Annotated in this window: 55 protein-coding genes, 1 tRNA gene, 1 other RNA gene and 2 pseudogenes (2 of these 59 cut by a window edge); 47 read left to right on the plus strand and 12 right to left on the minus strand. The window is 40.1% G+C overall.

Annotation, left to right across the window (positions count from 1 at the left end; all coding sequences use genetic code 11):
- Window positions 1-304, minus strand: partial view of a sugar phosphate isomerase/epimerase family protein gene (locus ACZ9EE_RS20225; RefSeq protein ID WP_476029938.1) — the start only. The gene continues 560 nt to the left of window position 1, outside the view; 304 of the gene's 864 nt are visible here — the first part of the coding sequence; its start codon is at window positions 302-304; the stop codon falls past the left edge of the window.
- 282 nt (window positions 305-586) lie between these two features.
- On the opposite strand from ACZ9EE_RS20225, the gene ACZ9EE_RS20230 reads away from it, so the two are divergent.
- The 11 genes from ACZ9EE_RS20230 to ACZ9EE_RS20280 all read left to right on the plus strand — a co-directional run bounded on the left by ACZ9EE_RS20230 (window position 587) and on the right by ACZ9EE_RS20280 (window position 12,114).
- Window positions 587-1,453, plus strand: coding sequence for a helix-turn-helix domain-containing protein (locus ACZ9EE_RS20230; RefSeq protein ID WP_476029940.1), 867 nt, complete (start codon window positions 587-589; stop codon window positions 1,451-1,453).
- 186 nt (window positions 1,454-1,639) lie between these two features.
- Window positions 1,640-2,554, plus strand: a complete 915-nt coding sequence (iolE, locus tag ACZ9EE_RS20235) for a myo-inosose-2 dehydratase (protein WP_476029942.1) — start codon at window positions 1,640-1,642, stop codon at window positions 2,552-2,554.
- 28 nt (window positions 2,555-2,582) lie between these two features.
- Window positions 2,583-4,010, plus strand: a complete 1,428-nt coding sequence (locus ACZ9EE_RS20240) for a sugar porter family MFS transporter (RefSeq protein WP_476029944.1) — start codon at window positions 2,583-2,585, stop codon at window positions 4,008-4,010.
- A gap of 87 nt (window positions 4,011-4,097) precedes the next feature.
- Window positions 4,098-5,132 (plus strand): bifunctional inositol 2-dehydrogenase/D-chiro-inositol 1-dehydrogenase, encoded by a 1,035-nt coding sequence (iolG, locus tag ACZ9EE_RS20245; RefSeq protein WP_476029946.1) that lies wholly within the window; start codon window positions 4,098-4,100, stop codon window positions 5,130-5,132.
- Between the two features lie 254 nt (window positions 5,133-5,386).
- Window positions 5,387-6,880 (plus strand): tetratricopeptide repeat protein, encoded by a 1,494-nt coding sequence (locus ACZ9EE_RS20250; protein WP_476029948.1) that lies wholly within the window; start codon window positions 5,387-5,389, stop codon window positions 6,878-6,880.
- Window positions 6,881-6,971: 91 nt separating this feature from the next.
- Entirely contained in the window at window positions 6,972-7,922 is a 951-nt protein-coding gene (trxB, locus tag ACZ9EE_RS20255) for a thioredoxin-disulfide reductase (protein ID WP_476029950.1), read from the plus strand.
- 509 nt (window positions 7,923-8,431) lie between these two features.
- Window positions 8,432-8,890 carry an NUDIX hydrolase gene (locus ACZ9EE_RS20260; RefSeq protein WP_476029952.1) on the plus strand — a complete coding sequence of 153 codons (459 nt, stop codon included), beginning with the start codon at window positions 8,432-8,434 and terminating at the stop codon, window positions 8,888-8,890.
- A 19-nt stretch (window positions 8,891-8,909) separates the two neighbouring features.
- Entirely contained in the window at window positions 8,910-9,803 is an 894-nt protein-coding gene (gene rapZ, locus ACZ9EE_RS20265) for an RNase adapter RapZ (protein WP_476029954.1), read from the plus strand.
- Window positions 9,800-10,786 (plus strand): gluconeogenesis factor YvcK family protein, encoded by a 987-nt coding sequence (locus ACZ9EE_RS20270; RefSeq protein ID WP_476029956.1) that lies wholly within the window; start codon window positions 9,800-9,802, stop codon window positions 10,784-10,786. Before rapZ ends, ACZ9EE_RS20270 begins: the two co-directional genes overlap by 4 nt.
- Window positions 10,787-10,846: 60 nt before the next feature.
- Window positions 10,847-11,806 carry a DNA-binding protein WhiA gene (gene whiA / locus ACZ9EE_RS20275; RefSeq protein WP_476029958.1) on the plus strand — a complete coding sequence of 320 codons (960 nt, stop codon included), beginning with the start codon at window positions 10,847-10,849 and terminating at the stop codon, window positions 11,804-11,806.
- Between the two features lie 50 nt (window positions 11,807-11,856).
- Entirely contained in the window at window positions 11,857-12,114 is a 258-nt protein-coding gene (locus tag ACZ9EE_RS20280) for an HPr family phosphocarrier protein (protein ID WP_476029960.1), read from the plus strand.
- 141 nt (window positions 12,115-12,255) lie between these two features.
- Here ACZ9EE_RS20280 and clpP read toward each other — a convergent pair whose 3' ends face one another.
- A complete protein-coding gene (gene clpP, locus ACZ9EE_RS20285) occupies window positions 12,256-12,861 on the minus strand; it encodes an ATP-dependent Clp endopeptidase proteolytic subunit ClpP (protein WP_476029962.1) in 606 nt (201 codons plus the stop codon).
- Window positions 12,862-13,067: 206 nt separating this feature from the next.
- On the opposite strand from clpP, the gene ACZ9EE_RS20290 reads away from it, so the two are divergent.
- Window positions 13,068-13,139, plus strand: a tRNA-Arg gene (locus tag ACZ9EE_RS20290).
- Window positions 13,140-13,324: 185 nt separating this feature from the next.
- A complete protein-coding gene (locus ACZ9EE_RS20295) occupies window positions 13,325-14,362 on the plus strand; it encodes an acyltransferase (RefSeq protein WP_476029964.1) in 1,038 nt (345 codons plus the stop codon).
- Between the two features lie 211 nt (window positions 14,363-14,573).
- Here the strand turns inward: ACZ9EE_RS20295 and ACZ9EE_RS20300 are convergent, their stop codons facing one another.
- Complete coding sequence (locus tag ACZ9EE_RS20300) at window positions 14,574-14,747, minus strand: hypothetical protein (protein ID WP_476029966.1); 174 nt, start codon at window positions 14,745-14,747, stop codon at window positions 14,574-14,576.
- A 298-nt stretch (window positions 14,748-15,045) separates the two neighbouring features.
- Between ACZ9EE_RS20300 and ACZ9EE_RS20305 the strand changes: the two genes are divergently transcribed.
- The 18 genes and pseudogenes from ACZ9EE_RS20305 (at window position 15,046) to ssrA (ending at window position 31,567) form a co-directional block, all read left to right on the plus strand.
- Window positions 15,046-15,315 carry a MerR family transcriptional regulator gene (locus tag ACZ9EE_RS20305; RefSeq protein WP_476033024.1) on the plus strand — a complete coding sequence of 90 codons (270 nt, stop codon included), beginning with the start codon at window positions 15,046-15,048 and terminating at the stop codon, window positions 15,313-15,315.
- Window positions 15,316-15,372: 57 nt separating this feature from the next.
- Window positions 15,373-15,552, plus strand: coding sequence for an alpha-E domain-containing protein (locus tag ACZ9EE_RS20310; RefSeq protein WP_476033025.1), 180 nt, complete (start codon window positions 15,373-15,375; stop codon window positions 15,550-15,552).
- A 26-nt stretch (window positions 15,553-15,578) separates the two neighbouring features.
- Window positions 15,579-15,836, plus strand: a pseudogene (locus ACZ9EE_RS20315) (alpha-E domain-containing protein); the annotation flags it as partial.
- Between the two features lie 130 nt (window positions 15,837-15,966).
- A pseudogene (locus ACZ9EE_RS20320) lies at window positions 15,967-16,366 on the plus strand (transglutaminase-like domain-containing protein); the annotation flags it as partial.
- Between the two features lie 173 nt (window positions 16,367-16,539).
- Window positions 16,540-17,859: an RNA polymerase factor sigma-54 gene (gene rpoN / locus ACZ9EE_RS20325; protein WP_476033027.1), complete on the plus strand. Its 1,320-nt coding sequence runs from the start codon at window positions 16,540-16,542 to the stop codon at window positions 17,857-17,859.
- A gap of 21 nt (window positions 17,860-17,880) precedes the next feature.
- Window positions 17,881-18,123 (plus strand): glutaredoxin family protein, encoded by a 243-nt coding sequence (locus tag ACZ9EE_RS20330; protein ID WP_476029968.1) that lies wholly within the window; start codon window positions 17,881-17,883, stop codon window positions 18,121-18,123.
- 142 nt (window positions 18,124-18,265) lie between these two features.
- On the plus strand, window positions 18,266-19,288 hold the full coding sequence (locus tag ACZ9EE_RS20335) for a sugar-binding transcriptional regulator (protein ID WP_476029969.1): 1,023 nt from the start codon (window positions 18,266-18,268) through the stop codon (window positions 19,286-19,288).
- A 48-nt stretch (window positions 19,289-19,336) separates the two neighbouring features.
- Window positions 19,337-20,344 (plus strand): type I glyceraldehyde-3-phosphate dehydrogenase, encoded by a 1,008-nt coding sequence (gene gap / locus ACZ9EE_RS20340; RefSeq protein WP_476029971.1) that lies wholly within the window; start codon window positions 19,337-19,339, stop codon window positions 20,342-20,344.
- 128 nt (window positions 20,345-20,472) lie between these two features.
- Entirely contained in the window at window positions 20,473-21,657 is a 1,185-nt protein-coding gene (locus ACZ9EE_RS20345) for a phosphoglycerate kinase (protein WP_476029973.1), read from the plus strand.
- A gap of 121 nt (window positions 21,658-21,778) precedes the next feature.
- Complete coding sequence (gene tpiA, locus ACZ9EE_RS20350; protein WP_476029975.1) at window positions 21,779-22,540, plus strand: triose-phosphate isomerase; 762 nt, start codon at window positions 21,779-21,781, stop codon at window positions 22,538-22,540.
- Complete coding sequence (gene gpmI, locus ACZ9EE_RS20355; protein ID WP_476029977.1) at window positions 22,533-24,065, plus strand: 2,3-bisphosphoglycerate-independent phosphoglycerate mutase; 1,533 nt, start codon at window positions 22,533-22,535, stop codon at window positions 24,063-24,065. The genes tpiA and gpmI overlap by 8 nt, the downstream gene beginning before the upstream one ends.
- A 27-nt stretch (window positions 24,066-24,092) precedes the next feature.
- Complete coding sequence (gene eno / locus ACZ9EE_RS20360; protein WP_335500707.1) at window positions 24,093-25,391, plus strand: phosphopyruvate hydratase; 1,299 nt, start codon at window positions 24,093-24,095, stop codon at window positions 25,389-25,391.
- Window positions 25,392-25,522: 131 nt separating this feature from the next.
- Window positions 25,523-26,068 carry a DUF6241 domain-containing protein gene (locus tag ACZ9EE_RS20365; protein ID WP_476029979.1) on the plus strand — a complete coding sequence of 182 codons (546 nt, stop codon included), beginning with the start codon at window positions 25,523-25,525 and terminating at the stop codon, window positions 26,066-26,068.
- Between the two features lie 111 nt (window positions 26,069-26,179).
- Entirely contained in the window at window positions 26,180-26,413 is a 234-nt protein-coding gene (secG, locus tag ACZ9EE_RS20370; RefSeq protein ID WP_476029981.1) for a preprotein translocase subunit SecG, read from the plus strand.
- Window positions 26,414-27,366: 953 nt separating this feature from the next.
- Window positions 27,367-28,113 (plus strand): alpha/beta hydrolase, encoded by a 747-nt coding sequence (locus ACZ9EE_RS20375; RefSeq protein ID WP_476029983.1) that lies wholly within the window; start codon window positions 27,367-27,369, stop codon window positions 28,111-28,113.
- Between the two features lie 71 nt (window positions 28,114-28,184).
- On the plus strand, window positions 28,185-30,503 hold the full coding sequence (gene rnr, locus ACZ9EE_RS20380; protein WP_476033028.1) for a ribonuclease R: 2,319 nt from the start codon (window positions 28,185-28,187) through the stop codon (window positions 30,501-30,503).
- Window positions 30,504-30,594: 91 nt separating this feature from the next.
- Window positions 30,595-31,062, plus strand: coding sequence for an SsrA-binding protein SmpB (gene smpB, locus ACZ9EE_RS20385; RefSeq protein WP_166239583.1), 468 nt, complete (start codon window positions 30,595-30,597; stop codon window positions 31,060-31,062).
- Between the two features lie 170 nt (window positions 31,063-31,232).
- Window positions 31,233-31,567, plus strand: a transfer-messenger RNA (tmRNA) gene (gene ssrA, locus ACZ9EE_RS20390).
- Window positions 31,568-31,902: 335 nt separating this feature from the next.
- Here ssrA and ACZ9EE_RS20395 read toward each other — a convergent pair.
- From ACZ9EE_RS20395 to ACZ9EE_RS20405, 3 genes are all read right to left on the minus strand, one after another.
- A complete protein-coding gene (locus ACZ9EE_RS20395) occupies window positions 31,903-32,310 on the minus strand; it encodes an LAGLIDADG family homing endonuclease (RefSeq protein ID WP_476029985.1) in 408 nt (135 codons plus the stop codon).
- A 234-nt stretch (window positions 32,311-32,544) separates the two neighbouring features.
- On the minus strand, window positions 32,545-33,174 hold the full coding sequence (locus tag ACZ9EE_RS20400) for a DUF2085 domain-containing protein (RefSeq protein WP_476033029.1): 630 nt from the start codon (window positions 33,172-33,174) through the stop codon (window positions 32,545-32,547).
- 87 nt (window positions 33,175-33,261) lie between these two features.
- Window positions 33,262-33,480, minus strand: coding sequence for a hypothetical protein (locus ACZ9EE_RS20405; protein WP_476029987.1), 219 nt, complete (start codon window positions 33,478-33,480; stop codon window positions 33,262-33,264).
- 310 nt (window positions 33,481-33,790) lie between these two features.
- On the opposite strand from ACZ9EE_RS20405, the gene ACZ9EE_RS20410 reads away from it, so the two are divergent.
- The 5 genes from ACZ9EE_RS20410 (at window position 33,791) to ACZ9EE_RS20430 (ending at window position 39,014) form a co-directional block, all read left to right on the plus strand.
- Window positions 33,791-34,804 (plus strand): polysaccharide deacetylase family protein, encoded by a 1,014-nt coding sequence (locus ACZ9EE_RS20410; RefSeq protein WP_476029989.1) that lies wholly within the window; start codon window positions 33,791-33,793, stop codon window positions 34,802-34,804.
- A gap of 99 nt (window positions 34,805-34,903) precedes the next feature.
- Window positions 34,904-35,908 carry an AI-2E family transporter gene (locus tag ACZ9EE_RS20415; RefSeq protein WP_476029991.1) on the plus strand — a complete coding sequence of 335 codons (1,005 nt, stop codon included), beginning with the start codon at window positions 34,904-34,906 and terminating at the stop codon, window positions 35,906-35,908.
- Window positions 35,909-36,044: 136 nt separating this feature from the next.
- On the plus strand, window positions 36,045-36,278 hold the full coding sequence (locus ACZ9EE_RS20420; RefSeq protein WP_476029993.1) for a hypothetical protein: 234 nt from the start codon (window positions 36,045-36,047) through the stop codon (window positions 36,276-36,278).
- Window positions 36,279-36,293: 15 nt separating this feature from the next.
- Complete coding sequence (locus tag ACZ9EE_RS20425; RefSeq protein WP_476029995.1) at window positions 36,294-37,262, plus strand: cation diffusion facilitator family transporter; 969 nt, start codon at window positions 36,294-36,296, stop codon at window positions 37,260-37,262.
- 570 nt (window positions 37,263-37,832) lie between these two features.
- Entirely contained in the window at window positions 37,833-39,014 is a 1,182-nt protein-coding gene (locus ACZ9EE_RS20430; protein ID WP_476032459.1) for an IS256 family transposase, read from the plus strand.
- 523 nt (window positions 39,015-39,537) lie between these two features.
- On the opposite strand, the gene ACZ9EE_RS20435 is transcribed toward ACZ9EE_RS20430, so the two are convergent.
- Window positions 39,538-40,050, minus strand: a complete 513-nt coding sequence (locus tag ACZ9EE_RS20435) for an acyl-CoA thioesterase (protein WP_476029996.1) — start codon at window positions 40,048-40,050, stop codon at window positions 39,538-39,540.
- A gap of 124 nt (window positions 40,051-40,174) precedes the next feature.
- On the opposite strand from ACZ9EE_RS20435, the gene nadE reads away from it, so the two are divergent.
- The 8 genes from nadE (at window position 40,175) to ACZ9EE_RS20475 (ending at window position 48,153) form a co-directional block, all read left to right on the plus strand.
- Window positions 40,175-40,996, plus strand: a complete 822-nt coding sequence (gene nadE, locus ACZ9EE_RS20440; protein ID WP_476029998.1) for an ammonia-dependent NAD(+) synthetase — start codon at window positions 40,175-40,177, stop codon at window positions 40,994-40,996.
- 138 nt (window positions 40,997-41,134) lie between these two features.
- Complete coding sequence (locus ACZ9EE_RS20445) at window positions 41,135-41,404, plus strand: hypothetical protein (protein WP_476030001.1); 270 nt, start codon at window positions 41,135-41,137, stop codon at window positions 41,402-41,404.
- A 634-nt stretch (window positions 41,405-42,038) separates the two neighbouring features.
- A complete protein-coding gene (locus ACZ9EE_RS20450) occupies window positions 42,039-43,469 on the plus strand; it encodes an amino acid permease (protein ID WP_476030003.1) in 1,431 nt (476 codons plus the stop codon).
- A 138-nt stretch (window positions 43,470-43,607) separates the two neighbouring features.
- Window positions 43,608-44,453, plus strand: a complete 846-nt coding sequence (locus tag ACZ9EE_RS20455) for an amino acid ABC transporter substrate-binding protein (protein WP_476030005.1) — start codon at window positions 43,608-43,610, stop codon at window positions 44,451-44,453.
- Entirely contained in the window at window positions 44,440-45,138 is a 699-nt protein-coding gene (locus tag ACZ9EE_RS20460) for an amino acid ABC transporter permease (protein ID WP_476030007.1), read from the plus strand. Before ACZ9EE_RS20455 ends, ACZ9EE_RS20460 begins: the two co-directional genes overlap by 14 nt.
- A 24-nt stretch (window positions 45,139-45,162) precedes the next feature.
- Window positions 45,163-45,897: an amino acid ABC transporter ATP-binding protein gene (locus ACZ9EE_RS20465; RefSeq protein ID WP_476030009.1), complete on the plus strand. Its 735-nt coding sequence runs from the start codon at window positions 45,163-45,165 to the stop codon at window positions 45,895-45,897.
- 176 nt (window positions 45,898-46,073) lie between these two features.
- A complete protein-coding gene (locus ACZ9EE_RS20470) occupies window positions 46,074-46,619 on the plus strand; it encodes an NfeD family protein (protein ID WP_476030011.1) in 546 nt (181 codons plus the stop codon).
- 13 nt (window positions 46,620-46,632) lie between these two features.
- Window positions 46,633-48,153 (plus strand): flotillin family protein, encoded by a 1,521-nt coding sequence (locus ACZ9EE_RS20475; RefSeq protein ID WP_476030013.1) that lies wholly within the window; start codon window positions 46,633-46,635, stop codon window positions 48,151-48,153.
- A gap of 88 nt (window positions 48,154-48,241) precedes the next feature.
- Here the strand turns inward: ACZ9EE_RS20475 and ACZ9EE_RS20480 are convergent, their stop codons facing one another.
- Window positions 48,242-48,571, minus strand: a complete 330-nt coding sequence (locus ACZ9EE_RS20480; RefSeq protein WP_476030015.1) for a four-helix bundle copper-binding protein — start codon at window positions 48,569-48,571, stop codon at window positions 48,242-48,244.
- Window positions 48,572-49,022: 451 nt separating this feature from the next.
- On the opposite strand from ACZ9EE_RS20480, the gene ACZ9EE_RS20485 reads away from it, so the two are divergent.
- A complete protein-coding gene (locus ACZ9EE_RS20485; protein WP_476033030.1) occupies window positions 49,023-51,362 on the plus strand; it encodes an immune inhibitor A domain-containing protein in 2,340 nt (779 codons plus the stop codon).
- 250 nt (window positions 51,363-51,612) lie between these two features.
- Here the strand turns inward: ACZ9EE_RS20485 and ACZ9EE_RS20490 are convergent, their stop codons facing one another.
- Complete coding sequence (locus ACZ9EE_RS20490) at window positions 51,613-52,974, minus strand: HAMP domain-containing sensor histidine kinase (RefSeq protein ID WP_476030017.1); 1,362 nt, start codon at window positions 52,972-52,974, stop codon at window positions 51,613-51,615.
- A gap of 531 nt (window positions 52,975-53,505) precedes the next feature.
- Between ACZ9EE_RS20490 and ACZ9EE_RS20495 the strand changes: the two genes are divergently transcribed.
- Complete coding sequence (locus ACZ9EE_RS20495; protein ID WP_476030019.1) at window positions 53,506-54,216, plus strand: response regulator transcription factor; 711 nt, start codon at window positions 53,506-53,508, stop codon at window positions 54,214-54,216.
- On the plus strand, window positions 54,194-55,567 hold the full coding sequence (locus tag ACZ9EE_RS20500) for a HAMP domain-containing sensor histidine kinase (protein WP_476030021.1): 1,374 nt from the start codon (window positions 54,194-54,196) through the stop codon (window positions 55,565-55,567). The genes ACZ9EE_RS20495 and ACZ9EE_RS20500 overlap by 23 nt, the downstream gene beginning before the upstream one ends.
- Window positions 55,568-55,595: 28 nt before the next feature.
- On the opposite strand, the gene ACZ9EE_RS20505 is transcribed toward ACZ9EE_RS20500, so the two are convergent.
- From ACZ9EE_RS20505 to ACZ9EE_RS20515, 3 genes are all read right to left on the minus strand, one after another.
- Window positions 55,596-56,357: a (S)-benzoin forming benzil reductase gene (locus ACZ9EE_RS20505; protein ID WP_476030023.1), complete on the minus strand. Its 762-nt coding sequence runs from the start codon at window positions 56,355-56,357 to the stop codon at window positions 55,596-55,598.
- Window positions 56,358-56,490: 133 nt separating this feature from the next.
- Window positions 56,491-57,270: an ABC transporter ATP-binding protein gene (locus ACZ9EE_RS20510; protein ID WP_476030025.1), complete on the minus strand. Its 780-nt coding sequence runs from the start codon at window positions 57,268-57,270 to the stop codon at window positions 56,491-56,493.
- Window positions 57,267-57,671: the 3' portion of an ABC transporter permease gene (locus ACZ9EE_RS20515; protein ID WP_476030027.1), read on the minus strand. 294 nt of this gene lie beyond the right edge of the window; the window shows 405 of its 699 coding nt (coding positions 295-699); its start codon lies beyond the right edge, outside the window; its stop codon occupies window positions 57,267-57,269. Before ACZ9EE_RS20515 ends, ACZ9EE_RS20510 begins: the two co-directional genes overlap by 4 nt.

The raw sequence follows: 57,671 nt of genomic DNA on the forward strand, positions 1-57,671 counted from the left end.
AAATATATGGACAATCTATTTTTTTACAAATCTCCAAGTATTCCTTGAATTCCTCAATAATCTTCTCTTCATCTTCTTTGGTACGATTATTAAAAAAGCATAAAGCATTCAAAGAAAGTGGTTTAAGATGATGGGTATCAAAATAGGCTTTTAAATCATCCAATGTATATTCTTTAAGATAATCTTTTAACTGATCAATTGAACGAATTTCGATAAAATCGTAACCGTGTTTTTCACAATACTCTAAATTCTGTTGAAGAGAAGCACTTTCGAATGTTGTTCCTTCATTAAATGATAATTTCATTGGTAAACCTCCATTTTTCAACTTATGTATGCGATTTCAGTTTAATAGAAATTTTCTTTATTTACTCTATATAATCTTGCTCTAAAATTGTGTTTTGGTGCTATTTTATAATTTGTTTGATAACTTTTGGTAATGAAATAGGTCGTTCATATGATGTTCAGAGAATATTCACCGTGCTATTCTATAAAATATTTGAATAGTTCCAAATAATAGACCATTACCTTTTGAGTCAGTATAAAAATATACTATATATAGTCTTACAATTAGTGAGAGGTGAGAAAAATGAATTTCTATATTCCAAAAGTAGAACCGGGCATCAAGTCAAAAAAGGGATTATATTTTTATGAACCTTCCGCTTTAACGAAAGAATTATATCATTATGTCCTATGGGGCGGTGAATATGTAGTAGATGTTCCCTATAGCATTAAGCGTGATTATATGAATTCCTTTATCATTTTTTATATAAAAAAAGGATCGATGCATTTCCACTATCTTGACCAATCATTTACAGCCTCGAAAGATGATATTGTTCTTTTAGATTGTAAAGAAAAAAATAACTACTCTGCATTGGAAGAAACAACCTTCCAATTTTTTCACTTTACAGGTAGTAACACGCAAGCTATGTATAATGAGTTATACAAAAGAAAGGGGTGTCTGTTTAGACTGCCACCTGAAAAAAATAATATTCCGAATATCCTGTCTATTATTGAGTCGAACCAGGAAATAGACTTTAAATTATCCTTAGAAATTTATGAACTGCTGGGTAATTTAGTAGAAAGTACCCGTAATACGTTTGAAAACAGAGATGCAAACGTTGCAAAAGCAGTACCAACCGAAATTCAAGCGGTACTGACATATATAAGTGAGAATTACTCATCTAAAATTTCCGTCGACCAGCTGAGTGAAATATCCAATTTAAGTACCTATCATTTTTGTCGTACGTTTAAAAAGTATATTGGAACCAGTCCTCACCAATATGTACTAAATTACCGATTGATCCAAGCTAAGAATCAATTGGTGGGAACCAATCTTTCAATCGAACAAATAAGCATGGATTGTGGATTTAATAGTATTGGTCATTTTATTAAGGTGTTCTCCCAATCTACTGGAGGCATCACTCCTGGAAAGTTTAGAAAACAATGTTTTTAATTACATATATCTAAAAGATATCCAACTACGTGGGTATCTTTTTGTTAATTTTTGATAAATTAATTAATTTTTAGCAAGAAATGATAATTTCATAGCAATTTTTTATAATACATTGAATCTCGATTACTTATAAAATAGGGACAACCGGTTAAACAGTCCTACTTTTAAAAGGAAGAAGGTTAAACGATGGAAAATAAAAAAATTGCATGGGGGATTGCTCCGATTGGTTGGCGAAATGATGACATTCCAGAAATTGGGGCTGAGAATACCTTATCACACTTACTAAGTGATATTGTAGTAGCAGGCTTTGAGGGAACAGAAGTTGGCGGCTTTTTTCCAGAACCTAACGTATTGAACAAAGAGCTTCAACTTCGTAACCTAAAAATTGCCGGACAATGGTTTAGCAGTTTTATTATTCGTGACGGTGTGGAAGAAGCCTCGAAAGCTTTCCATAAACATTGCGAGTATTTGAAAGCGGTTAACGCGGCTGTTGCTGTCGTATCTGAACAAACCTATAGTATTCAAGGTACTGATAAAAATGTTTTCAATGAAAAGCCATACTTCACAGATAAAGAATGGGATCAGTTAGGCCAAGGACTAAACGAATTAGGAAAAATTGCTGAAGAATATGATTTGAAGCTAGTTTTTCACCACCATATGGGGACGGGCGTACAAACATTATCCGAGATTGATCGTCTTATGGAAAAAACCGATCCTAATCACGTTCATTTGCTGTATGATACCGGACATATTTACGTATCCGATGCTGATTATCTGACTCTATTAAATAAACATATCAATCGTATCCATCATGTTCATTTTAAAGATGTGCGTCAAACAGTAAAAGAGCGATGTGAACAAGAAGGAAAGTCTTTCTTACAATCCTTTTTGGCAGGAATGTTTACCGTTCCTGGTGACGGCTGCATTGATTTTACAGAGGTATACAAGACACTTCTGGAAATGAATTATTCAGGCTGGATTGTCATTGAAGCAGAACAAGACCCCTCAGTTGCACATCCGTTGGAGTATGCCTTGAAAGCCCGTAACTATATTAATGAAGAATTACTGCCATTGGAAAATGGTTCATTAATTAAAGCTTAATAAAAAACGAACCCTGGGGAGGGAGAATATGAGTAATCAGGCGATTAAAAAACCACGTGATTACCAAAAAGCTTTAAAAAAGATTACGGTTATATCTACATTTGGGGGACTTCTTTTTGGATATGACACAGGTGTTATTAACGGGGCATTGCCTTTTATGGCAAAACCTGATCAGCTAAACTTGACACCAGCGACGGAAGGTCTCGTTACAAGTTCATTACTTTTTGGAGCTGCGTTTGGATCCGTATTTGGCGGGCGTTTATCCGACCGTTTTGGCCGCCGCAAAATGATTTTAAATCTCGCGTTACTATTCTTTATTGCCGCAATTGGATGTACACTTTCACCGTCTGCCGGTGTTATGATCGTCTTCCGATTCTTGCTGGGATTAGCCGTTGGGGCTGCATCCGTCATGGTGCCATCCTTTTTAGCGGAAATGTCCCCAGTCGAGAAGCGGGGCAGGATGGTTACCCAGAACGAATTAATGATTGTTTCCGGTCAGCTGTTAGCTTTTGTATTTAATGCCATCCTAGGCAGTACGATTGGTGAGGGAGTTTCACATGTTTGGCGTTATATGCTAGTGATTGCGTCACTTCCGGCTGTTGTTTTATGGTTTGGAATGTTAGCGGTTCCAGAGAGCCCGCGATGGCTAGCATCCAAAGGGAAATGGGGAGATGCACTAAGGGTCCTTAAAGAAATACGGGAAGCAAACGTCGCGGATTCTGAACTTAAAGAGATGAAAGAAAATATTGCTCATGAATCAGAAATTCAACATGCGACATTTAGGGATTTAAACGTTCCATGGGTCCGCAGAATTGTTGGAATTGGAATCGGGATTGCCATTGTACAGCAAATTACAGGTGTTAACTCGATTATGTATTATGGTACTCAAATTCTTGAAAAATCAGGTTTTTCAACCAATGCGGCACTTTTGGGGAATATTGCAAATGGAGCGATCTCAGTTATTGCCACTTTCGTTGGGATCTGGTTATTAGGGAAAATTGGCCGTCGTCCTATGTTAATCGCTGGATTGACAGGTACAACAGCTGCTCTTACTTTAATTGGGGTGTTCTCATTCGTACTTAAAGGGTCACCAGCACTTCCGATGGTCGTACTTAGCTTGACTGTTACCTTCCTTGCATTCCAGCAGGGAGCTATTTCTCCGGTAACCTGGTTAATGTTATCAGAAATCTTCCCATTAAAATTACGTGGTATTGGAATGGGTGTAACAGTATTCTGCTTATGGATCACAAACTTCCTTGTTGGGCTGTTTTTCCCAATCCTACTAAGTGCAGTAGGCTTATCGATCACATTCTTCATTTTCGCTGTGTGTGGTATTGGTGCGATTATTTTTGTGAATAAGATCTTACCAGAGACAAGAGGGAAATCACTTGAGCAGTTAGAAAGCGATTTCCGGAGCCATGGGCAAAAAAGTCATAAACAAGCTTCTAATCAATAATGTTATAAAACTATCATTTAACTTAAAAATGAAAGCGTTGCCTAGGTATATCCATTAAATATGTAAACATAAAAGGAGAGTATCAACATGACTTTAAGATTTGGTGTAGTAGGAACAGGAGCAATTGGAAGAGAGCATATTGATCGAATTACCAATAAATTATCAGGAGGAAAAATTGTAGCGGTAACAGATGTTAATCAAGAGTCTGCTAAGCAAACGGTTGAAATCTATCAATTAGATGCGGTTGTTTATCCAGACGATAAAGCACTTATTGCTGACGAGAATGTGGATGTAGTACTTGTCACAAGCTGGGGTCCTGCCCATGAAGCAACTGTTGTGGCTGCAGTGGAAGCTGGTAAGTATGTATTTTGTGAAAAACCTTTAGCAACTTCGGCTGATGGCTGTATGCGAATTGTCAAAGCAGAAATGAAGCAGGGCAAAAAATTAGTTCAGGTTGGATTCATGCGCCGTTATGATAGCGGATATGTTCAATTAAAACAAGTGATTGACAACAATCAAATTGGTACGCCATTAATGATTCGTGCTGCACACCGTAATCCAATCGTTGGTGAAAACTATACAACGGATATGGCTGTAACTGATACATTAATTCACGAAATTGATGCACTTCACTGGTTAGTTAATGATGACTATAAATCCGTTCAAGTTGTTTTTCCAATGAAGACCAAATATTCACATGACAAACTACAAGATCCACAATTATTTACGATTGAAACGAACAGTGGCATTGTCATGAGTGTAGAAGTTTTTGTGAATTGTAAATATGGCTATGACATTCAATGTGAAGTGATTGGTGAAGAGGGAATTGTAAAACTACCTGAATTCTCCAGTGTTGTGATGAGAAAAGATGAAAAATTAAGCACAAGCATTTTAAATGATTGGAAATACCGCTTTATGGATGCTTACAATGTTGAAATCCAAGACTTTATTGATTCCATTACAAAAAAAGGCGAGCCAGAAGGACCAACTGCATGGGATGGATATATTGCAGCAGTAACATCTGATGCATGTGTAAAAGCTCAACAAACTGGAGAAAAGGAAGCAATTACACTTCAAGAAAGACCAGCATTTTATAATGAAAAAGAACTTCAAACGGTGTAATCCTTTAGAGGATATTACAGCTAAATAGTTTCTAAAAAGGAAATGGAGTATCCATTTCCTTTTATTTGATTTGGTTGCATTAATCTTGAATGTTGATTTCCACTCCAGGTGGCAACCGGTTCGCGGGTGCATGAATTGTAAACTTGTATGGCGTAAGCAGTCGAATTCAATCCAAAGTTAAATCCAACACCCCTTCTCGCTCCCCCCTTAATATGCTATAATACACAAGTTATGTTGAAAATTTGGAGGACTTCATGGTGAAAGAAGCGAAGGCAAGAATTCAAAAGGGAAAAATACTATCATTTGTTCCAACAGGTGAATATTATTTCAAGAAGGGTGTCAAGGCATACCATCGACGAGATTTTATCAAAGCCAAAAAATATCTTGGGCGGGCAATTCAGCTTGAGCCGGGTGAACCAATGATTACATGCCAGCTGGCGATTGTTTCGACAGAACTTGGTGAATTCGAACATTCCAACCGACTCTTGCACGAAATCCTTGAAGAGCTTGATCCAGAAATGGCAGAATGCCACTACTTTTTAGCAAATAATTATGCCCATATGGGATTTTTTAAAGATGCCTACCATCATAGCAAACTATATTTACAGCTTGATCCAGACGGTGATTTTTCCGACGACACCGAAGAACTATTAGAAGTTCTTACCTTGGAAGCGGAAGAATTTGAGGATGAGCTATATGAAGAGGATGACTTAATCATCAAACAAGAGCAGGCCCGAGAATTGCTGGAATCCGGCTATTTTCCTAAGGCAATTGAGCTTTTAAAGGATGTCGTCAAGGAATACCCGGAATATTGGTCTGCTTATAATAATTTAGCATTAGCTTATTTTTATTTAGGAAAAGTGGAAAAAGCGGAAGCAATCCTTGAGGATGTGCTTGAGCGCAATACGGGCAATCTTCATGCCCTTTGCAACAAGCTTGTGTTTGCCCATTATCAAGGAAAGACAGAGAAAGTGACTGAAATGCTTCTGGTTTTGAAGAAAATTCAGCCTCTTTTAAGTGAGCATCAATATAAACTGGGCGCGACCTTTGCGTTAGTGGGCGAATACGAACTTGCCTATCAGTGGTTAAAAAAATTATATAAGCACGGTTTTGACGGGGATGGACCATTTTATTACTGGCTTGCTTATTCCGCTTTTTATACAGGCTTTGAAAACTTTGCGAAGAGTATTTGGAAAAAGGTACTTGAGCTAAATCCTGACAAAGAAGGCTCAGAACCATGGAAGCTCGAAACCTCATCCGTTAATGGTTTTGAAAACATGGCAGAATCCATTTTTCAAAAGCTTGAAAGCGACTATGTGGAAGAGCGTTTATTTGCCCTCTTCTTAACGACTGTTTCGAGTAAAAAAGAAGAGATCATCAGCTCCAAACGGCTTTTTCAAAACCAAAAGTTGACGATGCTGGAAAAAGATTATCTCTCGATGATCCGATTAGGAAAACCATCTATGATAAATGATGCCCAAGAAGTAGCAGAACTATTTTATGAAAACCATCAGCCTATTGGCACGATTGAGTCGGGGTTATACCTCCTATGGTTTTCAGTGTTTGCTGAAGTTTCTAAAGACGGTATTCCGTTAAAAAATAAACGTGCCTGGGCTGGGGCAGTCGAGTACTTATGGCATAAACTAAGAAGCGAGAAAGTTTCCCAGCAGGAAGTGGCCGAACGCTATGGCTTATCTACCGCGACCATCGGCAAATATGTAAAAATGGTTAACAACTATCTCAATTAAGCATATTCGTGGACTATAATTCAATTGTTTTATACGATTAAGTGGGAATACTAATACTTAATCGTATTTTTTTATATAGGAGTTGAAGGAAATGACTGAAGAAAAAATTTATGATGTCATTATTGCCGGCGCTGGCCCTGCAGGGATGACGGCTGCTGTTTATACCTCTCGCGCCAACTTATCTACACTAATGATTGAACGCGGTATACCGGGCGGGCAAATGGCCAATACCGAGGATGTAGAAAACTATCCTGGTTTTGAGAGCATTTTAGGTCCTGATTTATCATCTAAGATGTTTGAGCATGCCAAAAAGTTTGGTGCCGAGTATGCTTATGGTGATATTAAAGGAATTGAAGACCATGGTGATTACAAAATTGTGAACGCAGGTTCAAAACAATATAAAGCCTACTCTGTCATCATCACGACAGGGGCTGAGTATAAAAAAGTCGGAGTACCCGGTGAAAAAGAATTAGGCGGACGCGGTGTGTCTTATTGTGCGGTTTGTGACGGGGCCTTCTTTAAAGGCAAAGAGTTATATGTGATTGGCGGCGGTGACTCTGCCGTCGAGGAAGGCGTTTATTTAACGCGTTTTGCCTCAAAAGTAACAATCGTTCATAGACGCGACCAGCTGCGTGCCCAAAAGATTCTTCAGGACCGCGCTTTCGCAAATGAGAAGGTTGATTTCATCTGGAACCACACGATTAAAGCAATTAATGATAAAGATGGAAAAGTCGGCAGTGTAACACTTGTTTCGATGCAAAATGGCGAAGAGCAAGAATTACCGGCAGATGGTGTTTTCATTTATATTGGAATGGTTCCACTGTCAAAACCATTTGCGGACCTTGGAATTACCAACGAAAATGGCTATATTGAGACCAATGACCGCATGGAAACAAAAGTCCCTGGTATTTTCGCAGCCGGAGATATCCGTGAAAAAATGCTTCGTCAAATTGTGACCGCTACAGGTGACGGTAGTATTGCGGCACAAAGTGCTCAACACTTTGTCGAAGAGCTTAAAGAAGAAATGAAATTAAAAAAGTAATATATAAATTAAAAGCGTAACCTTTTTATAACTCTCCTGTAACAGTAGTGAAATAAAAATGGTGTATGATAAGGGAAATTGACCCCCTTTAAAATATATACCTTTCTGCACAGGCCCAGCAGCTTGTGCTCTTTTTTTGTTTTAGAACTTGAAACACGGCAAGCCAGTCCGTCGTGCTCTACTTTTTAGAATTGTCCAGCTCCAGCGCCCTAGCGGCTAATGTCCTTCGCGCTCCGCCCTACGATAAGTCAACATCGAATCGCTTCCGCTCTTCGTGTTTCCTTTATCTCAGTTGGAGCGCTCCAGGCCATACGCCGCTGACCAGGGCGCTTCCGCATTTCTTATTTAACAGAAATAACAAATTTGTATTCATTGTGGCGGTTTCCTAAAAATAGTATAATGAAAAGAATAAATTAATTTTAATCATCCAAGCCCCTATCCTGGTGCTTGTTCTTTCTAAATTTCAACTTGCGTCGCAAGACTTGTGCGCTTCTAAAGAGGTGAAAAAAGTGCAGCGGGTAACCAATTGTGTGTTAATCAGAAATAATCAAGTATTACTACTGCAAAAACCGCGCCGCGGCTGGTGGGTCGCACCGGGCGGGAAAATGGAACCGGGCGAGTCGGTCCGTGATTCCTGTATTCGCGAGTTCCGTGAAGAAACGGGCATCTATTTAAAAAATCCACAATTAAAAGGAATTTTTACGATGATTATGAAGGATGCCGACGAGCTTTTGTCCGAGTGGATGATGTTTACGTTTGTCGCTACGGATTCTGACGGTATCGATTTAGATGAGTCAGAAGAAGGCATTCTTGCGTGGCAGCCGGTTGACCAGATCAAAAGTCTGCCTATGGCAGCAGGAGACCTACATATCATTGATTATATGGTTCATGGAAAAGGAATAATTTACGGTACGTTTACTTATACAAGTGATTTTCAACTCATTAGTTATCGTTTAGATCCAGGTTAAAAGAAAAGGAGGAATGAATATGAGTACCGGTTCGACAAGTGAAACTCAGATGGTCATTATAACGGGAATGTCTGGGGCTGGAAAAACGGTTGCCATTCAAAGCTTTGAAGATTTGGGATTCTTCTGTGTTGATAATTTACCTCCTACGCTCCTGCCTAAATTTCTTGAACTTATGAAGGAATCGGGGAATAAAATGAATAAAGTTGCTCTTGTCATGGACCTGCGCGGCAGAGAGTTCTTTGATCATTTATTTAAAGGATTAGATGAACTGGCAGAGACCTCTTGGGTAACACCACAAATTTTATTTTTAGATTCAGATGATGCGACCTTGGTGCGCAGATATAAGGAGACAAGACGGACTCATCCGCTTGCGCCAACAGGACTTCCGCTTGAAGGAATTACATTAGAGAGGGAACTGCTAGAAGAGTTAAAAGGCAGGGCACAGTTAGTTTACAATACATCCCAGATGAAACCGCGTGAACTGCGTGAGAAAATATTAACTGAATTCACGACAAATAAACAATTAATGTTTACTGTCAATGTCATGTCGTTTGGATTTAAATATGGAATCCCCATCGATGCGGATTTGGTTTTTGATGTACGCTTTTTGCCGAATCCTCATTATATTGACCATATGCGGCCAAAAACAGGATTGGATGAAGAGGTTTCCAATTATGTCTTGAAATGGAATGAGACACAGAAGTTTCTGGAAAAGGTAACGGATTTGCTAGGCTTTATGCTTCCGCATTACAAAAGGGAAGGAAAAGCGCAGCTTGTCATTGCGATCGGCTGTACAGGCGGACAGCACCGTTCCGTTGCCTTAGCTGAAAATATTGGCCGTTTCTTCCAAAAAGATTATAAAACGGTTGTATCGCATCGTGACATTGAGAGGAGAAAGGAAAAAACAACATGAGAGAGTCAGGACAGCCTCGCATTGTCGTAATTGGCGGTGGTACAGGATTACCCGTTCTGTTACGTGGATTAAAACAGTTTCCTGTGGATATCACCGCCATCGTGACAGTGGTGGATGATGGTGGCAGCTCAGGACGTTTGCGTGAGAATCTGCATATACCACCTCCAGGCGACATACGTAATGTGTTAGCCTCACTGTCAGATGTTGAACCACTCGTCGAAGAGATGTTTCAGCATCGATTTAAAACGGCAAATGAATTATCCGGTCATTCGCTCGGTAATTTAATTCTGGCCGCGATGACTTCGATTACAGGTAATTTTGTCCATGCGATTCAAGAAATGAGCAAAATCCTAAATGTACGTGGAAAGGTCTTGCCGGCAGCGAACCAAAGTGTTGTCTTACATGCTGAGATGGAGGACGGCGCAATCGTTTCAGGGGAATCAAAAATTCCTTACTCGGGGAAAAAAATTAAACGAGTTTATCTGACTTCCAAAAGCAGTATTCGTCCATTGCCGGAGTCGATTCAAGCCATTCGTCAGGCTGATTTAATTATTATTGGGCCAGGGAGCTTGTATACGAGTATTTTACCGAATCTCCTTGTTCCGCGCTTAGGAGACGAGGTATGCAACTCCCTTGCGAAAAAGGTTTATATCTGTAATCTGATGACGCAGGCCGGGGAAACGCACGGCTTTACAGCGAGTGATCATGTAAAGGCCATCTATGACCATATGAACCGTTCCTTCATTAATACCATTCTTGTCAATAATGAAGAAATACCGCCTGATATCCAACTACGCTATAATGAAGAATTGGCAGACCCTGTGCTATACGATTTACCGGAGCTATCTGAACTCGGTCTTGAAGTTGTACACGCGGATATCGCCTATCAGGAAAATGGGGCATTAAGGCATGACCCGAAAAAGGTTGCCAAAATTTTATATAATTTACTGATTGATGAAACTAAAAGGCGATATGAATCGTAATAAGTAGTACAATTAAATTTAAACATTTGTTCCATTCAGTTTTAATAAGGTGGTGAGGGGATGTCTTTCGCTTCGGAGACCAAAAAAGAATTAACTAACTTGGAAGTGAAAACTTGCTGTAATCTTTCTGAACTATCAGCATTGATTCGCATGAATGGTTCCCTTTCCTTTTCCAATCGTAAGTTAGTTGTCGATATTCAAACCGAAAATGCGGCGATTGCCAGAAGAATATATACATTATTAAAAAAGAGCTATCAAGTGCAGGTGGAGCTTTTAGTTCGAAAAAAGATGCGCTTGAAAAAAAACAATGTTTACATTGTCCGATTAGCTGAGCAGGCTAAGGAAATTTTAGAGGATACGAAAATTCTTGGTGAAGGATTTACCTTCATTCACGATATTTCGCCGGAACTTATCAAGAAGAAGTGTTGTAAGCGTTCTTATTTACGAGGCGCATTTCTCGCTGGCGGATCGGTCAATAATCCGGAGACTTCTTCCTATCATTTGGAAATTGCTTCGCTTTATAAAGAACATAATGATTCTTTATGCGAATTAATGAATACATTTGGATTGAATAGTAAAACACTTGAACGTAAAAAAGGATTTATCACCTATTTAAAAGAAGCAGAGAAGATTACGGAGTTTCTCAATATCGTTGGTGCCCATAATGCTCTGCTTCGTTTTGAGGATGTAAGAATCGTCAGGGACATGCGCAACTCTGTTAACCGCTTAGTAAACTGTGAAACGGCCAATCTAAATAAAACGATTGGCGCATCCATCAGACAGGTGGAAAACATCCGCTTCATTGACTCAACCATTGGCCTTCAAGTTTTACCTGATAAGCTGAGAGAGATCGCGGAGCTCCGGGTTCAATATCCTGATGTCACTTTGAAAGAATTAGGAGAAATGGTTTCCGGTGGTACCATTAGTAAATCCGGGATTAATCACCGCTTAAGAAAAATCGATGAGATTGCTGACAAACTCCGAATGGGAGAAATAACGTCAAATACTCACAGTTTGTAAATGTGTAATGTTTAACAAGTATATATAATAACTTGAGGAGGAATTAGTTTATGTTGGTAAAAGAAATAGAAGTGAAATTAAAAACAGGTCTTCAAGCACGTCCAGCAGCCCTTTTTGTACAAGAAGCAAATCGGTTTTCCGCAGATATTTTTCTTGAAAAGGATGGCAAGAAAGTGAATGCCAAAAGTATTATGGGATTAATGAGTCTTGCTGTCGGCTCGGGAGTGGTCATTAATATTATTGCCGACGGCGAAGATGAAGAAAAAGCCATCGTTGTGTTATCAGACTTTATTCAAAAAGAAAATTAATCCAAAAGGGTTCGGCAAAGGCTGAATCCTTTTTTTAGTTACGCAGCTTTGAAAATTATGGATCTTAGATCAAAGCCCCGGATTGATGGACCTCCACTTTAAAAATAAAAGCAACCGACAGGGAGCCGGTTGCTTTTATAATTATTTATTTTCTTTTGTGTCAGTAGGCTTGCGTGTAATAATGCTGTCGATGAGTCCATATTCTTTGGCTCTTTCAGCAGTCATAAAATTATCACGGTCTGTATCGCGTTGGATCACTTCAAGCGGCTGACCTGTGCGCTCTGCTAAGATGCCATTTAATTTTTCGCGAAGGAAAAGGATGCGTTTTGCCGCAATTTCAATTTCCGTTGCTTGACCTTGTGCGCCGCCTAGTGGCTGGTGAATCATCACTTCTGCATTTGGAAGTGCATAACGCTTTCCTTTTTGTCCGGCAGCAAGCAAGAATGCTCCCATTGAAGCGGCCATACCGATACATACTGTTGATACATCTGCTTTAATGTATTGCATCGTATCGTAAATCGCCATTCCGGCTGTAATGCTTCCGCCTGGGCTATTGATATAAAGAGTAATATCTTTTTCAGGGTTCTCAGCTTCAAGGAATAATAATTGTGCTACAATGCTGTTAGCAACATTGTCATCGATTGCACTTCCTAGCATAATAATCCGGTCTTTTAAGAGACGGGAGTAAATGTCATAGGCTCTTTCGCCGCGATTTGTTTGTTCAATAACTGTAGGAATCAAATTCATTTTTCTTCCTCCTTTGATTAGAAAAGGTAAAAGCTTATGTAATAGTATCATACACTGATGGTCAATAAAGGTCAAACAGTTTGCCTTGTAAAATGTTCGACAACTTTCCCATCATCAGGATAACCATTTCTCGTAAATTTAAAACCTATTCACTGCTTGCAATTTTCGTGGATTTAACATATAATATAAAAGTCGCTAATAATCATGCGCTCGTGGTGCAACGGATAGCACGTAAGATTCCGGTTCTTAAAATGGGGGTTCGATTCCCTCCGAGCGCGTCATAACCTAAATGCCTTTATGCTTTATTACAAAGCATAAAGGCATTTTTGATTATAGGCAAATTTAATCCTAATTTTTGATTCATGTAATGTATACATTGGTTTATGCTATGATTTATTATAGTATTTATATGTTATAAAGACTAAATGACAGTTTAGCATTGTGACGGAAGGAGGTCAGGTTTTTGAAACGACTGTTGTATCTTGATTGGCTGCGTGCACTAGCAACTATTGCTGTTGTTATCATTCATGTAGCATCGGGGGCAGGATCTGTCGGTAAATTGCAGAATGGTCAGCACTTGAGTTGGCTAGAAGCTAATTTATTTGAGATACTCTCGCGTTGGTCTGTTCCGGGTTTTGTGATGATTAGTGGTGCTTTGCTATTAGGAGACCTAAGATCCATAACGTTAAAGGAGTTTCTAAAAAAACGTGCAAGCAAAGTAGTCATTCCTTTTGTTGGATGGAGCATACTTTTTTATTTATATGGAGCCTATAAGGGTTATTTCCCTGCATCTATAAAAAGTGGAGTAAAACTTTTTATTACCAATGGTATCAGTTATCATCTATGGTTTTTGTATATGATTGTTGGAATCTATTTCATAACCCCGCTCTTACAGATTTTTGTACGGCATGCAAGTAAGCAACAAATACAATATTTTTTGTGCTTATGGTTGTACGCATCAGTTATTACGAGGCTTTTTGACTTTTGGATTGGCATTCACTTGTCGATAGAATTATTTTTTGTAACAGACTATGTAGGATATTTCCTATTGGGATATTATCTAGCGCATTATGAAATCTCAAAACGTTGGAGGATATTTTCCTATTTAGGTGCATGCATAGGGTTTTTTGTCGGTTTTTTTGGTACATATTATTACACTATTAAAGGGAATGGAACTCTTAATGAATTTTGGTATTCCTACTTCTCTCCGTCTACTTTGCTTTTCGCAATAGGGTTATTCATATGGTGCCGATACCATTTTCAAGACAGAGAACCAAGGCTGCCACTGCTGATAGGGTGGATTAATCAGTCCAGTTTAGGGGTTTATATAATTCACTACTGGTTAATGAACAACTTCTTATGGAGAGTCTATCCTAAAGTGGGTACACATTTTCATCCCCTTATTGCTCTTCCTATTAATTTGATGATTACATTGATTCTTAGCATCATTGTTACTTTATTGTTAAGAAAGCTTCCATTGGTAAAAAAGTTGGTTCCATAATGTTCTTGACTGGGATCTCCATTAAAAACATTTTCGGCATACGAGTTATGATGGGCAAATTCCGGTTCTTAAAATGGGGATTCGATTCCCTCCGAGCGCGTCATAATAATTCATGATATCACTGTGTCTTAAACGCAGTGATATTTTTTTGTTCTTTTATAAAAAATGTAAAAAAAAATAATTATCGTAAAAAAATAAAATAAAAATAACATTAAAATAGCAGGATAGAATTAGTTAAGTGTGTGATCAAACTAACGGTATTTATGTAAACGATTTCCATTTCTTCTATATTATGAACTACTCGTGACCGTAATCCATTATTCATAAGGAATCGGGCATCCACATCCTCAGAATTTCCTAAATTTAATCCCTCGATAATGAACATTATTTCCAAAAGTATCTTTTCATTGTTTAATACTTTCCTAAGAATGAACATGGAAATTCGGGTTCTTTTTTTGTATTGATTTACTAACTTTTCATGTTAGAATAGTTTACATGAAGTAATATTCTGAATTTTATATTTAAATTTATTTGTATTTCTTGCCAAAATCACTGATTCATGTTGTGGAAAATCCGTTAAATGTTAGAAAAAGTAACATTTGATTTACTGGAAACATCATAATCATTCTTGATAGGAGGGTGTATGGTTGGACAATAATCAATCATATCGTGATAAAAAGGTGATGGGGATCGGAATTGTGACTGAAATAACCGGTTTATCCAATCGGAAAATCCGTTACTATGAATTGCGGAAATTAATCTTTCCCGAACGAACCCCTTCAGGGACTCGGAAGTACTCTTTTTCGGATGTTGAAAGACTCATGGAAATCGCAGAAAAAATTGAAGATGGTGTACAGACACATGAGATTCGTAAAGATTTAGTCAAAAAAGAAAAACATAAGATGATTATTGGTCAAATCAATTCACACTTTCATACTAACACTTATAAGTAACTGAATGTGAAGGTTATAACAATTTGTATTGCTTAAATACGTTTAAACCATAAACAGCTGCTTGAATATCTGACTTTTGGGCGTACCTATGAAAATTCAATTCTTTCCTCTTTGGAAAAGGCAAGGAAAAATGTCCGCGTCGTAAGGGGGCAGCTGCCAGAAAAGATATGGGATGCGATTAATTCCTTTTACCTCTGGCTAACGGACACAAACGAGTACGGTTGCTCTCCATTTTAGAGAGTCTATAAGGTTTAGAGGCATTCCGCACATATCATGCTGACCAAATAAAAGCAGATACAATGGTAGAATTTCTCGTACTCAACAAAGCTTTCCCACGATCAATCATGTTCTCTTTTACCAACCTAGAAATGTTTTTGGAAATAATTGAAAAAGATTATTATTTAGTCAGATACTCCGATTTAAATCGTCTTATGGCAGGCATGAAAGGGAATTTGTCAGCCGGTATCAATTTTGAAAGAATGTCCAGCAAAGACCTGCAATTATTATTGAATCAACTTTAAAGTATGGTAAATCAAATCGGTGCGGAAATAGGTTATTGCTTTTTTTATGAAGGAGAGGAGCTCTCCGGAGGCTCTCCCGAAAAGAAACATCTGGTGGGATTTTTCTCCATTTGAAAAAAATTCCGAATGTATCCATTTGAACTTTATCTATGATCCATCTGCAGCAGACGTCCATACCACCGTTGAAGAAACACTTAAGGGGTTGCCAGGATTTTGCTCATTTGATGATTGCGGTTTGCCGATCGAAGGACATTCCTGCCAGGTATGTCAGCGGGTACCATTTTATCGGAGATTTACAAGGTGGACATGCTGATTATGAGCAGGCTTCCCACGCTTGGGTAGAAGCATACGTGCCTGGAAAAGGGTGGGTAGGTTACGATCCAACAAATAATGGGATGGTAAATTGGCGTTATGTCAAAATTGGCCATGGCCGTGATTATCGAGATATTGTCCCTGTAAAAGGTGTTTATACCGGGACAGCTGCTCAAACATTAACAGTTGACTTGGATGTCCGGATTTTCGAGGATTAGGCTAAGTTCAAAGTGAAGATAGGTGAATTTTAGAAAAGCCAGTGATGAAAACACTTCAGCGCTGGTTTTTCGTTCATTATTTTAATAAAACTTTCTTATTAAATAGGATAACCAAATAATTTTTACACGGATATCCACTCATCGTGTAAAATAGAAAAGGAGGGGTGAGCATGATGGATTTAAAACCGGGTTTATGGCAGCAGCAAACATTAAAATTAACCATGACACAGGAGTTGTCGCAGGCAATCGCCTTATTGCAGTATTCTGCCCAAGAGCTGGCTGCTTTTTTAGAAGATAAGGCATTGGAAAATCCACTCCTAAAGATCGAAAATGTGAATGTTAAACCGATGAATCCGCTAATCGACCGTAACCGTCGGAAGCATCAAAAGTCTGAAAAGGACTGGATTGAACAGATTGCAGACAAACCCTTTTCGCTTGAGGAACATTTAATCTCTCAACTTAACATTAAAAACTTAACGGCTGAGCAAATGAAAGCGATTCGCCACTTAATCAAAAATATAGATGAAAACGGTTACTTTAAGGGCAGCCTTACTGAGATTGCCCTTAAATTGAATGTGGAGTTGGACATCATAGAGGACTGCCTCGCGATAATTCAAACACTCGAGCCGGCTGGTATCGGGGCAAGAGATCTGCAAGAATGCCTGCTCATGCAATGTTATTATAAAAATCCTAATGACGAACTAGCACAAACGATTCTATCCACCTACTTTATTCCCTTTGCCGAGAAAAAGTGGAAGCCGATTGCAAAAGAATTAGGTGTAAGTATGAAGGAACTGCAAGATGTTTTTGATGAAATCCAGCAGCTAAACCCAAAACCTGGCGCCTTACTGCGACAGGAGCCAACCACCTATATTATTCCCGATGCGGTTATTGAACAGACGAATGAGGGATTAACAGTCCGTATGTTTGATAAATCGCTGCCGCGGATTCGGTTTAATGAGCCTTATTATCAAAAGTTTCATAAACAGAATCAACAGGTCAGCCGCTTCCTGCAGGATAAAGTCCAAGACTACCAATGGATTTTAAAAAGTATTGAGCAGCGAAAAGAAACTCTTACAAAGGTAGTAGCCAAGATTGTTGAAAAACAACCGGCCTTTTTTCAAAAGGGAAGTCAACACTTAGTACCCATGACGATGAAAGAAATCGCCGCTGAACTAGAGATTCATGAATCTACAGTCAGCCGGGCCGTCCGGGAAAAATATGTGCAAACACCAATAGGTACCTATCCGTTAAAAACTTTTTTCACTAGTACGATCCAAACCTCAGACGATGAGAGTACATCTTCTACACTGGTGAAAAAAGAAATTAGTTTGTTGGTGACCCAAGAAAATAAGGAAAAACCACTGTCGGACCAAGAGATGGTTGAACAGCTGAAGAGGCAAAATGGCATCCTAGTCTCACGAAGAACTGTCGCTAAGTACCGAGAGCAGTTGGGCATTCCATCCTCAGCTAAAAGGAAACGGTTTGTGTAATCAAGGAAAGGATTAAAAGAAATGCAGACGATTACGTTATATACAAGAAATCGCTGTCCACTCTGTGACAAAGCCAAAAATACTATAGTAGAATTGCAGAAGGACTGGAAGTTTCGGCTTGAAGAAATTGATATTGACACAAGTGATGAATTAACAGAACTATATGGTCTCATGATTCCGGTTGTCCATTTGGACGGGGAAGAAGTGGGATTTGGATATGTTGACAAATTTGACATAAGTAATCGTTTACAAGAAAAAAACTGAAGTAAATGAGTTGAAATGAGTTTTCACTCCTGTTACAATGAAAATCGTAGCAGGGGTGATTTTTTTTAGCGTAGGTGGGACATAATTTGTCTATGGTGGACATTTTACGACCAACTACATATAATAAAGGAGCATGCAGTTCATGCAGTCATTTATTGATATTCAAAAAAGATTATTACCCGATCTCCTTCAAGTCCTGCAGAAGCGACACACTATTTTACGATACATAGGATACATGCAGCCAGTAGGAAGAAGGAGCTTAGCTGTCAGCCTTGGGCTTACCGAAAGAATACTTCGCAGTGAAGTAGATTTCCTCAAAGAGCAAAATCTTATTCATACAAATACTGTAGGAATGAGTTTAACGGTGGAAGGGAAAAATTTACTTGAAGATTTAGAAGGTTTAATGCGTGAGCTAAAGGGTATAGACGTCATGGAACTAGAATTAAAACACCGGCTCGGCATTAAAAAGGTGATTATCGTCCCAGGTGATAGTGACGAATCATCGATGGTCAAAGGTGAACTCGGCAAGGCTACTGCATCTTGTATGAAAAAGCTTCTAGGCGGGAAAAATATCATCGCTGTCACTGGCGGTTCAACCATGGCTGCCGTTGCGGAAAGACTTTCACCCGATTTAACCCAGAAGGAAATGCTGTTTGTTCCGGCAAGGGGCGGGGTTGGAGAAGATGTACATAATCAGGCAAACACCATTTGCTCGAATATGGCACAAAACACTGATTCCCGGCATCGAGTTTTATATGTCCCGGGTCAGGTTAGTTCGGAAATTTACGAATCCCTGATCAAAGAGCCTGATATCCACGAGGTCTTAACTTTAATTCAATCAGCCAGCATGGTTCTCCATGGAATTGGGGATGCTATTACAATGGCTGAGCGGCGAAAAACCAACCCTGAAATCAAGACGAAACTTGAAGAAGGGAAGGCTGTAGGCGAGGCATTTGGGTATTATTTTAATGAAGAGGGCGAGATTGTCCATAAGGTTCTAACGATTGGACTCCAGCTCGAGGATCTAAAGCATATCCCCCATGTAATTGCGGTTGCAGGCGGGACATCAAAAGCCAAGGCCATAAAGGCCTATTTAAAACAAGCACCGAAATCGACGATTTTAATTACCGATGAAGGTGCAGCAAAAACGTTATTGAAAGGGTAATTCCTTTTAAAAAATATAGCTTTACCCAAACAAAGGAGGAAATTTATCATGACAGTTAAAGTTGGTATTAATGGATTTGGACGTATCGGTCGTAACGTATTTCGTGCGGCTCTAAACAATAGCAATGTGGAAATCGTTGCAATTAACGACTTAACAGATGCAAAAATGCTTGCACACCTTTTAAAATATGACACTGTTCACGGAACTCTTTCTGAAGATGTAACAGTTGATGGTGAATATCTAGTAGTTGGCGGACACAAAGTAAAAGTTATCGCTGAGCGCGATCCTGCACAACTTGGCTGGGGCGACCTAGGAGTAGAAGTGGTTGTTGAATCTACTGGCCGTTTCACAAAGCGTGAAGATGCTGCGAAACACTTAGAAGCAGGCGCTAAGAAAGTAATCATCTCTGCTCCAGCAGACAACGAAGATATCACAATTGTTATGGGTGTAAACGAAGATAAATATGATGCAAATAACCACCATGTATTATCTAACGCATCATGTACTACAAACTGCTTAGCTCCATTTGCAAAAGTATTGAACGATACATTCGGTATCAAGCGTGGTATGATGACAACTGTTCACTCATATACAAATGACCAACAAATCCTTGACTTACCACACAAAGACTACCGTCGTGCACGTGCAGCTGCAGAAAACATGATCCCAACTTCAACTGGTGCTGCTAAAGCTGTTGCGCTTGTATTACCTGAATTAAAAGGTAAATTAAACGGTATGGCAATGCGTGTTCCAACTCCAAACGTTTCTGTTGTTGACTTAGTAGCAGAATTAGAAAGAGATGTTACAGCTGATGAAGTTAACCAAGCATTAAAAACAGCTGCTGAAGGTCCATTAAAAGGCATTCTTGCATACAGCGATCTTCCATTAGTTTCTACTGACTACAATGGCGCAACTGTTTCTTCAACAATCGATGCATTATCAACAATGGTTCTTGAAGGCAACATGGTAAAAGTATTATCTTGGTACGACAACGAAGTTGGTTACTCTAACCGCGTTGTAGACCTAGTAGATTACATCGCATCAAAAGGACTTTAATCCTTAAGATTATATAATTTAATGTTTTCCAAAGGGGAGCGGGGAAGATTCCCCCTCCTTTTTTGTTTGATTTATGAACTTATATTCGAGCGGTCTGAAGCACCGCGCAAAATGGAGGTCCTTTACACATGAACAAGAAAACACTTAAGGATATCGATGTAAAAGGCAAACGAGTTTTTTGCCGCGTAGATTTTAACGTTCCTATGCAGGATGGAAAAATCACTGACGAAACACGAATTCGCGCAGCTTTACCGACAATTCAATACTTGATGGAACAAGGAGCTAAAGTTATTTTAGCCAGCCACTTTGGTCGTCCAAAAGGTCAAGTTGTTGAAGAAATGCGCCTTACCCCAGTTGGTGTAAGACTTTCTGAAATTCTTGGCAAAGAAGTTAAGAAGGCTGACGAGGCATATGGCGATTCTGTTAAAGCTATCATTGATAGTATGAATGAAGGCGATATTCTTCTACTTGAAAATGTTCGCTTCTATCCTGGGGAAGAGAAGAATGATCCTGAGTTAGCTAGAAACTTTGCTGAACTTGCTGATGTCTATGTAAATGATGCATTTGGAGCTGCTCACCGTGCACATGCGTCAACTGAAGGTATTGCACACAACCTGCCTGCAGTTTCAGGTTTCTTAATGGAAAAAGAACTTGATGTTCTTGGCAAGGCTCTATCAAATCCTGAACGTCCTTTTACAGCGATCATCGGTGGTGCTAAGGTAAAGGACAAAATCGGTGTAATCGAAAACCTGCTTGAACTAGTTGACAACCTAATCATCGGCGGCGGTTTGGCTTATACATTCGTAAAAGCTCAAGGCCATGAGATTGGTAAATCATTATTAGAAGCAGACAAAATGGATCTTGCTAACTCTTTCGTGGAAAAGGCAAAACAAAAAGGTGTCAACTTCTATATGCCAGTTGATGTGGTAGTAGCTGATGATTTCTCTAATGATGCCAATAAAAAAGTCGTTTCGATTGAAGAAATTCCAGCTGATTGGGAAGCCCTTGATATCGGACCAAAAACAAGAGAAATTTATGCTGACGTTATCAAAAAGTCTAAGCTTGTTATTTGGAATGGACCAATGGGCGTATTTGAGCTTGATGCATTTGCTAATGGAACAAAAGCAGTAGCAGAAGCACTTGCTGAATCTGAAGGTACATATTCTGTCATTGGCGGCGGGGACTCAGCAGCTGCTGTTGAAAAGTTCGACTTAGCGGACAAAATGAGCCATATCTCTACAGGCGGCGGCGCTTCACTTGAGTTTATGGAAGGTAAAGCACTTCCTGGCGTTGTGGCATTAAACGATAAATAAGACTAATATCTCAGGAAATAAGATATTAACAATACTTTTACAAATTTACGATAGATATTAACCGTTTTTTGATAGATATTAATAATTGGCGACGAACGTAATTATGAAAGGATGTGCCACCATGCGTAAACCAATCATTGCAGGTAACTGGAAAATGAACAAAACCCTTTCTGAAGCAAAAAGCTTTGCAGAGGAAGTAAAAGGGCTTGTACCTCCTTCCGACACAATGGAATCTGTTATTTGTGCCCCGGCTTTATTTTTACAAAGTCTTGTCGAAGTAACAGAAGGTACGAACGTAAAAATTGGTGCTCAAAATATGCACTTCGAAGAAAGCGGAGCCTTCACAGGTGAAATCAGCCCGAAAGCAATCGCTGACCTTGGTGTTCAATATGTCATTATCGGACACTCTGAACGCCGTGAAATGTTCAATGAAACAGACGAGTCTGTTAATAAAAAAGCACTTGCTGCTTTTAACTATAACTTAACACCGATCATTTGCTGTGGTGAAACACTTGAGCAGCGTGAAAATGGCGAAACAAACCAATTAGTTGGCGATCAGGTAGCAAAAGCGCTAACTGGTTTAACAGATGAGCAAGTAAAGCAATCCGTTATTGCTTACGAACCAATCTGGGCGATTGGAACAGGCAAATCTTCTACTTCTGTAGATGCGAATGAAGTTTGTGCTCATATCCGTCAAGTTGTAGCACAACAATTCTCACAAGATGTTGCCGATGCTGTCCGTATTCAGTACGGCGGCAGTGTAAAACCAGAGAACATCAAAGAATACATGGCACAGCCAGATATTGATGGTGCATTAGTAGGCGGAGCAAGCCTTGAAGCACAATCATTTTTAAAGCTACTGGAGGCAGGTCAGTATGAGTAAATCTCCAGTTGCGCTGATCATCCTTGATGGATTTGGATGCAGAAGCGAAACAAAAGGAAATGCGGTGGCGCATGCGAAAAAGCCGAACTTTGACCGCTTTTGGGACACATATCCACATGCCCATTTAACTGCATCTGGTGAGGCTGTTGGTCTACCAGAAGGACAAATGGGTAACTCGGAGGTTGGCCACTTAAATATTGGGGCTGGCCGAATTGTATACCAAAGCTTAACGCGTGTAAATATTGCGATTCGTGAAGGCGAATTTGAAAAAAATGAAACCTTTACTGGAGCAATGGAGCATGTAAAAAAGAATGGAACCGCTCTTCATTTATTTGGCTTACTATCTGACGGGGGCGTTCATAGTCATATTCAGCATATGTTTGCGCTCCTTAAGCTTGCCAAAGAAGAAGGTGTTGAAAAAGTTTACATTCATGCTTTTTTGGATGGACGTGATGTTGGTCCAAAAACTGCCGAATCATATATTCAGCAAACACTGGACAAAATGAAGGAGTATGGCGTTGGTGAATTCGCAACGGTTTCCGGGCGCTATTATTCAATGGACCGTGACAAACGTTGGGAGCGTGTAGAAAAATCATACCGCTCAATGGTTTATGGTGAAGGACCTGCCTACTCTAATCCATTAGACGTTGTGAAGGATTCCTATGAACACGGAATTTATGATGAATTCGTCATCCCATCTGTGATTACAAAAGAAGATGGACAGCCTGTGGCTACAATTCAAGACAATGATGCCGTTATTTTTTATAACTTCCGTCCTGACCGTGCCATTCAGATCTCTAATACCTTCACAAATGGAGATTTCCGTGACTTTGACCGCGGACCTAAGCATCCCAAGAATTTATTCTTTGTCTGCTTAACACACTTCAGTGAATCTGTTGACGGTTATGTGGCGTTTAAGCCAACAAATCTTGATAACACAATCGGTGAAGTCCTGTCACAAAATAATTTAAAGCAGCTAAGGATAGCCGAAACCGAAAAATATCCGCATGTTACGTTCTTTATGAGCGGCGGACGTGAGGCGAAATTCCCTGGAGAAGAACGAATTTTAATCAATTCTCCAAAGGTTGCAACCTATGACCTTCAGCCCGAAATGAGCGCTTATGAAGTAACCGATGCGTTAATGAATGAAATCCAAAATGATAAGTTTGATGCCATCCTGTTGAACTTTGCTAACCCAGACATGGTTGGCCACTCAGGTATGCTAGAACCTACCGTTAAAGCGATTGAAACCGTTGATGAATGCTTAGGTAAAATTGTTGATTTAATCCTTGAAAAAGGCGGAACAGCAATTATTACAGCTGACCACGGTAATGCCGACGAAGTGGTAACACTTGAAGGCGAGCCAATGACAGCCCACACCACCAACCCGGTACCAGTGATTGTAACGAAGCAGGGTGTCGAGCTTCGTGATGGCGGTATTCTTGGTGACTTAGCGCCAACCATGTTAGATTTATTAAATGTGGAAAAACCAGCTGAAATGACTGGAACTTCATTAATCAAATAAATTATTATTTTTAAGGAGAGAAATTAAATGCCATATATTTTAGATGTATACGCTCGTGAAGTATTAGATTCCCGCGGTAACCCAACTATCGAGGTAGAAGTAACAACTGATTCTGGCGCATTTGGCCGCGCTTTAGTTCCAAGTGGTGCTTCAACTGGTGAATACGAAGCAGTTGAACTTCGTGATGGCGACAAAGAACGTTACCTTGGTAAAGGTGTTCTTAAAGCTGTTGAGAATGTAAACACAATCATTGCTCCACACTTAGTTCAAGAAGAATTAAGCGTTCTTGATCAAGTGGCTGTTGACCGCGCTTTGATCGAATTAGACGGAACTGAAAACAAAGGTAAATTAGGTGCAAACGCGATTCTTGGTGTATCTCTTGCTGTAGCTCGTGCTGCTGCTGACTACCTTGGCGTACCTTTATACCAATACCTTGGCGGTTTCAATGCGAAGCAGCTTCCAGTGCCAATGATGAACATTGTTAACGGCGGAGAGCACGCTGATAATAACGTTGATATTCAAGAATTCATGATCATGCCTGTAGGTGCTCCAAACTTCAAAGAAGCACTTCGCATGGGCGCTGAAATCTTCCATACATTACGTTCTGTATTAAAAGGCAAAGGCCTCAACACTGCTGTAGGTGACGAAGGTGGATTTGCTCCAAACTTAGGATCAAACGAAGAAGCTCTTCAAACGATCGTAGAAGCAATCGAAAAAGCTGGTTACAAGCCAGGTCAAGAAGTATTCCTTGCAATGGATGCAGCATCATCTGAGTTCTACAACAAAGAAGACGGAAAATACCATCTTTCTGGTGAGGGTGTTGTAAAAACATCTGCAGAAATGGTTGACTGGTACGAAGAACTTTCTTCTAAATACCCAATCATCTCTATCGAAGACGGTTTAGATGAAAACGACTGGGAAGGCCACAAGCTATTAACTGAGCGCCTTGGCAAAAAAGTTCAATTAGTTGGTGACGACTTGTTCGTAACTAACACTAAGAAGCTTGCTGAAGGTATTGAAAAAGGAATCGGCAACTCCATCCTTATCAAAGTTAACCAAATCGGTACTCTTACTGAAACGTTTGATGCAATCGAAATGGCTAAGCGTGCAGGTTATACAGCTGTTATCTCTCACCGTTCTGGTGAAACAGAAGACAGCACAATCGCTGATATCGCTGTTGCAACAAATGCTGGTCAAATCAAGACTGGTGCTCCATCACGTACAGACCGTGTTGCGAAGTACAACCAATTGCTTCGTATCGAAGACCAATTGGCTGAAACAGCTCAATACAACGGCCTTAAATCTTTCTATAACTTGAAGAAATAATTCTTTATAAACGCAAAGCTCCCGTTCCTGTGACGGGGGCTTTTTTAATTCTTGAAGATGTCAAGCAGGGAAATCACATCGTTGTGTTTAATAGTAAAATAAACAACTTACGCGATAAGTGGGGTAAAACTATGAAAAAGTATTTCAAACAATTATCATGGGCACAGCGGGTGATGATCATTATTGCGGTGGTGGTCTTGGGGATCTTCTCTTATTATCGAACAACAGGTTCGATTCCTTTTCAAAAAAAATCTGTCACGGTAGTAGTGCAAAAATCAAAGGATGGTCAGTCAATGATTAAGCTGGATGACCCGAACAGCCAAGAAATTGAAAAGGATTTCCCAATGAATATGACAGAAAATGAAGTCATGGATGCGATTCATAAAATGTCTCATCAAAAAGTGGAGGCCAGTAAGAAGTGGGGGGCTATCCCACTGACACCCGGGCGTGTAAATCAACTTCTAAAAGTAGTTCAAAGGAATTCCAATCACTATGCCAATTCCTCTGTCTACATAGAGATTTTAGAGCGTTGGTCGAAGGGAGATTTTTCATCTGTAGACAAGGATCATAACCAAATTTGGAATCTGCAAGGCGGTACCGTCGGCAAGGCAGTCGGAATTTTATCGTCAGCAGATGAGAAGGCGTATATTGAAGAGAACTTTAAGGTTAAACGATAAGGCTTACGGTATTTCCCTTAGACTTGTCACAATAACGACTATTGTCTAATGGGAAATAGTATGGTAAATTTAATATACTGTGAACTGTACGTCTAACAGGAGGTGGCTTACATGCATGCATTAGTCGTAACATTATTAGTTATCGTTAGTATTGCTCTTATTGCAGTGGTTTTACTACAGTCTGGTAAGAGTGCTGGTTTATCTGGTGCCATTTCTGGCGGTGCTGAAACTTTATTCGGTAAGCAAAAGGCTCGAGGAATGGATTTGATTTTACACCGAATTACGGTTGTATTATCGGTACTATTTTTCCTGCTAGCCCTTGCGGTTACTTATTTTCAGATTTAATGAATCACACACTCAAACCTGGCTATATGAGCCGGGTTTTTTGTTTTTTATTTGAGAGTTTGCAGGGGGGCGGAAATAATTTAGAAATGCGCGGAATTATTTAGCGATCAAACAGAAAAAACGTCCAAGTCCGCAGAAATAATCCATAAGTTTACGGAATCCAAGGCTGAGGCCTGCCTCAAATGAAGAGTTCGCGGAATTAATTGAGAAATGCGCGGAATTAATGGTAAAACGTACGGAATTATTTAGGAATCATACGGAAAAAACGTTCAAGTATACAGAAATAATCCATAAGTTCACGGAATCCAGGGTTGAAGCCTGCCTCAAATGAAGAGTTCGCGGAATTAATTGAGAAATGCGCGGAATTAATGGAAAAACGTACGGAATTATTTAGGAATCATACGGATAAAACGTTCAAGTATACAGAAATAATCTATAAGTTCACGGAATCCAGGGTTGAAGCCTGCCTCAAATGAAGAGTTCGCGGAATTAATTGAGAAATGCGCGGAATTAATGGCAAAACGTACGGAATTAATTAGTAATCATACGGAAAAAACGTTCAAGTATACAGAAATAATCCATAAGTTCACGGAATCCAAGGTTGAAGCCTGCCTTAAATGAGGAGTTCGCGGAATTAATTGAGAAATGCGCGGAATTAATGGGAAAACGTACGGAATTATTTAGAAATCACACGGAAAAAACGTTCAAGTATACAGGAATAATCCATAAGTTCACGGAATCCAAGGTTGAAGTCTGCCTCAAATGAAGAGTTGGCGGAATTTCATCAAAAATTTGCGGAAATATCGCTGAACTCTCCGGAATTAATCTAAATTGAAAAGATTCCCTACGCATCATCGCCCATCTATTCACCGCGGAAGGCTTTTTTCTGGAATGTTACCTCTTTTAATGCTTAAACTAATAGAAGCTAATAGAATTAAAAGGAGTTTTTTAACATGAAAGTTGCACCACCGAAACCATTTACCTTTGAAGGAGGAAAACGTGCCGTTTTGCTGCTCCACGGTTTTACCGGAAATTCAGCAGATGTCCGGATGCTGGGCCGGTTTTTAGAAAAAAAAGGCTATACCTGCCATGCACCGCACTATAAAGGCCACGGCGTACCACCGGAAGAACTCGTCCATACGGGTCCCGAGGATTGGTGGCAGGACGTTATAAATGGATACAATTTTTTAAAAAATAACGGACATCAAGAAATTGCAGTCGCCGGACTTTCACTTGGCGGCGTATTTTCCTTGAAATTGGGATACACTGTACCTATAAAGGGTATTGTACCTATGTGCGCCCCGATGCATATAAAAAGTGAAGAGGTCATGTACCAAGGAATTCTCGATTATGCCCGCGAATATAAAAGGTATGAAGGAAAAACAGACGAACAAATAGAAAGCGAAATGGATGAGTTTAAAAAGACTCCAATGAAAACATTAAAGGCACTTCAGCAATTAATTGCCGATGTGCGTAACAATGTAGATATGGTCTATGCACCAACATTCGTTGTCCAAGCACGTCACGACAAAATGATTAATACTGAGAGTGCCAACATCATTTACAACGAAATTGAATCGACCATAAAAGAAATCAAGTGGTATGAAGAATCAGGACACGTCATTACGCTAGATAAAGAGCGTGAACAGCTTCATGAAGATGTTTATGCCTTCTTAGAGAAGCTGGATTGGCATGTATAATAAAGCACCCCAAAGGAGGGAATAGTTTGGAAGATACAATTCAAAAGCACATAGATAAGCTTTTGCAATATATGAGAGATGAAGCCTACAAACCATTAACCGTACAGGAACTGGAAGAAGCATTTGGCATCCAGGATTCCGGCGACTTTAAAGAGTTTGTCAAGGCCCTAGTCCAAATGGAGGAAAAAGGCCTTGTTGTAAGGACGCGGAGCAACCGTTACGGGCTGCCGCAAAAAATGAATTTAATCCGCGGTAAACTAATTGGACATGCCAAAGGTTTTGCCTTTGTTGTTCCAGATGAACCGGGAATGGACGATATTTTTATTCCGCCAAATGAAACGAACACCGCTATGCATGGCGATATTGTTCTTGCTCGAGTTTCATCAGAAACATCAGGTTCTCGCCGTGAAGGTAGTATTATTCGGATTATTGAACGAGGTGTACAGCAAATTGTTGGGACCTATGTCGAGAGCAAAAGTTTTGGCTTTGTGATTCCGGACGATAAAAAATTTGCGAACGATATCTTTATTCCGAAGAATGCTTCTAAAGGAGCAGTAGAAGGGCATAAAGTGGTCGTTAAACTTGTTACCTACCCGGATGGACGAAAAAGTGCAGAAGGTGAAGTTATACAAGTACTGGGACATAAAAATGACCCAGGCGTAGACATTTTATCCGTCATACATAAACACGGGCTGCCAATGGCATTTCCTGATGATGTATTAACGCAGGCCAATGAGACACCTGATACAATTGATGAAAGTGAACTAGCGAATCGCCGCGATTTACGGAATGAAACGATTGTGACGATTGATGGTGCTGACGCAAAAGACTTGGATGATGCGGTTACCGTGACAAAATTAGAGAACGGTAACTATAAGCTTGGTGTCCACATTGCCGATGTCAGCTATTATGTTAAAGAGGGTACGCCGATTGACGTTGAAGCAGAAGAACGGGCAACGAGTGTTTATTTAGTAGACCGAGTGATTCCGATGATCCCGCACCGCCTTTCAAACGGGATTTGCTCGCTAAACCCACGAGTGGATCGTCTTGTGTTATCCTGTGAAATGGAAATTTCAGCGGATGGAACCGTAGTTTCGCATGAAATTTTTCAAAGTGTCATAAAAACAACGGAGCGGATGACCTACTATGATGTGAATCGGATCCTTACCGACAAGGATGAAGAAACGCGTTCAAGGTATGAATCGCTTGTCCCAATGTTTGAAATGATGGAAGATCTTGCTGAGATTCTTAGAAGCAAACGGATGCAGCGAGGCGCTATCGACTTTGATTTTAAAGAATCCAAGGTTTTAGTTGATGAGGAAGGAAAACCAACAGATGTTGTTTTACGGGAACGGTCTGTTGCCGAGCGGTTAATTGAAGAATTCATGCTGGCTGCTAACGAAACGGTTGCAGAGCATTTCCACTGGATGGAAGTTCCATTTATTTACCGGATTCACGAGGATCCAAAGGAAGATAAGTTACGGAGATTTTTTGAGTTTATTACCAACTTTGGCTATATCGTAAAAGGGACAGCAAACGATGTGCATCCTCGTGCACTTCAGGAAATAATTGAAGAGGTTCAAGGCAAACCAGAAGAAATGGTCATATCGACTGTGATGCTTCGTTCTATGCAGCAAGCTAAATATTATCCGGAAAGCCTTGGACACTTTGGGTTATCTACTGAGTTTTATACCCATTTTACGTCACCGATTCGCCGCTATCCCGATACGATTGTTCATCGCTTAATCCGTACCTATTTAATTGAAGGAAAACTCGATGAGACGACAAGGGAAAAATGGAATGCCCGCCTGCCTGAAATAGCAGAGCATTCTTCCAAAATGGAGCGCCGTGCTGTTGATGCTGAGCGTGAAACGGATGAATTGAAGAAAGCGGAGTATATGGAGGACAAGATTGGCGTTGAGTATGATGGAATTATCAGCTCGGTGACCAACTTTGGTATGTTTGTCGAACTGCCAAATACGATTGAGGGTCTAGTTCATGTCAGCTATATGACCGATGATTATTATCGTTTTGACGAGCGCCATTATGCGATGATTGGTGAGCGTACTGGAAATGTGTTCCGGATTGGTGATGAAATTACCGTTCGTGTCGTAAAAGTAAATAAAGACGAGCGTTCAATTGATTTTGAAATTGTCGGCATGAAAGGAACTCGCCGTGAAAGACCAGAAACGACAAAAGTCTTTAGTACAGGCAGCGATACCCGGAAGCCGCGCCGGAATAAGCAGGGCGAAGGGAAACAAGGACGCAGCAGCCGAAATGGCGGCCAAAAGTCTGAATCTGGCGGCGGTCAAGGTGGCAAAGGCAAAAGTAAACGTAAATTTTATGATAATGTACCGAAATCTAAGAGTAGAAAGAGAAAAAATAAATAAAAGGAATGGGGCCCTTAACGCAAGGCCCCTTTCTCGTTGTACAGGCTATGTAAATCTGCTAAAATAAGTCCATAGAGTTGAGGTGAAACAAATGCCAAAAGGTGCAGGAAAGGTAGTCGCGCAAAACAAAAAGGCTTACCATGACTATTTTATAGAAGAAACATACGAAGCCGGGATTGTGCTGCAGGGAACCGAGATTAAATCGATTCGTGCCGGGAAAGTCAATCTGAAGGATGCCTATGCACGGATTCAAAATGGTGAAGCCATTCTGTTTGGAATGCATGTTAGTCCGTATGAGCAAGGCAACATTTTTAATCACGATCCATTGCGAACACGTAAACTATTGCTTCATAAACGAGAAATTTCTAAACTGCTTGGGGAAACAAAAGAAGCAGGTTATGCCCTTGTCCCATTAAAGCTTTATTTAAAAAATGGCTTCTGTAAGGTTTTAATTGGTTTAGCAAAGGGTAAAAAGAATTATGATAAGCGTGAATCTCTTAAGCAAAAAGAGGCAAAGCGTGAGATTGAAAGAGCGTTCCGTGATCGTCAAAAGATGTAATTGGAAATTGTTTTACAGATACTTACAATTGAAAAATGTTCTGAATGTGTTATAATAAGTTTGTCGCTGATGAAGCGGCACAATCTTTTGCTCTAACATTCGTTCGAGCATCCTAACGTCTGCTGCTAAAATCTTTAAGTAGATTTCAGCACATTTTATAATGGGGACGCTACGGATTCGACAGGGGTAGTTTGAGCTTAGGTTGCGAGTCGAGGGGATCGGCCTCGTTAAAACGTCAAAGCCATAACTGGCAAAACTAACAACAACCTCGCTTTCGCAGCTTAATACTGCATAGCGGTTCCTCCCTCCATTGCCCATGTGGTAGGGTAAGGGACTCACTCTAAGTGGGCTACGCCGGATTCCACCGCCTGAGGATGAAGGAAGAGAACAACCAGGCTAGCTGACCGGACGCCGGTCGATAGGCAAAAGGTTCAGTGAAACGCCAATATATCGACTACACTCGTAGATGCTTAAGTGCCGATATCTTTGGACGCGGGTTCGATTAATTATTAGTCGCCTTGTGTGGTAACATACAAGTGATAATCTGGCTTTATCGGTGAAACCTAAGTCGCTCTTGAGCGATAGGGCAATGCCGAGCGGTATGTGAAGTAATTCAACAGCCGTGTATCGACTTATAGGCTGCCTTGCAGTAAGGTAGTACTAGGATGCGAATCCTGCCTTGAAGAGGTAAATTTATGTTTCGCATAAGACGCCAGAGGGCCTGTTTTTGGACAGGTTCAAGATATAGTCAGTGCCATGTCGAAAGCATGGAAGAGCACGTCCCGCCGTCTCCACCATACATAGGTGGATAACAAGACTAGCAGAAAATGCTGGTCTTTTTTATATTTGAAAAAAACTTTCCTCAAACATTAATTTGTTCTTTAGTAATGCTTCGTTGTATTTTCCATTACGTGGCGTGACCTTTGCGTAGTTTTCTAATATCCAAAGAGCACGATTCTTTTTTTTATCTACTCTTAAAAATGGAGTAACATCCCTTAATAGGTTTAGAACGTTTTCTTTGTTCTTTATTATTAGTGTATAAGAGTCCTTATGGCATTTGGGATTATAGTTTTTCTTGTTATTAATAGTTCCTTTAGTTAATTTTTGAACATAGTCTAAAAGTTCTTTATCAGTTGAAGCAATCGTGATACATGGCCGGCGATGTTCTTTTTCATGTAGTCTAGTTAATGTTATGGTTCCTTCTCCATCAATAATTCCCGCTATATATGCTGCTTCCCAAATTTCCATAAAAACACCTCCAGAATCACAACTAAGAAACGTGTGTTCTCATATATTATTATATTTTTTCCTAATATTGTTATCAAGAAGAAAGTCTAAATAAAGAGTCGAAAACCCTGGGAATTTCAAGGAGCATGTACTTTATGAAAAAAACAAGTTGGAAAAAATCCGCAAGACCATGAAAGAGGGTCTATGGAACAAAAGAAATTTTTAGATAGTTATTAAATATATATTTTCAATGATTTATAAATAATCAACAAGCCAAGCGTGTAATAAAGATAAAATAGAAAGAAAAAAAAGACTAAGAAAAATAGATATAACCCGTTTATAGTAAGTTTGTTTAATAAATGGAATCAAGAAAGAGGCACATAAACTGATCCATACAATAACAGTAAAAATAATTAAGCTGTCCATGAGGTAATAAGGTAATATTCCGAAATAAAATAATCCTCCTAAGATACTGCTACATAAAAGTGGAACCAAAAAATCCTTACTTTTTTGGATAACAGGTTCACATGAAGAGTCAAGTGATTTTCCCAAAGAGAGCGGATAAAGAAAATAGGGAAGCACAAAACCAAAGCAAATACCTGAAATTAATCTCCGTATATTGTTACTTTGAAATAAATGGCTGTATGACCCGAAACCATCAATCATCATAGGAATCATAAATAATAATAGAAGGAAACTAATTTTAATTGTGGGTATAGTAATTTTTGATTTCTTTTTAGAAATATGTAAATACACTAGTGTGGAGAAGATTCCGATATAAATTCCGGTATCCCGGGCACAAACGGAAAGCGCGAATCCAGAAACATGAAGTGATCGTTCTTCTATCTGGTGGCAGATAGCCCTGCCAAAAAAGTTTAATATCACTTGGAGCAAACGTTATCCCCTCCAACTATAGAACCCAATTTTCCATTATACAAAATTGGGTCCTTTTTCCTGCAAATCTTATAAACTTTAATACCCCGAAACCGCCGGCATGATCGACAATGCCGATGCAGCAAACCAACAAATACAGCTTAAAATCGTCACCACAATCGCGATAATTAAACAGTTTTTCCCCACAACTTTCTTCTCAGGGTCCTGATCGTTCATCCAAACAATCCCTAAAATAATCCCAACAATAGGAATAAGTATCGATAGAATATAAAAAAGTGCTTTTTGTCCACCTGACACTCATTTCACCTCCACCTAAAGGCTTTGTTTTTGGAATAGGAGAAAAATCTTGTTCAATGATATGTATGTTAAACCGCAAGGTAATTTGCCTGTCTCCCTTTTTGGAATTACAGTATTATTTTTGTTTTGCCCCTTTTTAGAATTTTATTGGTATAATTGGTTGGTAAAACCTGTAATATGTAAAGTGGTAAAATACCCGTGCCATTCGAATGATTTAATAGAAACGTAATATTTTTAATAGAATTGAAACATTTCGATGGGAATTTCGTCTATAATGGGGAAGTGAATAACAACAAAGAGGGTATGAACCATGGGGAATCTAAAAAGAGGCTGGCCACAAGGGACATTACTAGTTCTTATTGTATTTGGTCTCTTATTTACAGGGGTAATTCTAAGCCATTATTCTCGGGAAAAGGCCGTAAATAAATCTACTATTCCATCAAAAAATCAACCTATTAATCGGGCCATGGCCAAAGGGCCAGCGCCGGAATCCCTAATTAGGGATACAAAAGATTTACAGCTGGAAAAAGAACAAATTCAGAAACATCAAGCACAAGCGATTGCTTGGAGAGATCAACAAGACCGAGAAAAAAGCAACGTTAAGGAACAGACTCCTGCAGAACCTGCCTCAAACACAACAGCTTCTACCGAGCAGCCAACAAAGGAAACAATACCAGCAAAATCCGAGCAGCCGAATACACCACCGCCAGCTAAACCCAGCTCGCAGAAAACCATTTATTTAACCTTTGATGACGGGCCCTCAGCCTATTCTGGTTCCATAATTGCCTTGCTGGAAAAATATCAATATAAAGCAAGCTTTTTTATGATTGATGGAAATATCCGCCGTTATCCCAATGCTGTTAAATTAATGGTTCAGTCTGGAGATACAGTCGGACTGCATAGTGTATCCCATAATCCAAAGATTTTCTATGCATCTGCGGCTACGATCATTTCGGAATTAACGCAAAACCGTCATACGTTAAAAGAAATCTCTGGTGTCGATTCTTATATTATGAGAACCCCATATGGCAGTGTTCCATATATGACAGAAGAATATCGCAAGGCTGTCCATGATCATGGATATTTGATGTGGGATTGGAATATCGACAGCAGGGACTGGGATTATAAAGATGCGAGATATGTAAACAGTGTCATCACACAATTAAACCGAATGGTTAACCATAATGGACCAATTGTTATTCTGCTTCATGAAAGGAAGGAAACTTTAGCCCACTTGCCACAGCTGCTTGATTTTTTATCGAAACATGGCTGGATTAGTAAGGGAATTGACAGTTCGATGACGCCGGTTCAATTTAACCCATAAAAGAAGTCTAAAACAAACAAATTAGGGTTAAGATTTGATATAATTAAAAGAGTTAAAAAACTTACTACTAGTAAACATAATGGGGTTCGATTAGTATCTATGATAAATAAACTTATGAATAGCAGCGGCTTTAAAAGAATTTCTATATTTGTCCTCATTGCTCTCATTTTATATGCAATGAAATCGATGATTAATCTAATTTTACTTACTTTTATTTTCACCTTTTTAATGAATCGGTTAGTTCAATTTATTGAAAAAAAGATCCCGCTTAATCGCAAGTTAATTGTAGTGACTTCCTATGCCTGCATTGTCGGGTTACTTTCCTATTGTGTGGTTATGTATTTACCGATGATTATTCAAGAGATTACCGCCCTAATCAAGCAGTTAACGACTTTTTACACCTCCAAGCACGATAATATTATCCTGAATTATCTGGTCAACCGGATGGAAGAAATTAAACTTTCGAGCTATCTCGAGCAAGGCGTTAGTTTTATAATTAAGTATTTTAAAGATATTAGCAGTATTACGTTACAGGTTCTGTTGGCCTTGCTGTTAAGTATATTCTGCTTATTGGAAAAGCCGCGCCTAATAGAATTTACAAAGAAATTTAGAACAAGTAAAATCGCCTTTATCTATGAAGAAATTGAGTTTTTTGCCCGGAAATTTGTTGGAACATTCGGAAAGGTGATTGAAGCACAATTAATTATTGCGGTTGTAAATTGTGTCCTCACCACCATTTTCCTATGGCTGTTAAAATTTCCGCAATTAGGCGGTTTGTCGATTATGATCTTTGTTTTGGGATTAATCCCAGTGGCGGGGGTTATAATCTCTTTAGTCCCGCTTGTGATTATAGCTTATAGTATAGGCGGATTCATGAAGGTCCTTTATGTGGGCATAGCGATTTTGATCATTCATGGGATTGAAGCTTACATCTTAAACCCTAATTTAATGAGTTCAAAAACAAATCTTCCTGTTTTCTATACATTCATCGTCTTAATCTTCTCCGAGCATTTTTTTGGTGTATGGGGCTTAATAATCGGTATCCCAGTATTTGTTTTCCTTTTGGATGTATTAGAAGTGACAGATCATAAAAAAAAGGTGTAACGGAAAAGTCCATTAACGTGGGCTTTTTTTATTTACATCCCTCTTCAGCACATATGTAAGGCGCTTCCGCTTTTAGTCTTTGAATCTTTTCTGCTATGCTAAACGTAGGTAGATAAATGAGGAGGAGAGATTAAAAATGAGCGAATGTAAACTGGATCACTCAAAGGAAGATGTGAGAAATAAATACGAATCGCAGGCAGCCTTTTTGCCTGAGGACATGAAGGGATTATTCAACCAGTTTTTTGCAAAAGAACATTCACAAGAACTGTTGAATGAAGTGTTCCATTTATTGAAAAAATATGACTTAGCACCTTCCGAAGAAAAAAAGGAAAGAAATAACCGGTTATATTTAGTGTTAAAAAACGTTTAAAGAAATGAGGATAGAATGGGAGAATTAATTCAATTATTAAAACGAGGAAATAAATCTGCTTTTCTGGCAGCCATTATTAATACCATTATTGCTATTATCAAAGGGGTGGCCTTTTTCTTTACAGGAAATGTCGCCATGTTTGCTGAAACAATGCACAGCCTTGGCGATGCGGCTAATCAGTTCTTTGTATTCATTGGATCCGCACTTAGTAAAAAAGCACCGACAGAGAAATATCCGAATGGTTTTGGCCGCTTGGTAAACCTTGTTCTTTTAGGGGCAGTGTTGATTGTCGGGATTATGGCGTTTGAAACCATCAAAGAAGGTTATCACCATATTGTCCATCCAACAAAGTCGACTGGTTTTCTGATTAATATTCTAGTTTTAGCATTATCGACCCTGCTCGAAACCTTTGTCTTGTTTAAAGCAATGAAGGAAATTTTGCACGATCTCGAGTTGAAAGCAAAGGGTATAAACGTTTTTACGATGGCCTTTGCTAATTTGGGACGAGCCAAGCCGGCGACAAAGCTTGTCTTCATGGAGGATATGGTGGCCACTTTAGGCGGTTTGTTAGCCATCGTTGCTGTTGTTCTAGCCCACTTTACGCCCTTCCATCAAGCTGAAGGTGTTGCCTCTATGCTGATTGGTGTGCTGATGCTTTTGGTAGTGGGGAAAGTCTTTTTAGATAATGCAGCCGGTGTGATTGGTCAAGCGGATGAGGAAATGGAAAATAAAATCGGAGTTTTAGTCATGAAGGATCCTGATGTAAAAGATATCCAAGATATAACCGTCATTAAAGAGGGGGAAGATCTGCACGTCGAGCTGGAAATCGAGATTGACCCGCAATTAACGGTTGCCGCCGCCGATGATATTAAAGATAGAATTCATGAAAAAATCATGGCGGAAAAAGGCGTCGTGGATGTCACAATTGAGATTGATGAAGCCGATGACGTGATGACATGGCAAAACCCGAAACAAACACAATAAACTTAAAGATTAACTAAAAGTAGAGCTACGGCAGGTAAAAGGGTTTCATAAGCCCTAAAGGAACCCGCAGCCCAGGGCTACGACAGATAAGAGGGTTTCGTTTCATTACCCCTGAAGGAGAGCGCACCCTGGAGCTACGACAGATAAGAGGGTTTCATAAGCCTTGAAGGAGAGCGCAACCTAGGGTTACGACAGATAAGAGGGTTCCATAACCCCCGAAGGAGAGCGCAGCCCAGAGCTACGACAGATAAGAGGGTTTCATAACCCCCGAAGGAGAGTGCAGCCCAGAGCTACGACAGATAAGAGGGATTCATAACCCCTGAAGGAGAGCGTAACCTAGGGTTACGACAGATAAGAGTGTTCCATAACCCCTGAAGGAGAGCTCACCCGAGAGCTACGACAGATAAGAGAGTTTCATAACCCCTGAAGGAGAGCTCACCCCAGAGCTACGACAGATAAGAAGGTTTCATAAGATTATGTCCGTATAATTGTGTAAAAAAATAGGTCATCCTCATGACCCGTGTTACAATGTTTTCGACCAAGAAACCATTTTATACGGAGGACATGATGATGACCCAAATAAATATTACTATAAATTTAGAAGATCTCAAAGGGAAAATTGAAAATAGCTCTTTAGAATCACCCGTCAAAGCGTCACTTGCACTTATCTTAAATTCGTTAATGGAAAAAGAGAGAGACGAATATATCAATGCTCTTTCCCATGAAAGAACAGAAGAACGTAGAGGCTATCGAAACGGATATTATGAGCGAGAATTGATGACTGGGGCTGGTTCACTTAAGTTAAAAGTGCCTAGAACTAGAGACGGTGAATTTTCTACTACTATTTTTGAAAAGTTTAAACGCTGCGATCAAGCATTAATTCTATCCATGGTTGAAATGGTAGTAAACGGTGTTTCTACACGTAAAGTTACTAAAATTGTAGAAGAATTATGTGGGAAAAGTGTCTCCAAATCTCTCGTCTCTAACTTAATTAAAACTTTAGATCCTGCCATTAATGAGTGGAGAAACCGACCGCTAAACGTACACTATTACCCTTATATTTACGTGGATGCCATGTACATTAAAGTCCGAGAAAACAAGCAAGTGGTTTCAAAAAGTGTTCATATTGCTGTTGGCGTAAACGAGGGTGGCCATAGAGAAATAATTGGTCTAAAGGTCAATCACACGGAGTCCACAGAAAGCTGGTCTGCCTTCTTTGAATATTTAAAATCCAGAGGACTTCAATCCCCTAAAATGGTCATTTCTGATGCTCATGGTGGATTAGTTTCATCAATTAAAGAATCATTTCTAGGCACTTCATGGCAACGCTGTACTGTCCATTTTATAAGAAACCTCTTGGATTCCTTGCCGAAAAAAGGAACTGCTGAAGCTCGCCAAGAGCTAAAAGATTTGTTTAAAAACTCAGAAATGGATGTTATTAGGGACCTAAAAAATCGGTTTGTAGAAAAGTATCAGGATACCAAAGGTTTTTCCAAAGCCATAGAAATCTTAGAAAATGGGTTTGAGGATGCTATCCAGTTTATTGCCCATCCGGTCGAATATCATATAAGCTTACGTACCACTAATATGCTAGAACGATTAAACCAAGAAGTTCGAAGAAGAGAAAGAGTTATTCGTATTTTTACAAATGATCAGTCTGCAATAAGAATTATTGGTTCAGTATTAATGGATATTAATGAAGAATGGACGAGTAAGAATTACCCTTATTTAAAGAAATCAAAAGAAAACTAACTCGCTATCAATATAGAGTGTAAAGCCTAATTTCGAATTGACATTGAGCCTCCGGTGGGCATGAAGAACAGCCAGGAAGCCAGGAGTTTAACAACCCCTGGCTTGCCCTCCAGGCTATCATGCCCACCCCTCAATGTAAATTCGAAATAAGCTTGTTCACTATAATTGTACTTTTTAAATTGGTGTGAAAACATTGTTGATACTTTTACACAATTAAATGGAGTTGACTTTTCATAACCCCTGAAGGAGAGCTCACCCGAGAGCTATGACAGATAAGAGGATTTCATAACCCCTGAAGGAGAGCGCAACTAGAGCTACGACAGATAAGAGGATTTCATAACCCCCTAAAGGAAAGTGCAACTAGAGCTGCGACAAATAAGAGTGGGGCATTACGAACGAACAAATTGCCGAGCCGTGCCCGAATTCCTTCCAATATAAAAGTCAATTCAAAAATGGATGGCCCGGAGATTCCGGGCCATTGTTTAAAATGGGAACTGGAACAAACCAGTTCCTTTCACTTTTCCTATTCCCAAGGCTTATGCATCGTTAAAATCCTGGCCAATTCTTTACTGCTTTTTCGATGTTCCTTCCGCTTTTCTGCCCGTTCTTTCCCGGTTTCAAATAGTTTTTTCTCTTCATCGGTCTCAGGAATGATGGCCGGAACCTTTGTTGGTTTTCCGTTCTCATCTAAGGCAACGAAAGTTAAAAAGGCAGTAGCAGCAATTTTTCGTTCACCGGACATGAGGTTTTCTGCAATCACTTTAGCAATGATTTCTATTGAAGAGTTTCCAGCATAGGTTACAAAGGTTTCAATACAAACAGAATCCTTTGGGGTAATCGGACTTAAGAAATCAACGGAATCAATCGATGCGGTAACGCACTCTGCCCTAGAATGGCGCACAGCGGAAATGGATGCAATCATATCAATATCACTGATCAGCTTTCCACCGAAAAGGGTATTATGGTTATTTACATCATTCGGAAAAATTCGGCTTGTTCGGACTACTCTTGTCTCATTACATGTTTTGGCTTCCATACAATCCCTCCAAGTTTGTCATCTATATTCTATCCACAATCTAATTTTTCTTGTTTCTTTTTAGTGAAATTTAGGTAAATGTGGTACATTACATATATCAATTAATTGGTGAGGAGGTCAACAAATGAGTTTGCAAGCACAAATAATGAAAGAATTAAATATCAACCCGAGTATTAATCCGGCAGAAGAAATCCGAAAGCGAATTGATTTTTTAAAAAATTACTTGGTAAGTACGAAGGCAAAGGGATTTGTTTTAGGAATTAGCGGCGGACAGGATTCCACATTAGCGGGACGCCTTGCCCAGCTGGCTGTTGAAGAATTACGGAAGGAAGGTACAGAGGCTCTGTTTATTGCCGTCCGCCTTCCATATGGAGTACAACAGGACGAGGAAGATGCTAAACGCTCGTTAGCTTTCATTCGCGCAGACCGAGAAGAAATTTTTAATATCAAGAGTGCCGTTGATGAAGTGCAGAATGAATATAATGCCAGTATTAAAGGATCACCGTTAAGTGACTATCATAAAGGAAATGTGAAAGCGAGAATGAGAATGATTGCCCAATATGCGATTGGCGGCATGGAAGGTCTGCTGGTCATTGGTACAGATCACGCGGCGGAGGCCGTAACGGGATTTTATACAAAATATGGGGATGGGGGCGCGGATATCCTGCCGCTCTCCGGATTAACCAAGAGGCAGGGTAAAGCACTTCTTAAGGAGCTTGGCGCTGATGAACGTCTGTATTTGAAGGTTCCGACCGCTGACCTCCTCGATCAAAAACCGGGACAAGCTGACGAAACTGAGTTAGGAATTACCTATGATGAACTCGATGATTATCTAGAAGGAAAGCCTGTTACGCCGGAAATCGCAGATAAAGTCGAGAAACGATATATCCTTACGGAGCATAAACGGAAACTGCCTGCCAGCATGTTTGATGAGTGGTGGAAATAAATAAAGAGTAGAGACTGTCAAATAAGTAATTCAGTTTTAAGTAATGCTAAGGTGAATGATAAGTAATTTTAACTTCCGCTTGCTGCTCAAAACATCAGACGGGCAAAAGTGTCGGAAAATAAGGCAGCTTTGAACAGTATGAAGAAAAATTATATCAGTTGTGTCCGAAGTCAAGGCATCTTCGGACAGCAGATGGCAAAATTACTTCAAGCCTGTCCGAAGTCAAGGCATCTTCGGACAGCAGATGGCAAAATTACTTCAAGCCTGTCCGAAGTCAAGGGATCTTCGGACAGCAGATGGCAAAATTACTTCAAGCCTGTCCGAAGTCAAGGCATCTTCGGACAGCAAATGGCTAAATTACTTCAAGCCTGTCCGAAGTCAAGGCATCTTCGGACAACAGATGGCTAAATTACTTCAAGCCTGTCCGAAGTCAAGGCATCTTCGGACAGCAAATGGCTAAATTACTTCAATCCTGTCCGAAGTCAAGGCATCTTCGGACAACAGATGGCTAAATTACTTCAATCCTGTCCAAAGTCAAGGCATCTTCGGACAGCAGATGGCTAAATTACTTCAGTCCTGTCCAAAGTCAAGGCATCTTCGGACAACAGATGGCTAAATTACTTCAATCCTGTCCAAAGTCAAGGCATCTTCGGACAGCAGATGGCTAAATTACTTCAGTCCTGTCCAAAGTCAGGAAATCTTCCTACAAATAAGTTTTCCGACACGCAAAAAAACGCTCGGTATCCCAAGCGTTTTTTTGCTACTTCATTTGCTAATTTACGTAAAAAGCAGTGTTAATCAGGTTGATAGTTCAGTCGTGCATTTTAATTTCTACTCGATAACTGAACTACTTAGACTGTCAAATTGGCAGTCTTTTTTGAATTAAAAAATAATCCATAGTACTTTATTGAGATAAAAAATTTCCATTGACTAATAATCCTAAAAATCCTATATTAAGTAAGGTTCATTAATATTTATACATGGTTATCGAATTTCAAAACGTTATTTTAATATAAATAGTACATTTGAGGAGGGTACCACCTTGGGGAAATCAAATCAATTAGGATTTTGGGTGTTAACTGCCCTTGTCATCGGAAATATGGTTGGCTCAGGTATTTTCATGCTGCCGCGTTCCTTATCGGAGGCAGCCAGTCCTGCAGGGGTTATTTCGGCTTGGCTTGTTACTGGTTTAGGAGTTTTGATGCTGGCCCTTGTTTTTGGCAGCTTGGCAATTCGTAAACCGAATTTAACAGGTGGTCCGCAAATCTATGCAAAAGAACTATTTAAGTCCGGTTCACACGCCTCTACATTATCAGGATTTATGTCTACATGGGGTTACTGGATTGGAAACTTAGCCGGGAACATTGCGATGATTACAACGTTTGCTGGATATTTATCAACCTTCTTTCCCATTTTAACAAGCGATACGGCCTGGTTTACGTTAGGCGGCCTTACAATAAAAGTAGGGAATGGGCTAACATTCCTAGTATGTTCTTTACTGCTTTGGGGTACCCATTTTATTATCCTGCGTGGCATGGAAAGTGCAGGGAGATTAAACTTCCTTGCTACGGCAGCAAAAGTAGCTGGTTTTGTCTTCTTTATTATTGTCGGCCTGTTTGCGTTTCAAAAGAGCAACATCCTGCCGATGATGGCTCCGAGAATGGATGATGCGGGACATGCAGTCGGAATTATGAGCCAAATTAATGGTGCCGCAGTCAATACGTTGTGGGCATTCATTGGTGTAGAGTCAGCCGTCGTATTTGCGTCCCGTGCCAAAAAACAATCTGATGTGAAAAGGGCGACCATTCTTGGTTTATTTATTGCCCTGGGTATCTACATTGGCATTAGCACCCTTGTCATGGGAATGCTTGATCAAAATACACTTATTCATTCTGATAAGCCATTAATTGATGCCATCCAAACCGTTTTAGGACCCATCGGCGGTAAATTATTAGCTGGGATTGGATTAATTAGTTTGTTTGGTTCAACGATCGGCTGGTTAATGTTAACTGCAGAAGTTCCCTATCAAGCGGCAAAACAAGGGTTATTCCTGCCTGCTTTCTTAAAAGAAAACAAAAAAGGCCTGCCAGTGTTTTCAATGATTGTTTCCAATGGATTAGGGCAGCTATTTATTTTTTCAACTGTATCAAAATCGATTTCAGGAGCGTTTGACTTTGTTATCGTCATTGCGACCTTATCCTATTTAGTTCCATACCTTATTTCATCTGTCTACCAATTGAAACTAGTGGTGACAGGAGAGACGTATACGATGGGAAGGCAACGAATAACAGACGGTGTGATTGCTATCCTGGGAACTGTTTATTCGATTTGGGTGATCATTGCTGGTACTGCTGATCTTAAAACGTTTATGTACGGGATGATTTTACTTGCGAGCGGGATTCTTTTCTATCGACCTAACATAAAAAGGAAAGAGTCAGACGATCTGAAAATAAATAGTGCACGATCTGCTTAACCTATCAGAATTTTTCTGATAGGTTTTTATTTTTAAGAACAGGGTAAAATAAACATACTTCAAATGTAGCTTATACTTTGACAGTCATTAAACCAATTAAATGCGATAAAAATACTCGGAATTAGGGGGATTAACAACATGAAAAAACTGATGGTATTTTTTGCATTGCTGCTAAGCTTTATGTTCATTCTATCAGCTTGCGGCAAAGATAAGGAAAAAGCCAAAGAAGATCAAAAGCGAGCGGTAAATACCGAAGATAAAGGAAAAACCGCTGATAATCAGGATTTATTGAAAAAGATCCAAGACGATGGAAAGATCACCATTGGTACTGAAGGTACATATCCGCCGTTCACTTTCCATGATACGAATGGCCATTTAACAGGATTTGATGTCGATTTAGCAAATGAAGTAGCTAAGCGACTAGGTGTCAAAGCGGATTATAAAGAAACCCAATGGGATGCTATGTTTGCGGGCTTAGATGCAAAACGTTTTGATATGATTGCCAACGAGGTAGGAATCCGTCCTGACCGCCAAAAGAAATACGATTTTTCAGATCCATATATTACGTCTGCAGGTGTTCTAATTGTTAATACTTCTAACACCAAGGTGAAAAAGTTTGAAGATATTAAAGGATTAAACGCTGCCCAATCGCTGACAAGTAACTACGGAGATATCGCTAAAAAATATGGAGCCAATCTTGTTGGAGTAGAAGGATTTCAGCAAGCTGTTGAATTGCTTTCACAAAAACGTGTTGATGTAACGATTAATGATAAACTTACCTATTTAGACTATAAAAAACAAAAGCCTGATGCACCAATAAAAGTTGCAGCAACGGCAAATGATGCGTCGTCTAGTGGATTTATGTTTAGAAAAAATAGTGACAAGCTCGTTGATGAAGTCAATAAGGCCTTAAAAGAAATTGTTGACGACGGCACTTATAAAAAAATCTCAGAGAAATGGTTTGGTGAAGATGTACTTAAATAGTATTTTTGCTGATCCGGAAAGAACAGCAAGGTTAATTGACATTGCAAAAAGTTCCCTCCAGCCGCTGCTGGAGGGGGCTGTTTTTTATACGATTCCGTTAACGCTTATTACTTTTGTTGTTGGGATGATTCTAGCCATTCTCACGGCATTGGCCCGAATCTCTGAGGTAAAGGTATTTCAAATTATCGCACGTTTATATGTGTCAGCGATTCGTGGGACGCCATTACTTGTCCAGCTATTTATCATTTTTTATGGGCTGCCTAATATCGGCATCACGTTAGACCCATATATTTCGGCGGTGATTGGTTTTTCGCTTAGTGTTGGTGCCTATTCTTCTGAAATTATCAGAGCTGCCATTTTATCAACACCAAAAGGGCAGTGGGAGGCCGGCTACTCGATTGGCATGACCTACTCTCAAGTATTAAGAAGGATTATTTTACCACAAGCAGCCAGGGTATCCGTTCCGCCTTTATCCAATTCATTTATTAGTCTTGTTAAGGATACCTCGCTGGCTTCACTGGTATTAGTCACCGAGATGTTTCGCCGCGGTCAAGAGATTGCTTCTACGAACTACGAATTTTTACTGGTATATTCAGAAGTAGCACTCATTTATTGGGTTATCTGCTTTTTCCTTTCCATCCTTCAAGGATATTTGGAAAAGAGACTGGGCCGTTATGGGGCTTAACTAAAGGAAAAAGGGAGTGTTATCATGATTACAATCAATGGTCTATATAAACAATTTGACCAGTTACAGGTGTTAAAAGGGATTGATTTGGAAGTGAAAAAAGGGAATGTGGTTGTAGTGATTGGGCCGTCTGGTTCCGGGAAAACAACCATGCTCCGCTGTTTAAACGTGTTGGAAACTCCAACCAAAGGTGTCATTTCTATTGAAGGCCAAAGCTTAGATTTTTCAAAAGCGGTGGCGAAGAAGGATATTGCTGCTTTTCGCCGATTAACCGGCATGGTATTTCAGAGTTATAATTTATTCCCACATAAAACAGCCCTTGAAAATGTGATGGAAGGGCCAATTGTTGTGAAGGGGGAAAATAAAGAGACAGCCCGGAAAAAAGCGCAAACTTTACTTGAAAAAGTCGGGCTTGGGGATAAACAGGACTATTATCCGGCACAGCTATCAGGCGGCCAGCAGCAGCGTGTTGGGATTGCCAGGGCGCTGGCGATGGAGCCGGAGGTCATGTTATTTGATGAACCCACCTCTGCACTCGACCCGGAATTGGTCGGTGAAGTGTTGAAGGTTATGAAGGACCTCGCAGCAGAGGGGATGACGATGATCGTGGTGACACATGAAATGCGCTTTGCTCGTGAAGCGGCAGATGAAGTCATTTTTATGGACCAAGGTGTTGTCGTCGAACGTAATAAACCGGATGAAATTTTTACGAATCCAAAAGAAGAACGAACCAAGAAGTTTCTGAATATGATTCAATAAGGTGCTGTAGCTCGTGTAGCTATGGCACTTTTATTTTATGTTGGAAATATTTTGTTTATATTTGTGAAACTTTTCCTATTCTTAGCCGTAATACTTTATAATATTGGTAAAGAAAGGAAGTATCTCCATACTTTATACTCCTTCCTTTATCAAAATTAATCATAAGGAGGGATTCCTTGGAACCTTTCAGCATTCCTTTAGAAACGATTTATTTATATGCCTTAATTATTTCAGGTGTCATAACGATTATTTATGTATTGTTTGCTGACGTCTTTCATTTTCATGGGGCAGGGGATGGGCTGGATTTTCTGAACCCGGTACTCATATTTGCTTTTGTTACGATTATGTCTGCAAGCGGATACTTATTTGAAAAGCTATCATCAATCCATTATTTACTTATACTGGGGATTTCCATAGTGATTGGATTTATTCTTGTCACTCTTTTAAATGTATTTGTTCTTGTACCGGTATCCAAAGCGGAAGAATCACTTGTTTACAAAGAGTCGGATTTGCAAGGAAGGGTTGGTACTGTCATAACCTCGATCCCTGCTGATGGGTTTGGCGAGGTAATGATTGAAAGTACGAGCGGTCGAATTGCCAAGCCTGCAAAAAGCTTTGACGCTGATTTCATTCCAAATGGTACAAGGGTGCTAGTCGTTCAGGTGAAAAACGGTGTACTTGAAGTGACCGTTTATCAACAATTAGAGAATTTCACTTTATAGGGGGGTTAAGAAAATGGGGTTTGGATTTATTTGGATTGTCATCGGGATTGTTGTACTGATCCTGCTCGCATTAATCGGCGTTTTTATTACGAAGTACAAAACGGCGGGGCCGGACGAGGCATTAATTGTAACGGGAAGCTTTCTTGGTACTAGAAATGTCCACGTAGATGAATCGGGGAATAGAATCAAGATTATCCGCGGCGGTGGTAGTTTTATTTTGCCTGTCTTCCAGCAGGCAAAACCATTAAGTTTGCTATCTAGTAAACTTGAAGTAACAACTCCAGAGGTGTACACAGAACAGGGTGTACCCGTCATGGCTGATGGAGTGGCGATTATTAAAATTGGCGGTTCAATCAGTGAAATTGCCACGGCCGCAGAACAGTACCTCGGAAAACCGAAAGAAGACCGGGAAAATGAAGCGAGAGAAGTGCTTGAAGGACATTTACGATCCATCCTTGGTTCGATGACGGTAGAAGAAATCTATAAAAACCGCGATAAATTCTCCCAAGAGGTCCAGCGGGTTGCCTCGCAGGACCTAGCGAAAATGGGTTTAGTGATTGTATCATTTACGATTAAAGATGTCCGCGATAAGAACGGCTATCTTGAGTCATTAGGGAAACCACGGATTGCTCAAGTAAGGCGTGATGCAGATATTGCAACTGCAGAGGCAGAAAAAGAAACGCGCATTAAAAAAGCGGAAGCGGCAAAGGAAGCGAAGCGCTCTGAATTAGAACGGGCCACAGAGATCGCTGAAGCTGAAAAAATAAATCAACTGAAGATAGCGGAATTCCGCCGTGAACAGGATATTGCCAAAGCCCGTGCAGACCAAGCCTATGATCTGGAAAGTGCAAGGTCCAAGCAGGATGTAACGGAGCAGGAAATGCAAATTAAGATCATCGAGAGACAAAAGCAAATTGAACTAGAGGAGAAGGAGATCCTTCGCCGTGAACGTCAATATGATTCAGAAGTGAAGAAAAAGGCGGATGCTGACCGTTATTCAGTGGAGCAATCAGCGGCGGCCAATAAAGCAAAGGAAATGGCTGAAGCAGAGGCAAATAAATATCGGATTGAAGCGATGGCAAAGGCCGAAGCAGAACGGGTTCGTCTCGACGGTCTCGCAAAAGCAGAGGCACAAAAGGCGCAAGGTTCCACCGAAGCAGAAATTATCCGCTTAAAAGGTCTTGCAGAAGCGGAGGCAAAAGAAAAGATAGCCGAAGCCTTCGAACAGTTTGGGCAGGCGGCTATCTTGGATATGATTATCAAAATGCTTCCTGAATACGCGAAGCAGGTGGCATCACCACTATCTAACATTGATAAAATTACCGTAGTTGATACAGGCGGCGGTTCAGGAGCCAATGGCGGTGCCAATAAAATTACCAGTTATGCCACCAACTTAATGGCAAGTTTGCAGGAGTCTTTGAAGGCTTCGAGTGGTATTGATGTAAAGGAATTAATTGAAAACTATTCTGGTAAATCGAATGTAAGAAAAAGCATTGAGGAATTAACAGACGAGATTAAACATAAAGCTGAATAAAGCAATAATAAAACCTTATCACGATCGTGATAAGGTTTTTTATTATTGCTGATACTGCCCTAATTAATCAAAATTTTAGGTTTATTTGTTAGGCAGCTAATTTTCTGCATGCATCCCCACATTTAAAACAAGCGTCTGCGCAGTTTTGACAATGTTCATGTTCATGTTTTTGACATTCTTTTCCGCATGCTTCACATATAGCAGCGCAAAGTTGCGCTAATTCAGAAATAAACGGTGTACCCCTGCTGATCGCCTGTTCTAAATAAGCGCAAATATCTGCACACTCTCTATCAAGGCGAATACAATCAGCCATCATCCCAACGTTTTCTTCTATTAGACATGAGTCGAAGCAATGATTACATGCCACCATACATTCATGTAGGGATTCAATGACAGATTGATATTGTTCATGTGACATCATTATTCCTCCTTGTTTTATGAGGCTTCTTTATTACGGTACCCATCATTTATGACAGTAAACAAATTGGTTGGTATCAATATTTTGTAGTAATAGGATAATTATTGAAATTCCTAGTCCTAATTGCTCAAATTTCGAAAATCGAAATTTTATTTTTTAGTAGACTTTGTAGATAGGAGAGAGTAATTGGGTTAAAAGTTTTATTTACTAATATTTCAGGGTGATTAATTACCTATAATCTTTTTGTTATTTTCCTAATTTAGGTTCAAATACCTATCTCTATCTAGTTAATTTTCACTATATTTCTATTATTTACAATATTTATATTAGTCTGATAAAATAATGAAGCACTGTTCATTTAGTGGAACATTGCACTATATAATTGGGGGGGAATAAACAGGTGAAGAAAAAAAATACCTTAAAGGTCTTATCCAGTCTTGCGGCTAGTACCATGGCAGCTACGACCATGTTCGCAGGCGCATTTGCTGGAAGCACGGTAGCACCTAAACCGGCAGCGGCAGCAACGACAGTAGAATCGGCTCCGATCGACTTGAATGTAGTCGATATGGATCGCCTTGGTAAAGCGTTGCAAAAAAGAGGACTTGTCGCGAAGAATGCAACACCTGCAGAAATTACAAAAGCAGCAAAGGCCTACATACAAAAAAAACAAGGTCAAAAACCTGGTAAAGCAGAAAAGGGTCAAACTAAGGAACAGCATGAGATAGATAAAAAAGCAAAAGATTTCCTTACAAAACAAAAGGACAAGCTTACTAAGCAGCTTAACAAGGGCCACGAAAACTTTAAAAAGGGCAAGCCGACTGGAGCGGTAAAAGTAGATTCTGCCAAGCAGGCTGCTTATAACGGCGAGGTTCGAAAAGATAAAGTGCTAGTACTTTTAGTCGAGTATGCTGACTTTAAGCACAACCAAGTCGAGCAAGAACCTGGCTATATGTATGCGAGTGATTTCAGTAGAGAGCACTATCAAAAAATGCTGTTTGGAAATCAAGATTTTACCCTTTTCAATGGTGATAAAGTAAAAACGTTTAAGCAATATTATGAAGAGCAATCAGGCGGCAGTTATACCGTTGACGGTACAGTTTCCGATTGGCTGAAGGTTCCGGGTAATGCGGCTGAATACGGCAGCGATAACCCCGAAGGCGGCAACGATAACAAACCGGGTACAAAAGGACCGCGCGGACTCATTAAAGACTCCTTAAATGCTGCAGTTGCATCGGGAATTAATTTAGCAGATTTTGATAATTTAGATATCTATGACCTTGATGGTGATGGAAATATTAACGAACCAGACGGCTTGGTTGACCACTTGATGATTATTCATGCTGGTGTTGGTCAAGAAGCAGGCGGCGGAGCACTTGGCGATAATGCTATCTGGTCACATCGCTGGGACTTAGGCAAAGTTTATGCGATTCCTAACACTCAATCCAATAGCACTTATTGGGGCGGAAACATGGCTGCATTAGATTATACGGTTGAGCCAGAAGATGGAGCGGTCGGTGTATTTGCTCACGAATATGGTCATGACTTAGGGGCTCCGGATGAGTATGATACACAATATACAGGCAATGGTGATACAGTTGCTCAGTGGTCGATAATGAGCGGCGGAAGCTGGAGCGGACATATTGCTGGAACACAGCCACCAAGCTTCTCACCACAAGTGAAAGAATTCTATCAAAAAACAATTGGCGGCAACTGGGCTAATATAACAGAAGTAAACTATCAAGATATCGATAAAAACGGTCTAGCCACTGTGATCGATCAGAGTGTTACAAAATCCAAGAACCCTGGAATTGTGAAAGTTAACCTTCCTGGTAAAGAAGTAAAAGGGTTTAATCCGGCAACAGGCGATAAGTATTACTTTAGCCAAAAAGGTGATAACCTTGATACAACTCTAGTAACTCCTGAATTGGATCTTACCAATGCTACTAATGCAACATTTACGTACAATACTAATTATGAAGTTGAATTTGATTATGACTATGTAAACGTCAATGCGATTGTAGATGGTCAAGAGGTAGAACTTGATAAGCTAGGAGACACAAATGTTGCAGATGGCTTGGATACTACTAAAGGTGAATGGGTAGAAAAAACTTATGACCTAAGCCAATTTGCTGGAAAGAAAATTAAATTATCTTTTGAATATGTAACAGACGGCGGTTATGCTCCTGCTGGTTTTGCAATGGATGACTTGAAGTTAACCGTTGACGGCAATGAAGTGTTTGCTGATGGGGCTGAAGGGGATGCGAAAGTTACCCTTGATGGGTTCGTTCAGACAAATGGTATTTCTACTAAACCACATTATTACTACCTAGAGTGGAGAAACTACGCTGGTTCTGATACAGCTCTTCAATACTCTCGTGACGCAAAATATAATACTGGTTTAGTAGTTTGGTATGGTGATGATACCTTTACTGATAACTGGGGCGGTGTTCACCCTGGTGAAGGATTCCTAAGTGTAGTGGACTCTCATCCAGAAGCACTTATTTTTAACCTAAATGGCAAGCCTTCAATCGCTCAAACAACTCGCTACCAAGTTGCAGATGCTGCGTTCTCATTAGACCAATCACCTGCATGGAGCGTTAATTCTCCAACTCGTGGAATCTATAATTACACAGGGCTCCCAGGTGTAACAGAATTTGATTCAAGCAAATCTTATATTAATACTGTGATTCCTGATGCCGGAGTAAAAGTTCCGTCTCAATATCCAATTAAGGTACAAGTCATCGGCGAAGCAAAAGACAACACTGCTGGTGCGGTTTGGATTCACAAATAAGAAATAGAAGAAGGTGTCCCAAAAGTATATCTTTTAGGGGCACCTTCTTTTTTATACATTCAACTAGTCTGTTGATTTCCGCTCCAGGTGCTTCGCTTTCCGCGGGCGGTACGGGGAGCCTCCTCGTCGCTTCGCTCCTGTGGGGTCTCCCCTGTCCCGTACTCCCGCAGGAGTCTTCGCGCCTTCCGCTCCAATCAACAGAGTGTGCAAAATTTATTCATCAATCACCTTTTGGGTCAGCCTTTTCTACTTATAAAATGATTTTAAAAGCCGTGCCAATACCTTGGCTGCTAGCGGCCTCAATTGTCCCTCCGTGTGCTTCCACTAACTGCTTTACAATCGATAGACCTAAACCCGAACCGCCGAGTGCACGGGTTCTTGATTTATCCACCCGGTAAAAGCGCTCGAATATCCGCGGTAAATCTTCCTCGGGAATCCCTTTCCCTCCATCTTGAACTTGGATATGAATTTTCCCTTCAACTTGGCATACCGAGACCATTATTGTTGTAATGGGCTCCGAATATTTTCTGGCATTATCGAGGAGGTTTAGAATCACCTGTTCAAACCGGAGCGGGTCAATCAGTGCATAAAGATGGTCTGAACAATCAAGCTCTATTCTCATCTCATTCTCCTTTAGAGCAGGTACTACTTTCTCAATGATGGATTGAAAATAGGGCAACAGATGAACCTTTTCTTTTTCTATCGAAAACGAGTTCTCATCCATTTTTGCTAGATTAAATAACTCTTTAACAAGTTTAGAGAGTTTAACAGACTCTTCGTGGATAATCTCTAAATAGTTATCTTTATCATGTCTAGTGGTATCATCCCGGCGGGCAATATCGGCATAGCCTTTAATGTACGTCAGTGGTGTTCGCAATTCATGAGAGATACTGGCCAAAAATTCATTGCGCTCATTTTTTAGAATTTCTAAGTCATTTGCTAACACTTTAATTGCTTCACCAAGGTCGCCGATTTCATCCTTCCCAAGTTTAGGCAGCGAGACGGACAGATCCCCTTTACTGATCCGTTTCGTTGCCTCACTCATCTTAATGAGCGGGAGTGTTACATATCTGGTTAAGAAAATAATGATAATTATCATAAATAGAAGCGACAGCAAACCGGCAAGAAGGAAATGCTGATTCAACCCGGAAATTAAATCCCTAAGCTTCTGTGTAGTTTGAAACATATAAACGTAACCGGCGATTTTCTTGTCAATCAACACAGGACTGACGGCGGCAATATTGGCTGCCTTTCTCCAGTCTTCTTCTAAGATTAATCCTTCGTGGGGAACATTCTTAGGAGTAGACTTCATCGTTTTTTTCATTTCATCTGTCACCTTATTGGATGACATATAGATAGAGCCATCTGGCCTCGTTAACACAACTTGTGTATCAGTCCGCGCTTCCATCATCGCAATATGCCTAACTGTATCCTCGTGAAACGAGGCCTCTAGTACATCGCGGTGATTATTCCCCCTGGTCTGCAGGGCAGATAACTCTTCATGGACACGGGAATGGATAATATTATTGTGCAAAAAAAACATCGAAACTCCTTCTAACAGACAAATTGCTAGAAAGAAAAGAAGGCTAATCTTAAGTGATATTTTATTCATGTCAGCACCTCACTCCCTAAGAATACTACAAGTATGGTCGTGAGATAACATCCTTTTGTTGCAATTTTTTAAATAAAGGCTCTGTTAACCGAGTTTGTTGTTTTTTATACTCTGTTGATTGGAGCGGAAGGCGCTCGACTCCTGCGGGAGTACGGGGCCGGGGAGACCCCACAGGCGCTTTCAGCGATGAGGAGGCTCCCCTGCACGCCCGCGGAAAGCGAGCGCCTGGAGTGGAAATCAACAGCCATATTAAAGAGCCTAAATAAAAAAGTGGGTGTCCCTTTGATTGGGACACCCTTTATAGTAGAGAGGTTAATTTTGGGATGAGTAAGATGGCTGAAAAACCAGTGTACTCGATCGATAAAGAGTCGGTCACCGTAACTTTGGGGAGTTCAAGGTGTCATCTTCTCTTTACACAATTATCTTAGCGAGAAAGATTGAAGATGTTATGAAGAAGTTGTGGTGAATTTGTGAAGTTACAAACATCACAGATTAGAGATGATATAGTAAGGGTATGGGGAGTGATGACTGATGAAGATTCTATTAGTGGACGATGAACGCAGAATAGTAGAAGTCCTCGAAGCTTATTTAGAGAGAGAAGGCTATGAGATTCATAGCGCTGATAATGGGATAGATGCTTTGAAAAAGGCGAAAACTATCGAACCTGATTTAATGATTCTAGACCTCATGCTGCCTGATATATCTGGTGAAGAGGTTTGCCGGCTCGTCCGAAAAGAGTCGGATGTACCTATCCTTATGCTGACAGCGAAATCGGCAGAGGATGACCGCATTAACGGGATTGTTATGGGAGCTGACGACTATTTAACCAAACCCTTTAGTCCAAGGGAGGTGGTTGTTCGTGTTCAAGCCATTCTCAGACGCGTCAAAAAAGCAGAGAAGGTCGAACGCCTTGAATTTAACGGCAAAAAACTTTCAATCGACTTAGTTAAAAAAGAAGTAACGGTAAATGGGGAGGATGTAATATTAACTCCGATTGAATATAAATTATTAACCAATATGGCTGTCAATCCTGGACGTGTGTACAGCCGAATGGATTTACTTGAAAAAATTCAGGATGAAGGCATGTACTATGAAGGCTATGAACGGAGTGTCGATACCCATATCAAAAACCTCCGTAAAAAAATAGAGTGGGATTCACGGCAGCCGGACTTTATCGTGACTGTTTTTGGGATGGGCTATAAATTTGGAGGGGTCCTAGATGCTGCAAACGCTCCGGTCTAAAATACTTTTTTATTTAGTCCTCATCTCGATGATTGGGATTTTAATTGTCAGCTTCTTTATTCAGTACGGTTTTGAAGAGAGTTTCAATAGTTATTTAGATCGAAATCGTGAGAAAAAGATTGATAGAATTATCACTGAAATTGAGAAGGATTATCGGGAAAATGGCCATTTTACGACTGATCCCGTCTATGGACTATTACATGAGAATGCCATGACCGATCAGCTTTATTTTCAGCTATATGATCGATTTGGAAAGATGCAAATGGATACATCTAGTATCCGCGGCATGTTAAATAGCTTTGGATTAACGGAGCCCCAACCTGATGGAGAAAAGTGGCACAGTAAAACCTATACGTTAAAGGTCGACAATGCCATCATCGGCAAGCTGGTAGCTATTTACCCTGAAGGTCTTATTGATGATGAATACACCTTTATTCAAACGATTCAATTGTATATCTTGGCGGCAGTTTGCTTAACCATTGTTTTAGCCATTATATTTGGGATGATATTTTCTAAAAAACTAACCTCCGGACTAAAGAAGCTTTCGTTTGCAGCCGGTGAGCTGCAGCAGCATAATCTTGATATCCGCATCCCTTTATCAGGTCTGCCGACAGAGGTAAAGCAGATCGCGATTTCCTTCAATAAACTCGCTGAATCGCTTGCAAAGGAAGAAATGCTGCGAAAACAATTTACAGGCGACCTTGCCCACGAGCTGCGGACGCCGCTTGCTACATTAAGAAGCCAAATTGAAGCCTTCCAGGATGGAATTTGGGAACCAACACCACAGCGTTTGCAGGTAAGTCATGAAGAGCTCATGCGTTTAGTAAGGCTTGTGAATGAGTTAGAGAAACTGCTTGCTGCGGAAAATCCGCAAATAAGACTAGAGAAAATGGAACTGGAGGCAGGCAGTGTATTAGCCGCTTTATGTGAAATGTTTTTACCCATATTTACAGAAAAAGGCGTAGGTCTGCAAATTGAAGAACTTCTTCAGGAAGAAATGTTTGAGGCGGATAAAGATCGTCTGATGCAAGTATTATCCAATGTTCTAAATAATGCTTTAAAATATACACCGGAAGGGAAGACCGTCTCCATTGCGGTTGTGACCGACAAAGAAGGTTACGTCGGTTTTAAAATTCAGGATGAAGGTTCAGGAATGGCTGAAGAAGACATCCCCCATATTTTTGAACGTTTTTATCGGGGTGATAAATCCCGTGACAGAAAAACGGGCGGTGTTGGAATTGGGCTCTCTATTGTTAAGGCCTTAATGGATGCTCATAAAGGCTTAATTAATGTAAAAAGCAGGGTAAATAAAGGAACGAGCATCACCTTATGGTTTCCGCAGGAAGAGTAAAGGCCGGTCCTACTGATCGGCCTTCTTTCTAGGACTCTAATAATTCTTTTATATGGTATACCCGGCCGCTTTCGGGTGTGCCGCGTAACACTAAGTCCACTAATCCATTAGCAACTGCATCCGTTTCCAATAATAAATTCTTTTCTTTATATTCTTTGAATTTTTCTAGTTCCTTAAAGGCAGCTTCGCTGGAAGAGCGGATCGTTTCCTGCATGCCGGTATTCATGATGCCTGGACTGAAGCCAATAATCGTATTCTTGGTATTCAATTCGGCCTGTTCGATGGCGGTTGTTTGGGTGAACATATTTAACCCGGCCTTTGAGCTGCAATAAACACTCCAGCCTTCAATCGAGCGGACAGCGGCACCAGACGTGACATTGATAACGGTTACTTTTGTATTGGCTAACTGTGCCTTGCTTAAAAATAAATTGGTAATCAAAATAGGTGCAATTAGATTTACTTTTATATTTCGAATGATTGGAGTTTGATCTAAATTCCCGACCTTTTGAATGGGTTCAATCACACCTGCATTATTGAAGAGCAGGATCTCGGTTGGATTTTTTTCAAAAAGACAGTGGGCAACCTCCATAAAGACCTCTTGTATTTCCGTTTCTAATGAGAGATTGCAAGAAATATGTTTATAATTCATTCCCTTTTCGATTGCAAGATTCTTTAACTCGTTATTCTCTGTCCGGGAAACAGAAACTACCGCAATTTGCTCCAGTAAAAGGCGTTTCGCAATACTTTCCCCCAAGCCCTTAGAAGCACCGGTTATGATTGCATATTTCATGGAAATCTCCCCCTGAAAAGCTAGTTTAATTATGTATATAACCTATTTTATTCCTCTCAAAAATATTAAGCAAATTTGGAAGTACTATAAAAAAAGCAGCTCCAAAAAGGAACTGCTGACCGCATTTTAGCTGCTAAACCTTTAAAAATTTCTCATTTTTAAAAGAACTTGCGGTTAATGCGGGATAGAATTTCTTCCACTCATTTAGGAAGGATTGGGTGGAAGCATTAGGATGTTCAAGGACCAGAGAGGTTGGTCCTGCCTGCTTTTCTTGACCATTAACAATGATTGAAAGCCGATTTGTCAGATAATGAATCTCCATCAAATCATGGCTGACAAACACAGTAGTTGTTCTGGTGTCTTCCAAAATCTGTTTGAGATCTTCCATTAAACGGATTTTTGTTGGAAAATCTAGTGCCGAAAAAGGTTCATCTAGAAAAAGAATTTCCGGCTCGACAATCATCGCACGGGCTAGATTAACCCTTTGTGCTTCACCGCCTGATAAATAAAGCGCATTTTTTTTCGCTAAATGGCTAATCCCAAACAACTCCAGCCATTGAGCTGCCTTTTCTTTGATAATTGGTTTGGAGACCTTCCTTAATGTTAAGCCAATCGCAATATTTTGAAAGACTGTCCCATCTAAAAGAAGAGATTGCTGTAAGGCAACCGAGAACCTTCTTCGCCATTCAAGCGGAGGATTGCCAATTGGAACCGGTTGATTCCGGTAAAGGAACTCGCCGCTTGACTGTTTTTCTAGAAGCGAAAGGACCTTTAGTAAGGTGCTTTTTCCAGCACCGTTCGGTCCCATAATACCAAGAAACTCACCATCATAAATCTTGAAGGAAGGAATATCTAGAATCGTCTTCTGCTGGGCTTGATAGGTCATGTTCTTTAGCTCAATTAACGGGTTCATGATATTCGCTTCCTTTGCTGTAAAAATGTTAAGGTCGCCGTAATCAATAGAGCAACGGACAATAAAATAAACGAAAGGGCTAATGCAATGTCAAAGTTCCCTTTCGATACTTCCATAACGATCGTCGTGGTTAAGATTCGGGTATCGCCTTGAATATTGCCGCCCACCATCATCGCAGCACCCACCTCGGCAATCACGCGGCCAAAACCAGCCATGATTGCGGCTAAAATGGCCATTTTTAATTGTTTAATAAGAATAAACAATGTCTGCAGTCTTGTTGCCCCAAGGGCCTTGATTTGCAGCAGCATCTTATCACTGATTTGCTGAAAAGCTGTACAGGTAAGGCTGGTGACAATGGGCAGGCTAACTAAGATCTGGGCCATAACAATCGCGGTCGGCGA

This window comes from Bacillus sp. URHA0034, assembly GCF_056280405.1.

Excerpts from the sequence above, each read along its gene's own strand:
- ACZ9EE_RS20230 (WP_476029940.1), top strand. The coding sequence starts at position 587 with ATGAATTTCTATATTCCAAAAGTAGAACCGGGCATCAAGTCAAAAAAG.
- iolE (WP_476029942.1), top strand. The coding sequence starts at position 1,640 with ATGGAAAATAAAAAAATTGCATGGGGGATTGCTCCGATTGGTTGGCGA.
- ACZ9EE_RS20240 (WP_476029944.1), top strand. The coding sequence starts at position 2,583 with ATGAGTAATCAGGCGATTAAAAAACCACGTGATTACCAAAAAGCTTTA.
- iolG (WP_476029946.1), top strand. The coding sequence starts at position 4,098 with ATGACTTTAAGATTTGGTGTAGTAGGAACAGGAGCAATTGGAAGAGAG.
- ACZ9EE_RS20250 (WP_476029948.1), top strand. The coding sequence starts at position 5,387 with ATGGTGAAAGAAGCGAAGGCAAGAATTCAAAAGGGAAAAATACTATCA.
- trxB (WP_476029950.1), top strand. The coding sequence starts at position 6,972 with ATGACTGAAGAAAAAATTTATGATGTCATTATTGCCGGCGCTGGCCCT.
- rapZ (WP_476029954.1), top strand. The coding sequence starts at position 8,910 with ATGAGTACCGGTTCGACAAGTGAAACTCAGATGGTCATTATAACGGGA.
- ACZ9EE_RS20270 (WP_476029956.1), top strand. The coding sequence starts at position 9,800 with ATGAGAGAGTCAGGACAGCCTCGCATTGTCGTAATTGGCGGTGGTACA.
- whiA (WP_476029958.1), top strand. The coding sequence starts at position 10,847 with ATGTCTTTCGCTTCGGAGACCAAAAAAGAATTAACTAACTTGGAAGTG.
- ACZ9EE_RS20280 (WP_476029960.1), top strand. The coding sequence starts at position 11,857 with ATGTTGGTAAAAGAAATAGAAGTGAAATTAAAAACAGGTCTTCAAGCA.
- clpP (WP_476029962.1), bottom strand. The coding sequence starts at position 12,861 with ATGAATTTGATTCCTACAGTTATTGAACAAACAAATCGCGGCGAAAGA.
- ACZ9EE_RS20300 (WP_476029966.1), bottom strand. The coding sequence starts at position 14,747 with ATGTTCATTATCGAGGGATTAAATTTAGGAAATTCTGAGGATGTGGAT.
- ACZ9EE_RS20305 (WP_476033024.1), top strand. The coding sequence starts at position 15,046 with ATGGGGATCGGAATTGTGACTGAAATAACCGGTTTATCCAATCGGAAA.
- rpoN (WP_476033027.1), top strand. The coding sequence starts at position 16,540 with ATGGATTTAAAACCGGGTTTATGGCAGCAGCAAACATTAAAATTAACC.
- ACZ9EE_RS20330 (WP_476029968.1), top strand. The coding sequence starts at position 17,881 with ATGCAGACGATTACGTTATATACAAGAAATCGCTGTCCACTCTGTGAC.
- ACZ9EE_RS20335 (WP_476029969.1), top strand. The coding sequence starts at position 18,266 with ATGCAGTCATTTATTGATATTCAAAAAAGATTATTACCCGATCTCCTT.
- gap (WP_476029971.1), top strand. The coding sequence starts at position 19,337 with ATGACAGTTAAAGTTGGTATTAATGGATTTGGACGTATCGGTCGTAAC.
- ACZ9EE_RS20345 (WP_476029973.1), top strand. The coding sequence starts at position 20,473 with ATGAACAAGAAAACACTTAAGGATATCGATGTAAAAGGCAAACGAGTT.
- tpiA (WP_476029975.1), top strand. The coding sequence starts at position 21,779 with ATGCGTAAACCAATCATTGCAGGTAACTGGAAAATGAACAAAACCCTT.
- gpmI (WP_476029977.1), top strand. The coding sequence starts at position 22,533 with ATGAGTAAATCTCCAGTTGCGCTGATCATCCTTGATGGATTTGGATGC.
- eno (WP_335500707.1), top strand. The coding sequence starts at position 24,093 with ATGCCATATATTTTAGATGTATACGCTCGTGAAGTATTAGATTCCCGC.
- ACZ9EE_RS20365 (WP_476029979.1), top strand. The coding sequence starts at position 25,523 with ATGAAAAAGTATTTCAAACAATTATCATGGGCACAGCGGGTGATGATC.
- secG (WP_476029981.1), top strand. The coding sequence starts at position 26,180 with ATGCATGCATTAGTCGTAACATTATTAGTTATCGTTAGTATTGCTCTT.
- ACZ9EE_RS20375 (WP_476029983.1), top strand. The coding sequence starts at position 27,367 with ATGAAAGTTGCACCACCGAAACCATTTACCTTTGAAGGAGGAAAACGT.
- rnr (WP_476033028.1), top strand. The coding sequence starts at position 28,185 with ATGAGAGATGAAGCCTACAAACCATTAACCGTACAGGAACTGGAAGAA.
- smpB (WP_166239583.1), top strand. The coding sequence starts at position 30,595 with ATGCCAAAAGGTGCAGGAAAGGTAGTCGCGCAAAACAAAAAGGCTTAC.
- ACZ9EE_RS20395 (WP_476029985.1), bottom strand. The coding sequence starts at position 32,310 with ATGGAAATTTGGGAAGCAGCATATATAGCGGGAATTATTGATGGAGAA.
- ACZ9EE_RS20410 (WP_476029989.1), top strand. The coding sequence starts at position 33,791 with ATGGGGAATCTAAAAAGAGGCTGGCCACAAGGGACATTACTAGTTCTT.
- ACZ9EE_RS20415 (WP_476029991.1), top strand. The coding sequence starts at position 34,904 with ATGATAAATAAACTTATGAATAGCAGCGGCTTTAAAAGAATTTCTATA.
- ACZ9EE_RS20420 (WP_476029993.1), top strand. The coding sequence starts at position 36,045 with ATGAGCGAATGTAAACTGGATCACTCAAAGGAAGATGTGAGAAATAAA.
- ACZ9EE_RS20425 (WP_476029995.1), top strand. The coding sequence starts at position 36,294 with ATGGGAGAATTAATTCAATTATTAAAACGAGGAAATAAATCTGCTTTT.
- ACZ9EE_RS20430 (WP_476032459.1), top strand. The coding sequence starts at position 37,833 with ATGACCCAAATAAATATTACTATAAATTTAGAAGATCTCAAAGGGAAA.
- ACZ9EE_RS20435 (WP_476029996.1), bottom strand. The coding sequence starts at position 40,050 with ATGGAAGCCAAAACATGTAATGAGACAAGAGTAGTCCGAACAAGCCGA.
- nadE (WP_476029998.1), top strand. The coding sequence starts at position 40,175 with ATGAGTTTGCAAGCACAAATAATGAAAGAATTAAATATCAACCCGAGT.
- ACZ9EE_RS20445 (WP_476030001.1), top strand. The coding sequence starts at position 41,135 with ATGAAGAAAAATTATATCAGTTGTGTCCGAAGTCAAGGCATCTTCGGA.
- ACZ9EE_RS20455 (WP_476030005.1), top strand. The coding sequence starts at position 43,608 with ATGAAAAAACTGATGGTATTTTTTGCATTGCTGCTAAGCTTTATGTTC.
- ACZ9EE_RS20460 (WP_476030007.1), top strand. The coding sequence starts at position 44,440 with ATGTACTTAAATAGTATTTTTGCTGATCCGGAAAGAACAGCAAGGTTA.
- ACZ9EE_RS20465 (WP_476030009.1), top strand. The coding sequence starts at position 45,163 with ATGATTACAATCAATGGTCTATATAAACAATTTGACCAGTTACAGGTG.
- ACZ9EE_RS20475 (WP_476030013.1), top strand. The coding sequence starts at position 46,633 with ATGGGGTTTGGATTTATTTGGATTGTCATCGGGATTGTTGTACTGATC.
- ACZ9EE_RS20480 (WP_476030015.1), bottom strand. The coding sequence starts at position 48,571 with ATGTCACATGAACAATATCAATCTGTCATTGAATCCCTACATGAATGT.
- ACZ9EE_RS20485 (WP_476033030.1), top strand. The coding sequence starts at position 49,023 with ATGGCAGCTACGACCATGTTCGCAGGCGCATTTGCTGGAAGCACGGTA.
- ACZ9EE_RS20490 (WP_476030017.1), bottom strand. The coding sequence starts at position 52,974 with ATGAATAAAATATCACTTAAGATTAGCCTTCTTTTCTTTCTAGCAATT.
- ACZ9EE_RS20495 (WP_476030019.1), top strand. The coding sequence starts at position 53,506 with ATGAAGATTCTATTAGTGGACGATGAACGCAGAATAGTAGAAGTCCTC.
- ACZ9EE_RS20500 (WP_476030021.1), top strand. The coding sequence starts at position 54,194 with ATGCTGCAAACGCTCCGGTCTAAAATACTTTTTTATTTAGTCCTCATC.
- ACZ9EE_RS20505 (WP_476030023.1), bottom strand. The coding sequence starts at position 56,357 with ATGAAATATGCAATCATAACCGGTGCTTCTAAGGGCTTGGGGGAAAGT.
- ACZ9EE_RS20510 (WP_476030025.1), bottom strand. The coding sequence starts at position 57,270 with ATGAACCCGTTAATTGAGCTAAAGAACATGACCTATCAAGCCCAGCAG.